Source organism: Mucilaginibacter pedocola (assembly GCF_002013915.1).
Lineage (GTDB): Bacteria > Bacteroidota > Bacteroidia > Sphingobacteriales > Sphingobacteriaceae > Mucilaginibacter > Mucilaginibacter pedocola.
The window spans coordinates 1-57671 of sequence record NZ_MBTF01000012.1 but is presented as its reverse complement, the minus strand read 5'-3'; the positions used below and the strand labels follow the sequence as shown (position 1 = coordinate 57671).

The window sequence follows — 57671 nt, the reverse complement described above, 5'->3', positions numbered from 1 at the left end:
TTTAGAGATACCTGATGCTTCTTCGAACAAATTACGGCGCGAACCCTCTTTGTTGTTGATGATCTCGTCGATCATCTTCAACTCGATGATGGCGTACGAATCTGAACCCACACCCGTATCCAAAAACATATCGGTAATGTCTTTCAGGCGGCATTGTACATCGTTTAGGCGGTACTCGCTTTCGCCGCTGCGGTAGAGGCGGCGGGTAAGTGTAACCTGCGAAAAATCGGTAGGGAGGATGTTTTTGGTATTATCGAATGTAAGCGATACCTCGGCCAAATTGGCGGCTTTGCGGCTTTTTGTACCGTTGAAAATGATGTTATCCATCTTCTCCGATCGTAGTGCACGGGTACTCTGCTCGCCCAAAACCCAGCGGATAGAATCTACCACGTTACTTTTACCGCATCCATTTGGGCCCACAATAGCGGTAACCCCCTCATTAAAGTTGATGGTTATTTTATCGCCAAAGCTTTTGAAACCCTTGATTTCTAACTGAGTAAGCTGCATTAAATAGATGTACCGTGCCTAAAAATCCGAACCCTGAATATAGGGAGAAAATCCGGGTTTGTGTAGCAAAAGGCAGCTAAAAAATAGTGAGATAATTAAACCTTTTTGATGTATTTTATTAGATGCGTTTCCAACTCACCTGTGCCGTTTTTTACCCTCTCGTATCCAGCCCATTTGTCCAGTATCTTTCCTTCAGGCGAGATAATGAAGAAGGAGGGCAGGGCAGAACCATCATATTTTAACAAGGCACGGCCGTTAAGTCCTTCACCGTCGTTTAATGATGCCCATGTTACTTTGTCATCTTTTATGCCTTTTAGCCAAACGGCCTTTTTATCTGCCGAGAAAGTAACTACGTTGAGTAGTTTGCCATACTTTTTACTAAGCATCCGTAATTCGTCGTTAGATTCTAAACACGGGCCACAATACACTGATGATATATCGAGCAGGATAAATTTATCAGCATAATCTGATAGTTTTTGCTTTTTACCGGAGGCATCCTTCGCCGTAAAGTCGTACATTTTATCGCCGATCTGTAGCGGCTTTCCGTCTGTCAGGAAAGTTAAGATACGTTTACCATAAAAGCTTTGCTTTATTGCTTCAGGGTAGCCATTATACACCTGTTTTACCCTCGCGACGGGTAAGCGCTCAGCGTACTCATAATAGGCATTTGCCGCGAAATAGGTATTGTTGTTTTGAGCAATGAGTTTTTGTTCCAGGGCACGAATTTCATCGCCAGCTTTGTTGAACAAAACGCCTGCTTTATGCGCGGCGGCTTTATCATTTTGAGCTTTCAAGTAAGCCTGCATCAAAGCATCCTGTTTGATGCGTAAGGGTTTCAAGGCCTGCTGGTAAGCATTGAATTTAAGTTGCTCGGCAGGACCGGTTATCTTCACATCATAGGGGAAATCTTTTTTATCAGCACTAATACTAATATCGCCGCTACCTGTAAAAACCTCGCAGGTGTAATCATCTTCGCCTTCATGCACTGTTACAGACAGGTACATCGGCCCGGTGTTTAGGTTGCCTGCTAACACGAAAGCTCCTTGTTTCAGCGAGGTTGTATTGAGCGTGGCTTCCGTTTCATCGTTCACTAATGATACCTTGCTGCCATTTTTAAAGCCGGTTAATTTGCCGGATATGCGATAAGCCTGGGCAAAAACGATAACAGGGGCTATCAGTAAAAAGGGGAGGATGATATTTACTTTTTTAAACATATATCTCACCTTTCATATAGGTAACCGCTTTGCCGCTCATCAGTACCCTGTCGCCTTTTAGCTCGCACCATAGCTCGCCTTTACGGGGCGATATTTGGTAGGCGTGCAATTTGGTTTTACCTAGTTTTTCGGCCCAGTAGGGTATCAGGTTGCAATGTGCCGAGCCGGTAACTGGGTCTTCGGGTACGCTGGCGGCGGGGGCAAAAAAGCGCGAAACAAAATCTACCTCGTTGCCGGGTGCTGTAACAATAACGCCGATAGTATCTATTTTAGATAGCGCTGCATGGTTAGGCGTTAGTTCTGCAATGTCTTCCTCTTTTTCGTACACCAGCATATAATCGCGCGAGCGCCAGATGCTCTTTGGTGTTTTGCCACCAAGCGATGCAAGTAGGCCTTCGGGCGCGTCAACGGCAATGGGAGGGCGCGAGGGGAAATCGAGCGTGTATTTATCGCCGGTGCGTGTTACGGTTAGTGTACCCACTTGTTTGGTATCGAAGTGTATGGTATCGCCATCATGCCCTAATTCGGTAAAAATAATGTGCGATGTGGCCAACGTGGCATGTCCGCAGAGGTCTATTTCCAGTTCGGGTGTGAACCAGCGCAGCATATAGCCGGTATCCTTCTTTACAAAAAAGGCAGTTTCGGCCAGGTTGTTCTCTAAGGCAATGTTTTGCATTACCTCATCAGGCAGCCATTCATCAAGCGGACAAACCGCTGCTGGATTGCCGCCAAAAAGTTTATCGGTAAAGGCATCGGCCTGGTATATCGGGAGTTTCATAGGAGGCGTAGTTTATTAAAGCAAGATAAGGCATCTGCCCGAAAGCCGCATATTTTGTTGGGAATTATTTATGTACAAATGTTTCGATGCCTCATTTCCCGCTCAAATACCCATACCTTATCAATTCCTCGCGGTCGTCAATAGCTTTGGTTACGCCATCGCTCAATAGAACTACCCGGTCGCTTACTTCTAAAATATTGTAATACTGGTGGTCGGTTATGATGATGCCTTTGCGTTTGGCGCAGGCGCGTATAACGGGTTTAAATTCATCGGCCTGGATGGGGGAGATGTGGGTAAAGGGTTCATCCAGCAAAATAAAATCGGCACGGCTGTGGATGATGATCATGGTTTCTAATTGCCGCAACTCCCCGCCCGAAAGTTCATGTGTTTTTTTGCCTGCGTTGCGTTGGAAAATGGGCAGTGCAGTAAATTCATTCCACGATAATGGATCTACTATCTGTTTCGCTAATTTCTCTATAACAATGCCTCCGGGTAAATAATTATGCTGCGGCAAATAAGCTATACGGTTGTTGTGGTAGCCTTTGCCGATGTATTCCCCGTCTATCCCTACATATTTATGCCCCGCTGCCTGCGTGCCGAAAATTATCTTGAGTAAGGATGATTTACCGCAGCCGTTCCTGCCCAAAAGCCCGACCACTTCGCCCTGTGTACAGTTGAGGTATACGCTCTGCAATATCTTGCGCCCGTCGAACTCCAGTTCTACGCTGTCAACCTTTAGTGTTTTCATTTAAGGCGCAGGTAAATAGTTAGAAGGGCAAAATAGAGGGCAAGGTCGATGCCATAAACGTAGGCATACATGCGCCTGATGCTGTAACCTGCATTGCGGTAGTACATATATACGTTTTTGGCGGTATAGCTTTGCAGGTAGGTGGTAGAGGCAAAACCGATTAGTTTGAAGAAGAAAACAAGCCCTGCCACTTTAGGCCCATAAAAGCTGATAAAGCCAAGGCAAACCAGCGTGAACGCGGCATTCCAGATAAAAATGGGTTTGTAAAAATACCAGATCAGTTTGCGGATATCAGCCATAGGTGCGCCCGCAAGGTTGGCGGACAAGCGGTAAACGCAAGGTGCCCGTCTATATTGTTTATACGCAGATTTTGGGTACAAAAAAACCTCCGCTTGTCGGGCGAAGGTTTCTTGTTATTTGATCTGCCGGTATTAGCCGAGGTACGATTTTAGGATCTTGCTGCGCGATGTATGGCGCAGGCGTTGCAGTGCCTTATCTTTTATCTGGCGCACACGCTCGCGGGTCAGGTTGAACTTCTCGCCAATTTCTTCCAGCGATAGCGGGTGGTTGCTGCCCAAACCGAAGAACAATACAATGATCTCGCGTTCGCGTTCGGTAAGTGTTGATAGCGAGCGTTTTATTTCTTCGGATAACGATTCGTTGATCAGTATCGAGTCGGTATTTGGCTCCTGGTTCTCCAGTACGTCCAGCAAGGTATTCTCTTCACCCTGAACAAATGGTGCATCCATACTTACGTGGCGGCCGCTGTTGCTTAGGGTATCAGATATTTTATCTACAGTAGTTTCCAGTATATCGGCAAGCTCTTCCGGAGATGGCTCACGCTCATACTCCTGCTCCAGTTTGCTGAAAGCCTTGCTTATTTTGCTTAGCGAACCTACCTGGTTCAATGGTAAACGCACTATACGGCTTTGCTCGGCAATAGCCTGCAAGATCGACTGGCGGATCCACCATACAGCGTACGATATAAATTTGAAACCTTTTGTTTCGTCGAAACGCTTGGCAGCCTTTATCAAACCTAAGTTGCCTTCGTTAATTAAGTCGCCAAGGGTAAGGCCCTGGTTTTGGTACTGTTTAGCAACCGACACCACAAAGCGAAGGTTGGTTTTGGTTAGGCGCTCTAATGCGGCCTGGTCGCCTTCGCGTATTTTTTGGGCTAAGATTACTTCTTCTTCGGCAGTTATCAGATCAACTTTACCAATTTCGTGCAGGTATTTGTCGAGGGATTGCGACTCACGATTGGTAATGGATTGCGTTATTTTGAGTTGTCTCATCTATTTTTTAAACCTCGATTCTGTATATTTTGGTTTTAACGTGTAAAGGTAGGCTTTTGTTTCTCAAAGTTAAAAAACCACGTTGCTAAAATGCAATAATTTACTTTACAAAAAAATAAATTTTATAGTTTATTTAAGCTAAAAGTTTCGTGTACGCGTATGCCTTTTTCGGTTTGTTGTAAAGTGCAGCATTCGTTCAAAGGGTCGTGCTCCAGGTACAAAATATATTCGTTCTCAACTGCCTCATTCCAAAAGGTTTTGCGTTCGGCCAGGGTTTTCATCGGGAACATATCATAAGCCATTACATAAGGCAGGGGTATGTGCCCCACTGAGGGCAGCAGATCGGCCATATAAAGTATTTGTTTTCCCTTGTAGGTTATTTGCGGCAGCATCATGGCATCGGTATGCCCATAGGCGAGGCGTATTTTTATATTTTCGGTAAAGTTAATGCCATTTTCCGCATCAATAAATTTAAGCTGCCGACTCTCCTGTATCGGCATAATGTTTTCTTTCAAAAAGGACGCCTTCTCGCGCTCGTTAGGGTTTACAGCCCAATCCCAATGCTGAGGGTTGCTCCAGTAGATAGCATTGCTAAAAGCAGGTTTTAGTAAGTCGCCATCACGCGCAACAGCGCCGCCAACGTGGTCAAAGTGAAGGTGGGTGAGAAATACATCGGTAATATCATCCCGGTGGAAACCCTTTGCTGCCAGCGAACTATCCATAGTAGCATCACCATGTAAATAATAATGGCTGAAGAATTTTTCGCTTTGCTTGTTGCCTATGCCGGTATCTATCAAAATAAGCCTGTCGCCATCCTCAACCAGCAGGCAGCGCATAGCCCAGGTGCAAAGGTTATTCTCGTCGGCAGGGTTTGTTTTTTGCCAGATAGATTTAGGTACCACGCCGAACATAGCGCCGCCATCTAATTTAAAAAAGCCGGTATCGATGGTATGTAATTGCATCCTGTTTTCTTAAAATTTCTTCATGATCTTCACTAGCATCTTCGCTATAACTGCATGCCCTTTGTCCGACGGATGCAGTCCATCATAGGTCATGTCCATAGCTTCAACCGGGTAGGGGTAAACGTCGGTTTCGGGGTTGTAGGGGATGCCGATGTATTCGGGGTATTTATAGTCTTTATATTCTCCTGTTTTTGGGTCGCGCAGGCGGCGGAAATGTACTGCATTTTTTAAGTTGATGCCGCTTTTGTAATACAAGTCGGCCAGTTCAAAATGTTCGGCTTTGGCAATGGCTTTGGTGGCATCAGCGTATTGCGAAAGGTATACGCCATCTTTAGGTTTAAATTGCCCCTGTATGTAAACTTTTGGGTTATTCAGGTCAACATATTCGGTACGCTGTAGCGGCGTCATTAATATGATCTTAGCATCGGGGTTTAGACTGCGTATTTTATTGATGATAGTACGGTAAGCGCCATATACGGTTTCGTTACCGGTAGCGTTCTCATAATCGGTCATGGTGCCTATAGGTAAACCAACCCACCAATCATTAGTGCCCAGGAATATCGAATAAACATCGGCCTTCTCGATGCCTATTTTCTCAATATTCTCAGCCATTGCCTTCGCTGTCCAGCCCGGGTAGCCGTGGTTATTGTACTGTACGTAGGGTATTGCTTTTGCCACATCATCCATATATCCGACGGAGATACGGTGTTGCGAGGCCTCGGGATGGCTGTTGGAGTAAGTGATAGAGTCGCCAATGGCTTCCCATTTTAGTTCTTTTTTGGGGATGAATGCGGTTAGCACGGTTAACAGCCCAAATACAAGCAACAATCTTTTCATGCCGGTAAGTTGGCGAGAAAAACGGAGATTTCAAAAAAAGGAGGGGGGCTTCTCCAAGGGCCGTGGGTTAAAACCCACGGTTACAGTATTTATCGAGGCTATGCCTCTTGTAAGTAATGCTTGTTAAACGAACGGTCCAAGTCGCGTAACGACGGTTCATTTTGTAGCCGTGGGTTTCAACCCACGGCAAAAGGGGAGCGGCAATTCTATGCTGCTACAAAATTACACCTTCCTGAAATAGGCGTGGTTGTACTGGTTGCCAAATAAGGCAACAATATCTTCGGGTTTATCGGCAAAGAACTCATCATATGCCAATTTTACACCGGGGTTTATATCGATGCCTTCTGAATTTTCTTTCGCATCATAATAATCCATCAGCACACAAATAGCGCCTTTTGGCATACGCGGGTAAATGCTTGCAAAGCAATGCAGCATTACGGCTTTGTGCTGAAACTTATCGCCGCCGAAACCGCAATCGATATGCACAAATGCAATTTGTTCCGGAAGTTGTGCGGGCAGGGTTTCTTCAAAGCCACCCTTATGTATGTTGGGTTGTGGTAGCTGTGCGCGTTCGAAGTTCTTCTTCAATTCATCTTCCACGCTGCCTTTGTGCTTAAAGGTGGCAAAAAAGCTATCGTAAAGGTGCAGTTGCTTATTGCTTTTGCGCTGCTCTATAACTTTCTGAAAAAGTACCGCGCACTGGCCGGTAAAGCAGCCAAGTTCAACAACTTCGCCGGGAACGTTATCCGATATCACGCTGTTGAGCAGGTGGTAGTAATTGATACGTTGCTCAACGGTGTTCATGTCAACACTCGTATCCTGCTGCTGTATGTTCAGTCCGGTCTTTAAAAATCTGAGGCCTTTATTTACAAAAACCAAAAGTTTCGATTCTTTTCGGTTGTTTACGGAGTACGGTTGCCTGGTAATAAAATAGTTATTCATACAATATAGATATGGCGGGTGCCGATAGCTAAGTTAACTTAAGCCTATCCTGTGTTTTTTACAGTATTTTGTAATTTATTTACAGGATAATGCAGCAATAAAAATCGGAATCTGCCCGGCAATAACAGCTGGTATTGGAATTATAACAGTATTGTTACGCGTAATTGTGTAATTCTAAAACCGGATTATATAATATAGCTGGCTTAAGCGAGGCTATTTTTGCATTACATGAAGCGATCGGCTGTTTTCCTTCTGTCGTTTTTTTACCTGTTGCTCACAACGGGCATGTTTGTATGCTTTATACATTGCGGTGCAAAGGATATGGCGGGCATGCGGTCAAAGGTGGCTTCGGCTACAAAAGCTAAAATAAGTGCCGAACATGCTTGTTGCCGCAAGGCTGCAAACAAGCGTAAAGCCGGCGGCAATTGCTGTAAAAAGCATGGTAATTACATTGTAAAAGAAAACCTGCAGCCCGAATCATCGCGTTTACTGCTACAGGCCGTAGCCATTGTGCCGCAACCTTCCTTTGCCCGTTTTTTCAACATCACCCAAACAAATAGCAGTGCAGTTATACCGGTTTACAGCCACGGGCCGCCGGGCACATCGGGTAAAAGCTATGTGATCCAACTCCGCTCTCTCCTTATCTGATATTGGGCCAAATAGGCCGCTGTGTGCGGCATGCAACCTATTTGTTTTATTTGCCCAACACAACACATGACCCTTTATATAAAAAATATGGTATGCAGCCGATGTATTTTGGTTGTGCGCCACCATTTAGAGCAGCTCGGTTTCCGGGTTGATGATATTAAACTTGGTAGTGCCAATATTTCGCCGGCACCCGGTGCGCAGGCTATCGCCGCTATTAGTTCTGTGTTTGAACCACTTGGTTTCGAATTGCTTAACGACCGTAAAGAAAAACTGGTGCAGGAAATTAAAAGCCTGGTAATTGAAAAGGTGCGCGCCTTGAAGCCGGATGACGCTACTGTTTTCTCAGAATACCTGGCAACAAACCTCGGCCGGGAGTATAGTTACCTTAGCCGTCTGTTTTCGGAAGCGGAGGGCACTACTATCGAGAAGTTCATTATTCTGCATAAAGTAGAGCGGGTGAAAGAGCTGCTGGAATACGGCGAGCTTAACATTAACGAAATTGCCTACCAAATGGGTTATAGTAGCGGCGCCCACCTATCGGCACAATTTAAAAACGTAACGGGTATTACGCCGCGGCAATATAAAACTTCGGGGGAGTGGGGGAGAGTGGCCATCGACACTATATGATCTTAAGGGCTAATGATCAAAATCCGCTATTGCCGCGTTGCCCTAAAGCGCATTATTTGCAGTATAATTGCATCATTCGGGATCGGTTTCCCCCCAAAAGCCTTAGTTGTTTTAAAAAATATCAAAATAAATTTGCTTTAAACGTTTAAAGTGATTACCATTGTTATGTTATTACCAATTAACCTGTTTGTTTAAACTTTCGCGCTGATGAAAAAAGTTGTCCTGAAGGATATAGCTAACCACGTAGGTGTGTCAACCGCGCTGGTTTCGTATGTGCTTAACGGACAGGCTGTTGAGAAGCAAGTAAGTAAAGAGAACGCTGCACGCATTATGGCGGCGGCCGAAGAGCTTAACTACCGCCCCAACCAGATCGCCAAAAGTTTAAAAACGCAAAAAACGCATACCATAGGGCTTGTTGTGGCCGATATAAACTACCGCTTCAGCTCGGGCATTACCCGTGCCATTGAGGCAGAGGCCAAGCGTAAGAATTTTACCGTGATCCTGGGCAGCAGTAACGAGAACGCCGGCAAATTTGATGAGCTTGTTAATGTTCTGGTAAACAGGCAGGTAGATGGGTTGATTTTGGTGCCGGTAGAAAATTCGGAGAAAACCATAGTAAACCTGCAACGCCAGGAAGTACCTTTTGTATTGGTGGATCGCAATTTCCCTGAATTACGTACCAATAGCATTATACTGGATAATTATAAGGCCGCGTATGATTCTACCAGTTACCTGATAGAGCAGGGGCACAAGAAGATAGCCTTTATGAACTACGATTCGACCATGGCCAACCTTATTGACCGTACCCGCGGCTATCGCCAGGCGCTGGAAGATAATGGTATAACGCCATCGGAAAAGCTGATGCCGTTGATACGCCCGTTGAGTTATAAAAGCGATATACAAAAGGGGATAACGCACCTCACCTCAAGCAAGGTAGCTTGCGATGCCATCTTTTTCGCTACAGATCGTATAGCTATTTACGGGTTACAGCACCTTAACACGCTGAATTTGAAGGTGCCCGAGGATGTTTCGGTATTCAGTTTTGATGAATCGGAAGCATTTGAATTGTTTTACTGCCCGGTATCGCATGCGCGGCAGCCCTTAGAGAAGATGGGCAGGCTGGCGGTAAATGCGTTGCTGGAACTGGTGAACAAAAACAAAATAACCAACCAGGTTTACCTCGAATCCGACTTTGTAATTGGCCGCTCGTGCCGCGAATAATTTTTTTACCATAAACTTTAAACGATTAAAGTGTGCATTTTACACCGTAACTATAAAACCCCAAAGCAATGACAAAAAAATTTACCCAAAACTTTAAACGATTAAAGCGCGGACCGCCTTTGCCGCTACCCTCTCCTAAACAATTCCAATAACCAATAAACGATCCCTAAATACATGAAAAAACTCTTAACTATTTTAATGCTGCTTTTCTGCACATGGGCCTACGCCCAGCAGAAAACCGTGACCGGAACGGTCACCAGTAAAGACCTCGGTTCCCCGCTGGTAGGGGTTACCGTGCGGTCGGGCCAAAACACTGTTACTACCGATGTTAACGGTAAATTCAGCATACAGGCGGCCCTAAATGCTACTGTTACTTTCTCCTACATCGGTATGGAACCTTACAGCTACGTGGTAACAGCCTCTAACGAACCCGTTGCTGTAGTAATGGATTACAAAGCCGGTAACCTGAATGAGGTGGTAGTAACCGGTTATCAAACCCAAAAGAAAGCCGACCTGACCGGCGCGGTAGCCGTGGTGAACATGACGGATATCAAGAACGTGCGCCAGGGTAACCCCATTAAATCTTTGCAGGGACGCGTGCCGGGTGTAAATATTACTTCCGACGGTAGCCCGGGCGGTGGTGCAACCGTGCGCATCAGGGGTATCAATACACTGGGTAACAACGATCCGCTGTATGTTATTGATGGTATACCCACCAAACGCGGCCTGCAGGAGATAAACCAGGACGATATCGAATCTATCCAGGTGCTGAAAGATGCTTCTTCCGCAACTATCTACGGTTCGCGTGCGGCCAATGGTGTTATCATCGTAACTACTAAACGTGCCAAAAATGGTGTGCACAAAATTGATGTAAATGCCTCTACATCAATAGAATATTACACCACCAAACAAAAAATGCTGAATACCAACCAGCGTGGCGAGGCATACTGGCGTGCGGCGGTAAACGATAAATTTAACCCGAATAACAACCAGATATACAAATACACCTGGAATGGCGATTTTAATAATCCGCAGCTTACCAGTGTAGACCTGCCCGAGTTTATTGATGCTGCCAAAACCATGCGCAGTGCCGATACCAAATGGTACGATGAAATTTCGCAGGCATCATTACTGCAAAACTACAACCTGGCCTTTACCAATGGCGGCGAACGTGGTAACTCGTATTTCTCGTTAAGCTATTATGATAATAAAGGTATAGTAAGGGAGTCGCGCGCTAAAAAGATAACCATGCGACTGAACACCGAGTACAACTTTTTGAATAACCGCTTAAAAATAGGAGAGAACTTTAATGGTACTTACGCCACCAACGTGCTCATCCCAACCGGCGATGTTTTGTTTACCGCCTTGGTGCAGCAACCTATTGTGCCTATCCATACGGAGAATGGTGGCTGGGGCGGCCCCGCTTCGGGTATGACCGACAGGCATAACCCCGTGCGTTTGATAGAGGATAACAAACAGAACAAAAACTATTTCGGCCGTATCATAGCCAATGCCTATGCCGACCTGATCGTTATCCCCGGCTTGCACGTAAGATCGAGCTATGGTGTTGACTATGCAGGTACCTGGCAACGCAGCCTGCGCAAGTCATATGTATCGGGCTTCCTCACCGACCCATCAAATTTGGTACAGAACAGCCAGAATTACGATGGTAACCTCATCTTCCAAAACACCATCAACTACGCTAAGGACTTCGGCAAGCACCACGTAGATGCGGTTTTGGGCCACGAGTCTATCCGTTTTATCAACCAAAACTTCTTTGCTTCAAGGCAGGGTTACGCGCTGGAAAACCTTGACTATGCTTACCTTGATCGCGGTACCACCAACATCAACAACGGTGGTAACGGTACGGCCAACTCGCTTCTATCGTTCTTTGCCAAAGCGAACTATGCTTACGATAATAAGTACTTGATATCGGGTACTATACGCCGCGATGGTTCGTCGCGCTTTGGTGCCAACAACCGTTATGGTTATTTTCCGGCGGGTTCGGTAGGATGGAGAGTGAGCCAGGAATCGTTCCTGAAAGACTCTAAGCTAATATCTGACCTGAAACTGCGCTACAGCTACGGACAGGCAGGTAACCAGGAGACCGGCAACTATGCTACCTACAGCCTCTATTCGGCCATTTACGGCTTAAGCAATAACGACCGTATAGGCGGTACGGCTTATGATATCAGCGGAGCCAACACAGGTACGCTGCCATCGGGTTTTGTGAAGATACAGCAGGAAAACCCCGACCTGAAATGGGAATCGACCAAAGAATCTAACTTCGGTGTGGATTTCGGCTTATTCAACCAAACCATTACCGGTAGTGTAGACTACTTTATTAAAAACACAACAGGTATATTGATCACTCCTGGCTATTTGGCCGTTATTGGCGAGGGCGGTACCAAAACCTTCAACGGTGCATCGATGCAGAATAAAGGTATCGACGCTATTGTGAACTACGATGGCCGCATTGGCGATGATATCAGCTTCGGCATCAGCGCTAACTTTAGCAAATACACAAATAAGGTAACTTACCTGCCATCAGAAATTTACACCGCTTATGCCGGTAACGGTACCGACCAGATCATTGTTGGCCGCTCTATCAACTCTATCTTCGGTTACGTGGCCGATGGCTTGTTCACCTCTGCCGACCAGGTAACCAATTCGCCCGCGCAACCGGGTAAAGGTTTGGGCCGCATACGCTTTAAAGACCTGAACGGTGATAACGTAATAAACGACCGCGACCGCACCTACATCAGCAATGGTAACCCGGACTTTTTGTACGGCATGAACTTTACGCTGCGCTGGAAAAAATTGGATTTTGCTGCCTTCTTCCAGGGTGTGCAGGGCTTGCAGGTATACAATTCGTATAAAACCTATACCGATTTTGCCTCGATATGGCCGGGTGGTAACTGGGGGCAGCGCGTGCTTGATGCCTGGAGCCCGCAAAATACAGGCTCTACCATCCCTGCACTTACGCTGGTTAACACTAACGACGAAAACCGTACTTCGACTTACTTCATCGAAAATGGCTCGTACCTTAAACTGCGTAACCTGCAAATTGGCTACAACCTGAAAGATGCCCTTAAACGCCTGAACATACAAAGCGCGCGCATTTTCTTCCAGGGTTCTAATTTATTAACCATTAAAAGCAAAGGCTATACCGCTGCCGACCCGGAAAACCCCGGAAACGGCTACCCTATACCTGCCATCGTAACCTTTGGCCTCGACCTTTCCTTTTAACCCGTAAACTTAAAGTATATGAAAACGAAAATATTATTTTGGGCGGTACTGCTTACTTTTTGCTTCTCGTGCAAAAAGTCGCTCGACGAAACGCCGCAGGGGGTAGTATCAAGCAGCGACTTGAACTCGCCCGAGAACGTAGAAAAAATGGTGATATCGGCCTACGCTACGTTGGGTAACGAGAGTATACACACCTCTAACAGCCTTTGGCCCTGGGGCAGCCTCCGCAGCGGCGACGCTTACAAAGGCGGCGATGGTGCCGGCGACAACAGCGACTGGAACGACTACGAAACCTACATTACCAACCGCCCAACCAACGGTATTACCGACAGGATGTGGGCACAACTATACAACGGCATAGGTCGCGTGAACGATGCTTTGGTACGCGTTAATGCTATCGATGCGGCATCGTATCCCAATAAGGCATCGCGCCAGGGCGAAATGCGTTTTCTGCGCGGCTATTACTACTTTATGCTGAAGACCCTGTTTAACCAGGTGCCTTATTTTGACGAGACCGTATCTAAAGACGATTACATCAAAATCTCCAACACCGACCTTACCAGCGATGCGCTTTGGGAGAAAATAGCAGGCGAGTTCCAATTTGCAATAGCTAACCTGCCCGCCTCGCAAAGTGATGTTGGCAGGCCTAATAAAAGTACTGCTAACGCTATGCTGGCCAAGGTAAGATTATACCAGGCATACAAGCAGGATGATAACCATAACGTTACCTCTATCGATGCAGCTAAACTGCAAGAAGTAGTCACACTTTGCGATGCCGTGATCAGCTCGGGTAAATACAACCTTGCCGCAGATTTTGGCCAAAACTTTATGGCCGCTTACGAGAACGGCCCCGAATCGGTATTTGCTATCCAATACTCGCGTAATGATGGTACTACCTTCGGTAGGATAGACCTTGGCCACTCGTTATCGTACCCCATGAACGTGGAATACGGCTGCTGCTGGCAACACATCCCCAGCCAGGACTTAGTGAACAACTTTAAAACCACCGCCACTGGCTTACCCATGTTCACCGGCTACAACGCTACCGATGCACTTTCGGGCGCCGACTTCCTGACCACTACCTTCGACCCGCGCTTGGATCACACAGTGGGCATCCCCGGCCACCCTTTTAAATATGTGCCTGCCTTTGTATACCAAAATTCCTGGGCACGTGCACCCGCTATTTACGGTTATTTTACCAGCATGAAGGATCTGGCGGCTTACAACGATGGCTCGTTTCAGCGCATTCCGCCATTTATGTCGAGCTCTAAAAACTGGGAGCTGATCCGTTATGCAGACGTTATCCTTTGGAAAGCCGAAGCCCTTATCGAGCTTGGCCGCGAGAACGAGGCATTGCCTATCATCAACCAGGTGCGCCAGCGTGCAGCAAACAGCACCGCTATGCTGAAGAAAACCGATGGTACCTTTGCCACCAGCTACAACGTGGTAACCTACCAACCCGGCGTAAACTGCACCTGGACACAGGCTTATGCCCGCGAGGCACTGCGCAAAGAGCGCCGCCTGGAGTTTGCTATGGAGGGTAACCGCCTTTTCGACCTGGTGCGCTGGGGTATTGCCGATACTTATATGAATAGCTATTTTGCATCAGAAAGTACAAAACGCGCGCACTTAAAAACAGCTAAGTTTCAGAAGGGGCGCGATGAGTATATGCCAATTCCAACCAACCAGATAAATTTCAGCAAGGGGCTGTATAAACAAAACCCCGGTTACTAAAACTTAAATAATGAAGTTGAAAACTAATGTATTGCTCATTGCAATTATCGCTGCTACGGGCGGCCTGCTATTCGGTTTCGATACGGGCGTAATTTCGGGTGCTTTGCCCTTTCTTAAACAGTACTGGCAACTCTCGGATGCCGACATCGAACTGGTGACCACCACCGTGCTTATTGGCGCGGTACTGGGTGCCGTAACCAGCGGGAAGCTGTCGGACGCTATTGGCCGTAAACGCATGATCATCGTAAACGCGGTGATATTTACCGTGGGGGCTTTTGGCTGTGCTTACGCACCCAACGTAGCTGTGCTAATTGTAATGCGCATCATTATAGGTATAGCCATAGGCATCACAAGTTATGTGGTGCCTATGTATATCTCCGAAATTTCGCCCACACGGGCAAGGGGAGGCATGGTTACGCTTAACCAACTGATGATCACTATAGGTATCTTAGTATCCTACGCGGCGGACTATTGGCTGTCTGATGATGCCAACCCCGAGTCGTGGCGATGGATGTTTTTGGTAGGCTTTGCCCCGGCAGTTGTGCTTCTGGTGGGGATGTTCTTTTTACCCGAAACCCCGCGCTGGCTCATCAGCAAGGGCCGCTGGGACGAAGGCGCCGCCATATTGCGCAAGGTAGAAGATGCTGATATAGTTGAGCAAACCCTCGCCGGGCTGGAGAAAGACCTGAAGGCAGAAATCAGCAACAACACCAAGTGGACCGAAGTTTTTAAGCCATGGCTGCGTGCGCCGCTCATCATTACCATTGGTATATTTTTCTTCCAGCAATTCTCGGGGGTAAATACCATCATTTATTATTCGCCCATCATTTTCAAAATGGCGGGTATCGTAAGCAATACGGGTTCTATTTTACCGGCCATTATTATTGGCGCAGTAAACGTGCTGGTCTGTTTTGTATCGGTACTGTTGCTGGATAGGGTAGGCCGCCGCAGGCTTTATATGATTGGTATTTGCGGCATGGTGCCATCGTTGGCCATGCTGGGTGCCTGTTTCCATTTTAAAGAGCAATTGGGCGCAAGCCTGGCGGTATTTGCTGTGCTAAGCATTGTGTGCTTTATCATATTTATCGCCATCAGTTTGGCGCCGCTGGGCTGGCTGCTGATATCCGAAGTATTTCCGCTTAACGTGCGTGGCGTGGGCATGAGTATAGGCTCGCTGGCGCATTGGGGCTTTAACGCCATTATTGCCTTTACCTTCCTGAAGTTGGTGAATACGTTGGGTATCGATTATACTTTCTGGATGTACGGGCTGGTATGCCTGGTCGGCATAGTATGGGGCTACTATTACATCCCTGAAACCAAGGGCCGCTCGCTGGAAGATATCGAAAGCCATTGGCAAGCCGGCAAAAGCCCTAAGGACCTTTAATTTGTTTATTTACTTATACACTGATATGAAAAAACTCATCCTATTCCTACTGTTGTTTACCGGTGCTTACGGGCTACAGGCTCAAAAACTGGGCGTTAAATACGACCCGAGCATCCAGTCGACAACATCGATGCAGTACTTTAAGCCCAAAGGCAATCTTTTTGTTGGGGATTGTATCCCATTCTCGCGCAACGGCACTTATTACTATTACTGGTTGCTCGATTCGGCACACCATGCCAGCCTTAACGGGCTGGGCGGCCACCAATGGGCGCTAAGCACCTCATCCGACCTGAAGACATGGAAGCAATATCCTGTAGTATTGGGTATCGACGAAAGCTGGGAGAAATCTATCTGCACCGGTTCGGTAGCTTTTTACAAAGGCAAGTATTATGCTTTTTATGCTACCCGGTTGATAAATGCTGAAGGCAAGGTAAACGAGCAGCTAAGCTATGCCATTAGCGACGATGGTATCCATTTCGATAAACAAAAACCCAACCCGTTCTACACCTCTGCACCGGGCTATAGCAAGCGCAATTTTCGCGACCCTAAAGTATTTGTAGATGATAAAGGTGAGTTCCACTTATTTGTATCAAGCGACCAGGAAGAGCCGGTGATGAAGCGTTTTAACGGCTGTTTGGTGCACCTCTCATCAAAAGACCTGAAGACCTGGACCCTACACGACCCGATACTAACCGGGCAAAAATCATCTCCCGAGTGCCCCGACTATTTCTTTTGGAAGGGCTGGTATTATTTGGTTTACAGCGATGATAGCAATACCTCGTACGTAAAATCAAGGAAGCCTTACGGCCCGTGGGAAGAGCCACGCTACCAGGCGCTGGATGAATCATGGTCGAACGTGGTGAAGACCGCTGAGTTTAAAAACGATCGAAGGATAGCCGCTGCTTGGGTACCTAACCGCGTGAACAGCAAGGATAACGAGCCCGAAATATTTGGTGGCAACTCGCTGTTCCGTGAAGTGACACAGGAACCGGATGGTACTTTAAACACATCATTCCCCAAAGAAATGATACCCGTTACAGGGGCCATGAAAGCCGTAAAGCCCGAAGCGATGTATAAAGCCAAACTTGCTGCCGATGGTAGCATTACCCTTGCCGATGGCGCAGGTGTGGCAAGCGCACGTATTACCAATGTGCCCGAGAATTGCCGCATTACCTTAACCGTAACGCCTACGGGCCTTAATCAGGAATTTGGATTGTTGCTTAAGGGCGACGAAAAAGGCGCGGGCGGCTACAAACTCAACTTATCGGCAAATAGTAAAACGGTGAATCTGGGCAATACTACTATCAACGGCGTGAATGGTTTGGAAAAACCAATAACCATTGATATTGTAATGAAGGATGGTATTTTGGATGCTGATATCAATCATCGCCGTACCATCGTGAACCGTACTTACCAATATAACGGTAACACTGTATGGTTGTATGCCAAGCACGGCACCGTTAAGTTCAGTTCGATAAAAGTTGCGCCGCTGGCCGAATAATGCGCAGTCCCGTTTAATAAGTTCCCTTTTTAATAAAAATTATATATGCTATTAGGTTTTGATATTGGCGGTACCAAATGCGCGGTGCTTATAGGTGAGCAAACAGCTGACAACATCCGCCTGGTTTGTAAAGAATCGATGCCGACCGATCTGCCGGTTTACGAAATGATAGAAAAGCTCTTCAGCACGGCAGAGAACCTGCTGGCCCAATATGGCATAGCGGCTGCCTCGCTGCATGGCATAGGCATTAGCTGTGGCGGCCCGCTGAGCAGCAAACGCGGCCTGATATTGTCGCCCCCGAACCTTTTGGGCTGGGATAATGTGCCCATTGTAAAAATGTCCACCGAACGCTTTGGCCGCCCGGTGTTGTTACAAAACGATGCCAATGCCTGTGCCGTTGCCGAATGGAAATACGGCGCGGGCAGGGGCTACGATAACCTGATGTTCTTCACTTTTGGTACGGGCATGGGAGCCGGGCTAATATTGAATGGGCAACTATACTCCGGTATATCCGACCTTGCGGGCGAGGTTGGCCACATCCGCCTGGCCGAGTTGGGGCCTGTGGGGTTTGGTAAGGCCGGCTCGTTCGAGGGGTTCTGTAGTGGCGGCGGCATTGCGCAGATAGGGCAGTTCAAGGCGCGCGAAATGTTGCAGGTTGGTAAAACAACTGGCTATTGCAAACATATCAGCGAGTTAACGGGCGTCACCGCAAAATCAATAGCTGAGGCCGCCCATGCCGGCGACGAAACTGCCATTGAAGTATACCGTATTTGCGGGCACTACCTGGGTAAGGCGTTGGCCTTGTTCATCGATATCCTGAACCCCGAGCTCATCGTACTGGGTAGTATTTTCGGCCGCGCCGAGAGTTTGTTGCGCCCTGCCATGATGGAAGTTATAGAGAAGGAGGCCTACTTTGAATCGGTTGAGGCTTGCAAGATAGTACCTGCGGGATTATCCGAAAATGTGGGCGATATGGCCGCCTTATCGCTGGCTATTTTGAGTAACTGATGATACGGATGAAAAAGTACGCGAGGATATTGTTGATGATGCTTCTGCTGCAATTGCCCGTATTGATGGCAAATGCACAAAAGAGCAAAGCGCCATGGCCGGCTTTCCGCATAGGTCTGCCCGATGCTACCTATTACTCGGGGCAGGACCTGAAGCCAAAGGGCAGAGTGCTGTTTATTTATTTCTCGCCCGACTGTGAGGATTGCCAACAGTTTACCCAAGCCCTGGTAAAGCAGGCGGATAGGCTGAAGAAATATCGAGTGATAATGGTAACCAATACGGCATTGCCGCCGGTTATCGCCTTCCGTGAAAAATACGGGCTGAAGAAATACCCAAACATCACTGTGGGTACCGAAGGCAGTACTTACGTTTTGCAGCGGGCCTTTAATGTGCAGCGCTTTCCGTTCGCAGCTATGTACGCAGGGGGAAAGCTGGTGAAAACCTTTGGCGGCGAGGCTGTGGCGATGGCACGGGAGGTGGCCGACATGGTGCAGAAAAATTGATAATAAGAAGGGAAGCAAATGTGGCCCCCTTAACACAAGCTTCTCTTCGTTCTTATATGTTGGTTTAAGCAAGCCGGATGCGCCGCCAGGCGCATGCCGGCTTATTTTTTTATATTTACGGTAACAATAATAAACCGTGTAAGTCCTTATCTATATGCAAGAACCAAATCTTCAACAAGAAGCATTCATCAACGAAATGGCCGGTTACGCAGGTTACTTACATAAGCAAGGTTGGACCAGCGAACAGATCAAAGCTGCATTAATTACCCGCGGGCTTGATGAAACCAACGCGGCTTGTATTGTAGATGGTTTCGAAAGAGCTAAAAAAGAAAGGTTGGATAATGCCGGCACCATCGTAAAGACCATTTTAGGTTTGCTTGGTTTGGCAGCAGGCAAATAACCCTTAACATGGAATCAACTGACCATCAAAACGAAGACTTTACCAGCCAAATGGTTCGCTATGCCAAATACTTGCATGAGCAGGGCTGGACTGCCGACAAAATAAAAGCTGCATTGATCTCTCATGGGCTTGATGAAACCAATGCAGCTTTTATAACGGATAGCTTTTCAAAAAAGCAGCTAACTTTTCGGTGCAAGAAAAAAGCTCCGGTTAAAAAGGCAAATAATGGAGGTAAGGCCGAGTTCGTTTTCACTTGCATCGAGATACTTGCCGAGGTTTTGCTATTTTTTTGAATAAGAGGCTTTCTTACTCCGTATCTGTAAAAGCATCTCCGCCAATAAATATAATTGTATTGCTTGCCTTTGCGGGCGAGCCCGAAGCACCAAAAGCGAACGACCTTTTAATGGTTTTGCCTTCTGTTGTAAACTCAATGGTATTGCCGCTGATGCGGTAAGTGCCGCCCGAACTGCTTTTTCTGGATGCTGTGGCTGCCGGGGTAGAGATACCGCTGTTGCTGCCTTCGGTATAATGGGTATCGTCTATAAAGTTTATTTTATTGATGAAGAGTGCCTGGGTGCCATTGCCGTAATCGCCGCCCGAAACTTTTTTATAGCCCTTTTTTAATTTCAGCGCTCCCGTATAAGCAAATGCCGGGAACCAGTTGCCTTTGCCAAGCATATAATCGTGTGTTTTGCCTTTGTAATTGGTAAGAGTGAAAGTACCGCCAACTTTTTTCCAAGTACCCCATGCGGCAGGGCGTTTAGCTTTAGAGGCCACTACATCCAGTTGTTCTAATGGCTCTTCGCCTACATCAAAGTATTCTCCGTTTTTAAATAATACCACCGGCTCAAAAGCAATGGCAGCAGGGTAGCCGCTCACGGCGCGGAAATACCAGCTATCAACAGCAGGTGCAGTGGTGGGTTTTGCGGAAGTAACATCTGCTGCCAGTAAGGGCAATAATAACATAAGGCACAGGGCCATGCGTTTAATTTTCATAGCGATTTGTTTTATGGTTACTCAAATACAACGCAAAAGGAGGGGATGGGTTTGGTGGGGGTATTAAGTGTTTGTTAAGATGAGGTGGTTATGGCGTTTATGGGAGGTCTCGATCTTCGTCTCTATAGGTGGCACCTAACGGAGCTGTTTACTTTTTTCGTGCATCTGCTACAAACACGCTACTCCTAACGGAGTGTTCAGTGCATTGTTCATACACCCCGGCGGGGTACCGTTTTTGTAGAAATTTAAACAGGATGGTATAGCTCTGTAGGTGCCACCTTCAGTAAGTATTGCCTAACCGCAAAGTATATAATTCCTATAGAGTAGCATGTATTGCAGGAAATGCTTAGTTTCGCCTTTTTGAACTGATATGCTTACTGTAGAAAAGATCGGTGGCACCTCCATGAGTGCTTTGGCCGACGTTGTTGAAAATATAATCTGCTATAACCGCACAGGTGCCCACCTTTACAATCGTGTATTTGTGGTTTCTGCCTTCTCGGGCGTTACCAATCTGCTGCTCGAAAATAAAAAGACCAAGGCGCCCGGCGTATATCATCGCCTGGCCAATAACCAGGACTATCACGTTGCCCTTGGCGAAGTGTTGGATAACCTGAAAGCGCTGAACAAGAATTATGAACCACTCGGGTTGGATGTAGCCAAAGCCGATGAGTTTATTGATAGCCACCTGGCCAAGGCATCAACCTACCTCGAAAGCGCCACTACGATGCTGGCCTCAGGTTACCTTAATGAAGGCATTTTGTTAGCCACGCGCGAGATATTGGCCTCGATCGGCGAAACGCATTCGGCTTATGTGTTAACCGAAGTGCTTAAAACTAAAGGTATCAACGCCAAACTGGTAGATCTTTCGGGTTTTGATGATCGCCGTGCGCTAACCATCAGCGAACGTATTGCCGATGCTTTTGGCGCTATCGATTTGGAAAGCTGTGTTTGCATCGCCACCGGCTACGCCAAAGGTACCGAGGGTATTATGCGCGAGTTCGACCGTGGGTACTCGGAAGTTACCTTCAGTAAGATAGCTGTACTGCTTAAACCGCAGGAGGCCATCATCCATAAAGAATACCACCTTTCTACCGCCGACCCGGGTTTGGTAGGCATCGAAAATGTAAAACCCGTAGGCAACACTAACTACGATATTGCAGACCAACTGGCCGACGTAGGCATGGAGGCCATACACCCCAAGGCGGCCAAACCGCTGGAAATGGCAGGCATACACCTGCGTATCAAGAATACCTTCGAGCCCGCGCATCCGGGTACGCTTATCACTAAGGAATACATCAGCGACGTAAAAAGGGTAGAGGTTATCACCGGTACGCCGCAATTGCTGATGATAGACATTTACGACCCGCTGATGACGGGCAACGTAGGCTCCGACTTAGCCATTATGCAGGTGTTTTACCAGCACGGCATCAGCTATACTTTTAAGGTAACCAGTGCCAATAGTATCACCATTGTGATATGGGAGAACGATCTTACGCAGGGCCTCATTGCCGACCTTGGCAAACAATTCGAGCGCATCACCACCGAGCAGGTGGCTATGGTTTGCCTGTTGGGTACCAATATGGATCAACCAGGTTTATTGGCCAATGCTGCTATGGCTTTAGCTAAGGACGATATTAATATCATCAGCGCCGGTGTGGCTAAAGGCAAGGTGAACATCCAGTTCCTTATCGGTCGCGAGCAGTTTAAAACGGCTATTATCGCGCTGAATAAGGCAGTAGGATAGTTTCATCGACATTAGACGAAAAGCCTTAATTCGTGTGGAATTAAGGCTTTTCGTTTATTATAGCTTTTGAAATTTGCCAGCTTACATAAAACGTTCCTATGGAACGTTAAATTTGTTTCTTTTCGATTTCTACCGATAAGTCGTTCCGCTGGAACGATTTTCTCATCCCATCGGGATGTTTTATGGGTAGAAGCAGGCAAACGAGTATTTCACGTTCCGTAGGAACGTTTTATGAAATATACGCTTTGTATGCTCATGCGCTATTGGTTCATTAACGAACGGTTGTTTACTTACGCATCCGGCCCCATGGTGCCGGTTTTTACTTCGCCTGCCTTGGTGTAATTGGCAAAGATTACCCCGTTTGGCAACACCGCGCTTTCGGTTAATTTGAGTGACCGTGGGATGGTAGCATCGCTGTATATCGATTTGCCTTTGCCTAACAATACAGGGTAAATTTTCAGCCACAGTTCGTCAACCAGATCGTGCTCTAATAAAAGCTTCACCAATTCACCGCTGCCCCACACTTTGATCGGCTCTCCGTCGAAGTTTTTGAGTTTCTTAATATCTTCTACGCTGTTCAGGAAAACGGTGTTCTGCCAGTCGGACGAGGTACGGGTGCCCGATAGTACGTATTTGGTCACCTCGTTTATGCCGGGCCAGTAATCAGCATGTTTTGGCCAGTAATCTTCAAAAATATCGAAGGTTTTACGACCCAGCAGTATATCGGCAGGTGCCATTTGTTTCAGCATCAGCGGCATCGAATCATCATCGGCATACACCGCCGACCAGCCTCCGTACTCGAAACCATTTGATGTATCTTCTTCCGGGCCGCCCGGTGCCTGCATTACGCCATCTAAGCTTATAAACTCCAGCACAATTAACTTTCTCATGGTAAGTTCTCCTTTTTAGTTTGTTTTGATATTCCAAAGGTCAACATTGCCAACTAACCCGCGCGGGTGTGTTTGCGACTTATAAAGGGGGCAAAGGATGCCGGATATTCGATTTCGGATTTAGCAGCTTCAGACTCCTGACTTCAGACTACAGACTTAGGGCTTCCAACTAAGCACTTTTATCCAACTCCTGTATCGCATGGTCCAGCGAATCATCTTTTCCCAGTTTAAGTTTTTGCTTTAAGCGGTAGCGTGCCATGCGGATGCTTTTGGGTTCAACGCCGAGGCGGTTGGCAATATCTTTATTATCAAGCCCCATTAAAATATAGGCGCAGTGTTTAAGGTCGAGCCGGGTGAGCGAGTTGTCGGCGCGTTCTTGCAGGGCGGTAAAAAACACGGGGTGTATATGGCTGATGGTTTGCTGTTCGTCAAGGCTTTTATCCATCTTAAGGTTTTGATTAATAATGCGCCCAATTTGCCTGGCTGCCTGCGGCGAATCGCTGCCGCGGGTTTTCTCTTTCAATAGTTCCAGTATGGCGTTCTTTTCCTCTATTTTGAGGGAGCCGGCCAGTAATTCTTTTTCCAGCCATTCGGTACGGTCTTGCAGCAGGGCTTGCTGTGCTTCTGCATGGGCGCGTTCCTCCTCGCGTAGTTCGGCCTGTAGTTCAGCCTCCTGTTTCTCTAAAAATAGGCGTTGCGCGTCGGCTTCTTGCAGGGCGGCGGTGAGCCTTATTTCCTCGTTCTGCTGTTCGGCTATTTGCTTTTGCTGTTGCGATGCCTTCAGCTTGTAATGATAAGAGCTGAGCAACAACCCTAAAACCAGTATCCCTACCGAACCAATGGCTATGTAAAGCCAGTTTAGCCGTTTGTTGTAATCAGCGCGTTCGCGCAGGCGGGCTATCTCGTTATCGCGCTGGGCGGCGTGGTATTCCTCTTCCAACTGCTGCACAATCCCCAACTTTTGCGCATCGAAAACCTTGCTGTAATAATCTACATACTGTTTGTAATACTTAAGTGCGGCCTGCGTATCGCCTTTTTGCTCGGCTACATTGGCAAGGCCCAGCATCAGCCTCGAGCGTGTAATATCAACCCCAGGTGCCGAATTTGCCAGTTCGCCTATACCCGTTAACAAGTATTGTTCGGCTTGTGCATAGTTCTTTTGGCGCAGGGCATACTCGCTTAAAATACCGTAGCAGTTAGCTATTATCTCGCTCGTATGTGTTTTTCGCCCAATGTTAAGGGCTATATCAATATAGCGTTGCGCACTATCGCGGTAGCTCACCGGGAAGTATTTGAAGTAAGCATTGGCCAGGTTAAGCGCCGTGAGCGAGGCGTTGCTTTGCAGGAATATCCTGTCATGGTTCTGCTGGTAAAAATTCATCGAGCGGCGGTAGTAATACAGCGATGAATCGAGTTGCTCGCGGCGGTTCTTATCCCGTTCAAAAGCCGAGAAATAGCTGTGCGCAATAGTCATGTAGCCTATTTGCTTGTCGTCCGCAAAAACGCTCCCTTTAGAAGCAGCTAAGCAGGCAAGAGCGTACTTATGCTGTTTTAATGTATCGCTGCCATAAGCATATATGCTGGATATGTAGTGGTTAATAAGCGTTTTGTAACTGTAAGCCCGTTTATCGGTAACTCCGTCAAGCAACTGGCCCGATTGTAGAAGGGCCGATATGGCTTTCTCATTATTCCCCCGCACCAGTTCCAGCCAGCCCTTTCGTAACCAGGCAAAGGCCGCCAATGGTTTATTGGTGGTTTTTGTGGCGCAGCGCATGGCGCTATCAATGTAAACTGCCGAGCGTTTTTCCTGCCCTTTCTGCATCAGCAGGTGTGCCATGGTGGCGTAACAAAAGGCTTTGGCGCCTGCATCGCCACTGGCTTTGGCAAGGGATATGGCGCGGCCGCCTATTTTGAGTGCTTCGGTGGCATTGCCTTCCAGTGTTGCGCGGGCAAGTTCGGCAGTAACTATGGGCCTTTCGGCAGGTGCGGCACTATTGGCAGCACGGCCGAGCGAATCGGTTATGAGGCTTTGTGCCGATAGTCCGGATGAATGAAGCGCGAGCGTAAAAAGCGTGATAATGAGCGCGGTATTTCTTAAAAGCATAGGTATTATGGCAGTATTTGTAGCTAAAAGCGCATTGTTTACGTAACCGTAAATGGCGCAATGTTACAACTGTAACACAATAACTTACCAAATTGTTGTAGACGATTTGTAGTCGCGGTGGCCCTATAGTGGTAGACGCCTTGTAGGCGCCGGTTTTTTGGTGGGGGATGCTGGCCGGGGTACTTTTGCCTCAACATCTTTTTATTAGTTAACCATAAAAACAAAACACTATGACAAACAAAGGCTTGGCCATTGTGGCCTACATCACCATCATCGGTTGGGTAGTATCTTACTTAGAGTTTAAAAAACGCGCGGATAAAAGCGCGCTGGTCAATTACCACCTCGGGCAGTCGCTGGGGCTTATTATAGTATCCTTCGCTTTGGGTATAGCCATATCTGTACTGGCTGCTATCATTCCCTCGCTGTACTTTGTAAGCTTTATTATCAGCGGCGCTACTTTAGTGTTGCTGCTGCTGGGTGTAGTTACCGCTAACAATGAGGCTATGAAACCGCTACCCATCATTGGTAAATTCTTTGAAGGCCGTTTTAATTTCGATGGCCGCATAGATGCTGCCAAACAATAATAATTTTCTATTCCTGAATTTATTACAATGCCCGTATGCCGCCCGCCCTGTTAAAATGGAGCGGGCTGCAACCGGCGGGCTAAAATTAAGGAGGAGGCGATATGTTATTATCAGCAGAAAAACAGAGCAGTACAGCAGCCGAAAAAAGTGAAGAAGAATTGATAGCGCAACTTATTACACAGCAACGTTTTGCCGATGCTTATTTGCTTTTGCAAAAAGAGGCGGCCGACAGCACGGTAACGCAATACAATTTGTCGTTATGCTATTATTCGGCAGGCAAATACCGCGAGGCGATATTAAGCCTCGATAAGGCTCAGCAACTTTTTCCCGTTAACGCGGGGCAAACAAAGCCTTTTGCAGACAGTTTCTACACAGCTATGCTTGCGCAGCAAAACCAACTGGATAGGCACTACCAGCCCATTTCACAAAAGTACATCAACCTAATGGCCCCAGTGGTTGCCGATGCCATCATCCGCCTGAAAACGGACTGCTGGCTGCAAATGGGCCATTACAACAAAGTGGTAGAGTTGGCCACACCTTTGGCTTACAAAAACTACCGTAACATTAGCGAGGCTTTGGCCATAGCTAAACAAAACCTTGAAAAACATGAACACCGAATATAATCAAATACGCGATGCCTATCATCGCAACTTATTTGCCGCAACGGGCGAGCAGGCAGATGTTTTAGCCCTGTACCGTGCACTTACAAGTGTTGATATCAGGAACGAGCAGGAGGAAAATCTGTACCATTTGGCCGCACGCTTTGCGGATGCTCCAGCCATCGCATTTTTAAAAGAAGCCGGCCTGCGCGCCGATGCCGATAAATATAGCAACACAGCCTTCCATGCGCTGGCCACCTCAAAGTTCGACCTGAACGCGCCGGGCCTCGAAGAAAAGGCTACTAAGATATACGATACCGCTAAGGCTTTGCTGGAAGCGGGCATTAACCCAAAAAAGAAGAACGATTCGGGCAAACTGGCCTACATGGAAGCGGGGCTGGTTTATATGTACCCCATGCTGGATGCCCTTGGCGATACAGGCCTGAAAATGGATGCTACGGCCGAGGAAGGTAAAAATCTGTTGCATTTAATATGCGATAAACTGGTGCACCGCAAAACCATACCCGGTGCCGTTGAAGCCGCCACTAAAACCGTGCGCGTGCTCATAGAGAAAAGCGGCATAGATACCGAAGACAAAGATGTTTTTGGTACCACGCCGCTAACCTACGCGCAACGCAGTGGGGTAAAGGAGATAGCTGCCGTGCTAAGCGGCGACGAAAGCGATACAGCAACAGGCGGGATGACCGTGCATGAAGCCGTGCTGAACCGTGACGCGGCAGCCTTAGAAGCGCTTATAAAGAACGGTACCGACTTAAACGAATTATCCGACCAGTGGCGCCGCACCCCTTTGATGCTGGCATGCGAGTATCCATCAGAACCCTTGGTGAAGCTGCTTGTTGCCGGGGGAGCCGACGTGAATTACAGGACGGGCAGTGGTGAAACGGCCGTTTGGTGTCTCCTGGAAAAGGGCATTAGCGACTTTGGCCGGGGTATGAGCCAGGATTTGAAGGATATGGTAAAGATACTCCGTACGCTAATAAGCAACGGTTTGGAGTTGGATGCAGCCATAACCAACAATGGGGATACTGCGCTGAATATTATTTGCCAGGCGGGCTACCTTGCCGACCTAAACAACACACTGGCCGAAGAATTGATAGAGGCCGGCTGCGATGTTAACAAACCCAACCGCGCTGGCAAAACCCCGCTGATGAATTTTGCGCAAAAGGGCAACGAGGCCAAATACGCCATTGGCGAATTACTGTTGGATAACAATGCTGACACCACTTATACCGATAATAACGGCAATACCGCGCTAATGTATGCTGCGGCCAATGGCGACCATATGTCGGCCAAGAAATTGGTGGGCTTGATATTGGATCACGACGAATCTACCATTGAAAAAGTGAACAACGCCGGGCAAACTGCCATGGATATTGCCGTGCAAAGCGGTAACGAGACCGTGGTGAAGCAAATACTGGCTTAACTATAAATATCTATGGATAACATGTTTTTGAATGCGTGCAAAAACGCACAAAAAGGAATAGTACAGGCCTTCTTAAAAAAGGGCGGAATAAACGTAGATAAGCGCGATGCCCTGGGCAATACGCCGCTTTACTACGTTTGCACAAAGGGCGCTAAAGATATTGCCAAAATGCTGGTTGATGCCGGTGCAGATGTTAACCTGGCCAACAATACAAGCGAAACGCCTTTGCACTGCGCAGCACGCGCGGGGAGTAAAGAACTGCTAAAACTGCTTACAGATGCCGGTGCTGACGTGAACGCAAGCAATAATTACGGGCAAACACCGGTTTTCTATGCCGTGCTGGCGGGGAAAACAGAGACCGCCCTTTACCTTGTTTCGCTTGGCGCGGCTACCGATACCAAAGATAACGGTGGCTACAGCCTGCTCGACCATGCCACTGCTAATGGTATGCGCGACCTGGTAACCAACTTAGGCGGCGAAAACACCAACCGTAAAGACGACCATGGCAATACGCCGCTGCACCAGGCGGTTTACAATAACCAAAGCGAAACGGTAATTGCCCTGCTGAAAAGCGATGGCGTAAATACCAATGAGTTGAATAACGAAGGTGTAAGCCCGCTAATACTGGCGGTACGCAACTCTAACATCCACCTGGCAGAACTGCTGCTAAAAAACGGTGCCGATGTAAACCAGCATGTGCTTAATGGCAACTCGGCATTGCATTTTGCAGCGGGTATGGGTAAACACCATTTAGGCAAAACGCTGATAAAGGCAGGGGCAGAGGTAAACTCGCGCAATAGCTTTGGCGAAACACCGCTAATTGTGGCCGCCCAATGCGGTTTTAACGATTTTACCGCCATGCTGCTGGAACAAGGTGCCGAAGCTACAGCTGTTGATAACGACGGCCGCAGCGCTATGGATTTTGCCAGCGAGCGCGGCTATACCGAAATACTGGAGCAACTATTAGTTGCCGGTGCCGGAGAATAAAGGGCCTGATAGGCTCAATGGTTTCACATTAAGATATACACATCATGAAAAAAGTAATTTTTGCACTGGTTGGCTTAGCCGCCCTGATAGTAATTTTAAAAGAAGGGAGCTGCTTTGCGCAACGTGACGAGCTAACGGCGACAGATACCGAAAAGAAAAACAAAATGTTAATGACCGTTATGGACGGCGGCAAACCCATAGTAACCGAGCTTACATCGGTAAACCTCACCATAAGCCGCTACGAGGATGATGAGGAGCATGCGCCTGCAGACGCAAAAACGGCCAAAGCGGGTAAAGACAGCGCCAAAGTAAAACTCCCGGGCACACCACGCCCGCGTAATGGTAACGCCTACATTGGTGCGGAGGCCAAAAACCTAAGCCCCGAAATGTTGAAGATACTGGCCCGCAACAAAGCTAAATTCGATGGTAGTATTACTATAACCGACCCGACAAGTCGCAAAGTAGTTAAAACGCTGAAATTCAAACAAGGCTCACTCTATTCCTACTCCGACCAATTTTCGGCAGTAGGGTACAGCGATAGTTACGGGAGCGCCGTATTGTCTATCAATTGCAAAGAACTGGCTATTGATGGGGTGAATTTTGAGCAGTAGAGGCAGTTTGCGATAAATTGACTGGAGAGTTTAAATGAGGATGTTGTCACCCGTTAAAACCAACTTTTAAGTTCTCCGGTCATTTTATCATTTTCAATTTCGGTTGCTTCCACTTTTGGTTTTCCACCTGTTTGTTCATTTATTTCGTCGGCAATATTATTGGCTAAAAAGCCGTGCCTTACTACCGTTACTGCCCAATTAGCACCGCATACCCACAAAAATGCCGCCACACCAAACCACCACGGCCCCTTAATAGAAAGCGTAAAAACTTCCATAACAACAGCCAATATGGATGTGAAAATGAAGAGTTCGCGCATATCAATCTGGTACTTCAATAACCAGTTGTCGTTTTCGTATGTTAGGCTAAAAATACCGCTATCAACGCTGCCAAATATAGAGCCTTTCATGGTTGATGTTGTCCCTTTGTAGCTAACCGACATATCTTCTGTAATAACCATGTCTGCTTTCTTTGATATAATACCATCCTTTATCAGCTGTAACACCTGGGCCTTGTTGCCGGGAGTGATATCTGTTTGTAGAGGCCTGTTAAAACGGACAGAGAGTGGAAAGGTCATTTAGTAAAAGCTTCAATAAATATAGCACATATTTACATTCACCATCGCTACTTATCGCCGATATATCTACATTTCATCAATATTAATTCTATATTTAAGATCCCATTAACCGTGGGATAAAACCAATTATATTATTAATATCCTGATGAAGCCAACACGGGTACTGCTGTTTATTTTGCTGCACTTTGTAGTTGGTACGGCTGTGGCCCAAAACAGCCAGTTCAGGTTTTCGCGGCTTGGTATTGGCAACGGGCTATCGCATAACCAGGTGAATTGTATTTACAAGGATAAACGCGGTTTTATGTGGATAGGCACGCTATCGGGCCTCAATAAGTACGATGGTTACCGCTTTAAAACCTTTAAGCACATCACCGGCGATACCACCAGCCTTAACGATGATTACATCATGAGCATTACGCCGGGCCCCGAAGATAAATTGTGGATAGAAACCCGCACCGGCTTTAATATTTACGACCCCGCTACCGAAAAGTTTAGCCAAAACCTGAAAACCTTTATGTACAAAATAAAGGTGTACGATACCTATATTTTGGCCCTGAAGAAAGATAGGTTCGGCAATTTTTGGTTCCTGCAACATAATAAAAGCCAGGGTTTGTTTAAGTACGACCAGATAACCAAACAAACCATAAACCTGCTTCATAACGATGCTGATACCACCACTATTTCATCGAACCTGGTAACCGATCTATCGGTAGATTCTAAAGGCAATATCTGGGTGTCGTCGGGCTTGGGCATACTGGAACGATTGGACCCTAAAACCTATAAAGTAAACCTGCGTTTCCATTTGGGGCAGTTGCCGCCGGGCTTAAGTTCGGGCTATAAAATATTTATAGATAAGCAGGACGATGTATGGGCTTTTGTGCCCAGTTTTTCTAAGGGTGTTTACTATATAAGCCTCGATAAGCATGTTTTTAAGCATTTTTTAAAAGGCCCCGGCTGCCTCAATACCGATGTAATATCCGACGTTACCCAGGACAACCAGGGCCGGATGTGGATAGCTACCGACCATGGCGGTATAAACCTCATCAACAAAAAGGACTTAAAAACAGAGTACTTGCTCAATAGGGAAGACGACGATAAATCCCTCGGGCAAAATAGTATTACCTGCCTTTATAAAGATGATGCGGGCATTATATGGTGCGGAAGCTACAAACGCGGCATTAGCTATTATCACCAAAACATTATCAAGTTTGCCAGTTATACCCACCATTTGTCGGACAAGGGGAGCTTGCCGTTTAGCGATGTAAACACCTTTGCCGAGGATGCTGCAGGCAATATATGGATAGGTACTAACGGCGGCGGGCTTATTTATTGGGACCGGAAAGCCGGCACCTTTAAACAATACCTGCACAGCACAACCAACAAAAACAGCCTTACAAATAACGTCATTGTAAAGCTTTTTATAGACCATGAGCGGATGCTTTGGATAGGCACCTATTACGGCGGGTTAGATCGTTTTGATGGGAGCACCTTCAGGCATTATAAACACACCGAGGGCGATGCAAATACCATATCTGAAGACCGCGTTAACTCCATTAACGAGGATAGCGAGGGTAACCTGTTGGTGGGCACGCTATCTGCCGGGCTAAACGTGTTGGATAAAAAACGGAATGTAGTTGCCGCATACCGGTTTGATGGCGATATGAGTAAGAACTCGCTGCACTCAAACTACATCAGTGCAGTAATTGAGGATAGCCGCAGAAACGTGTGGATAGTTACCGCCTACGGGTTGGACCTGCTGGTGAAAAAAGATCATAGGTTTTTGCACTTTTTGCACGATGATACGAAGCCCAATAGCCTTATAAACAATAATACCAACAATATACTGGAGGATACCGACGGTTTAATATGGATCAGTACGCGCGAAGGCATCAGCATATTCGACTATCGCACGGGCGATTTTACTAACCTGAACAAGCGAGACGGCCTGCCCGATAATACAGTTATTGATATGCAACAAGTAAGCCGCAATAATATATGGGCAAGCACGCCCAATGGCCTATCCAGCATATTTGTCGACAGGAGCGGTAGTAAGCTGAAGTTCAGGTTTGTGAATTATAACGAGGCGGAGGGTTTGCAGGGGCGGGAGTATTCTGAAAACTCCTCGTTAAAAACTCGTGATGGCGAATTGCTTTTTGGTGGTGGTAATGGTTTTAATGTATTTAAACCATCGGGCATAAACAGCACTCTGAAAGAGCCTGAGTTGATATTTACCGATTTCCAGGTGTTTAATAAAAGTGCCGGCGTTGGCGAGAAGATAAACGGCAGGGTGTTGCTGCCAAAATCGATAAGTATGCTTAACGAGCTGGAGCTGAATTATGATGATAACGTATTTGCTATAGAGTTTGCTGCGCTGAATTACTTTAATCCCGGAAAGGTGAAATATCAATACCGCATGCAAGGGTTTGATAAAGATTGGATAAATGCCGACAACAACATCCGCCGGGCCGGTTACACCAACCTCGACCCGGGCTATTACACTTTCCGTGTGCGTGCAGGCAGCAATGAGCGCTGGTACAGGCGCGAATTAACACTGAATATTCATATCGCACCGCCATTTTGGAAAACCACCGGGGCCTATGCCTTTTATGTGTTGCTGGCCATTGGTACCTTATTGTACATCAGGCAGCGGGGTATCCGGAAGCTGCGTGCGCAATTTGCTATTGAAAAAGAAAGGGGTGAGGCTCAGCGCATGCACGAGCTTGACCTGATGAAGATAAAATTCCTCACGAACGTAAGCCACGAGTTTCGTACACCGCTATCGCTAATTATGGCTCCGGTAGATAAGGTTATACAGCAGGTGGACGAGCCTGAGGTGAAACGCCAGCTGCTAACAGTAAACCGCAACGCCAAACGCTTGCTTAATCTGGTAAACCAATTGCTCGATTTCAGGAAAATGGAGCACCAGCAGTTGAAACTGCAAAAAACTAATGGCGACATTATCAGCTTTATTAAAGACCTTTCCTTTGCGTTTACCGATGTGGCCGAGCAAAAGCACATCCGCTTTATTTTCGATTCGGAAGTGGCGGCGTATCACACCTGCTTCGATCACGACAAGATGGAACGCATTATGTTCAACCTGCTCTCTAATGCGTATAAATTTACACTCGAGGGCGGTAGCGTAAGCGTTATGTTAACGGTGGTGGAGGGCGATGATAAAGGGCAGCAACGCCTTGAAATTAAGGTTGCAGATACAGGTATAGGTATGCCCAAAGATAAGCTGGCCCTAATTTTTGACCCATTCTTTCAAAACGATCTGCCCGATTCGATGCTGAACCAGGGTAGCGGGATAGGTTTATCTATCACCAAAGAATTTATAAAACTACAGGGAGGCGAAATAACCGTAGAGAGTGAGCCTGATAAGGGCAGTTGCTTTACTGTTTTATTGCCTGTTATCCGCATAGCAGGCGGCAGCGGTAGCGATGCCCCCGTTCATGAATCGTACGAGCCTGCTGTGGAAGTAGTGCCTGCTTTATTAGAACAAAAGGATAAACGCGATAGCAAAAAGCAAACCGTATTATTGGTAGAAGATAACGACGAACTGCGGTTTTATATCAAGGATAATCTGTCATCAGCATTTAACGTTATCGAAGCCGAAAACGGTAAGAAGGGCTGGCAAAAAGCACTTGCGCAGCACCCCAATTTAATTGTGAGTGATATTACTATGCCCGAAATGAACGGCATCGACCTTTGTGTAAAAATAAAGGCCGACAAACGTACATCGCACATCCCCGTGATACTACTCACCGCCATGACCGGGGAAGACCAGCAACTGAAAGGCCTGGAAACAGGTGCTACCGATTACCTGACTAAACCATTCAATTTCGATATCCTGCAATCGAAAATAAAAAACATCCTGAGCCAGCAGGAAAGCATGCGGAAAACCTATACTAAGCAGGTAGAGGTAAACCCAAGCGAAATGGTTACTGATTCACCGGATGAGGCCTTCTTTAAAAAGGTTTTGGTGTTGATAGATAAAAATATATCTAACCCCAATTTTTCTGTAGAGGAACTAAGCAGCGAGGTTTTTGTAAGCCGCTACACCCTCTATAAAAAAATACTCGCCATGACGGGTAAAACCCCCAACGAGTTCGTCCGCTCTATGCGGATGAAACGCGCCGCACAGTTGCTGGAGTCGGGGCATTTAACCATTTCGCAGGTATGCCATAAAGTGGGCTTTAAAAGCCAAAAGTATTTTGTGAAGATGTTTAAGGAAGAGTTCAATAGCATCCCCTCTAAGTACCACGATGCCGCCGAAGAAGCGGAACAGCAGTAGCTAAAACAAGTTGCTTGCCCAAGCCTTTGGGTACACATTTGTAACTTTGTTTTATCATTTTATCTATATTTGCTTGTCTGTTAAGTATTTAATTTATTGAAAATTAAATACTTAATTAAGGTTGACATTTGTGCCCCTATTAATCCACAACCGGTAGTTGCCCTCCTCATACTTTTACTTTCAACAAAACCAATTTGCTGCAACCGCACAAGGCATGCAGGGTAAACACTCCTAAAAAAGTTTTACAATTTTATTGAAGCAGGCGCCTGCAAAGCATTACAGGCATCGCGTTAAGCTAACAGTTAAGCATACTTTTCTGTGCCTCGCGTTGCGCATATATGCGTTGGCAAATTGGTGTTGTTTTAACACGTATAACCAAAAATTAACAATAAACCAATTAACAATTTAACCAATCATTATGCGAAAAATTCTACTAATGGCACTGCTGTTTTTGTCGCTTTTTGTATGCCCGCGGGCAGGGGCGCAAACCGCGTCCACGGTAATCAAGGGGACCGTGAGCGACGAAAAAAGGCTAACCCTGCCGGGCGTATCTGTACGAGCTAAAAACAGCCAGTCGGCCGCGATCACAGACAAGGATGGTAATTACAGCCTCAGCGTACGCGCCGGCACTACCGAACTTACCTTCTCTTTCATCGGGATGAAAACCCAGGATGTAGTTATCGGTAAACGAACCGTTATCAACGTTACTTTAATCAGTGTATCTACCGCCTTGTCTGATGTGGTAGTTATTGGCTACGGCCAGCAAAAAAGGCAGGACGTAAACGGCGCAATATCCTCATTAAAAGCAAGCGATTTTGCAAACGTGCCTCAACCCAGCGTAGATCAATTATTACAAGGCAGGGTTGCGGGCGTTACTGTTACGCAAAACTCCGGCGCGCCGGGTAGCCAAACATCGGTGCATATTCGTGGTATATCTTCACTGTCGGGTTCTAACGAACCTTTGTATGTAATTGATGGCGTACCCATTTTTGGCGATGCCAACAACCGCGCTACCAGTGGGCGTTCAGCTGCTTTGGGTAATAACGATGAAGTAGCCGTTAGCCCTTTATCATTGATAAACCCAAGTGATATCGAATCTATCGACGTATTGAAAGACGCATCTTCAACCGCAATTTACGGTTCGCGCGGTTCTAACGGTGTAATTATCGTCACTACAAAACGTGGTAAAAACGGAAATGCCCGTATAGGGTACGATAGCTACTACGGCTTTCAGCAACAGGGCAAATTTTTGCCTATGATGAACCTGCAGCAATATGCCGCCTTGCAAAATGCCCTTGCCGATAATGTGCAGGTCGCGCGTAGGTCGGAGTTTGCCTCGCCTGAGCTTTTAGGATTGGGCACCAACTGGCAGAACGAGGTTTTTCGCACCGCACCGCAGCAGAGCCATCAATTATCGGTTTCGGGCGGTAAGGATGGTACCGACTATTACGTTTCAGGCGGTTATTTTAACCAGGACGGAACCATTTTGGGCAGCAAATACAAACGCTACAGCCTGCGCTCAAACATCAACTCGCAGGTAAAAGAGTGGCTTAAGTTTGGTGCCGTAATAGGCGGCAGTCGCGCCGAAGAAAACCGCGGGTTGAGCGATAACAATGGTATTATTTACACCGCCTTGTTAAGCGCACCCGATGTAGCGGTGAGAAACCCCGATGGTACCTTTGCCGGTCCTATAACAACCGGTCCAAACGCTACCGGCGGTACTATTAACCCCGTTGCACAAGCATTGTCATTAACCAATACGCTGGTTAGGCATAACGTTAACAGCAGCCTGTATGCAGATCTGAAGCTATACCGCGACCTGACCCTTCGCTCGGAAGTTAACGGCGACTTCAATTGGTCTAAAGCGCTGCAATTTAACCCTACTTATGCATGGGGCGGCTTTGTAAACAAAACGGCAACGCTTAACGAGTCGTGGCAGAGCCAGTACTATTGGGGCTGGAAAGAGTATTTCTCTTACAACCACACCTTCGCTGCAAAACATAATATTTATGCCACTTTGGGTTACGAGGTTAACGAGGCGCAATGGAATGGCATCGGCGCTTTTGCCCAAAGCTTCTACAGCAACGATCTGCAGACACTTAACCTCGGCGATGCCAAATCGGCACGGGTGGATGAGTATAAAGGCAGCCAGTCGATGCAATCGGGTATTGCGCGTATAGTGTATACCTACAATGGCAAATATAGCCTTACTGCTACCGGCCGTTCAGATAGGTCTTCTAAGTTTTCTGAAGGGCACCAAACCGGCTTCTTTCCATCGTTGGCCATATCGTGGCGCTTATCCGAAGAGAAGTTTATGGCCGGCGTTAAAGGCGTTGCAGACAATATAAAACTTCGCGCCAGCTATGGCCAGGTGGGTAACCAAAACGTACCGAATTACCTGTATGGTGCTGCGCTTAAGCCATCGGCAACAGGCTTTGGTACAGGCTTCCTTATCGACAAGATTGCCAACGCCAACCTTACTTGGGAATCGGGTATTCAAACCGATTTCGGTATCGATTTTAGTTTGTTTAACAATAGGATAGAGGCATCGGCCGACTATTACGACCGTACTTCTAAAAACTTCCTTTTCCAGGCGGCTTTACCTGCATTTTTGGTGGGCGAAGGCGCGGGCGGCTCGTATTTGGGTGGCGTAAACCCGCCTTACTTTAACTCGGGTAAACTGAGTAACAAAGGCTTCGAGTTCTCTATCAACAGCAGGAATATTGCAAGTAAAGATTTCAGATGGAACACCACCCTCGTCTTCTCTCACTACAAAAACAAGGTGCTTTCGCTGGCCAACGGTACGCCATTTATTGCCGGTAACATTGCCAATGGCTTTTTAAGCAGGGGCGTTACCCGCACAGCAGTAGGGCAGGCCGTAGGCGAATTTTATGGCTACGTAACCGATGGTATATTTAAAAGCGATGCCGAACTGGCAAGTTCTATACCGCAATTTGGCCGCCCTATCGAGCGCAGCGCTACAGGCACCTGGTTGGGCGATATCAGGTATAAAGATTTGAATAACGATGGTAAGATAGACGAGAAAGACCAAACCTACCTGGGCAATCCTAATCCTAAATTCACTTACGGTATTACCAATACATTCTCTTACAAATCGGTCGACCTGAGTGTTTTCCTGAGTGGCTCGTACGGTGCCAAAATATTGAACGCATTGAACTACACTACCGCAGGCCTATCGGGCTTGTATGTTAACCAACTACAGTCATCAGCCAACTTCTGGAGCCCGAGCAACCCTACATCTAATATACCTGCGCCGCGTGGCGGGTTGGATAACCCCAACCTGTTCACGTCTGACAGGTTTTTGGAAAGCGGCTCGTACCTCAGGATACAGAATGTAAACCTGGCCTGGAACCTGCCGCAGCAATGGACGCGCAAAATAAAGATGAATAGGCTTAAGGTATTTGCCAATGGCCAAAACCTGTACACGTTCACCAAATACAAAGGCTTAGACCCCGAGATAGGCGCCATGAACCAAAACGTGTTTTTAACCAATATCGACCTGGGCAGGTATCCTTCGCCACGTACGGTAACCTTTGGTATCAACGCTGAATTTTAATCTATTAGGAGAATTTGAGATGAAAAAACATATAAAATATTTTATAAGCCTTGCGGCGATGAGCGTGATAGGTGTAACCGGCTGTAAGAAGGATTTCTTTAACCGCGCGCCCGAAGATGCCATTACGGTAGATAACTTTTACAAAACCAATGAGCAGGTTGCGGCCAGCACCAACGCGCTGTACAACTCGCCATGGTTCAACTGGAACAACAAAGCCGGCTGGGCCATAACCGAACTGGCCGGCGGTAACGGGCGTACGTATTCTGATGACGTTATCAGCCTGTTCAATTTCTCGCTTACCAATATTAACCCCCGCCTTGCCGATGCCTGGAATTCCCTGTTTACGGTTGTTGCGCAATCAAACGCGGTTATCAATAACGTGCCTAAAGCACCGGCATCGGTGGATAGAGCAGTTATGAATAACGCGCTTGGCGAAGCACATTTTATGCGCGCTATTGCCTACTTCCACATTGTAAGGCTTTGGGGAAATGTGCCCATTATAGAAAACAGCGAGGATTATGTGACCAACTTTCAGCTGAATACCAACCCGGTAGCTGATGTATACAAATTTATTATTAACGATTTGAAGTTTGCCGAAGCCAATTGCACCAAAATGACCCGCAACGGGGCAAACCAGGCGCAGGGCCATGTGTCAAGCGGCTCGGCATCGGCACTGTTATCTAAAGTGTACTTGTACATGGAAGATTACACCAACGCCCGTGCCGAAGCGGAGAAAGTGATAAACAGCGGCGAGTTTAAATTATACCGCGGTTACATTAACGATGCGCAAGTTGCAGCAGGTGGCTACACCGGCCTGGTTGACGGGAAGCTATACGACGACCTTTTTAAAACCGCCAATAACAACAACGAAGAATCTGTTGCGGCACTGCAATGGGCCGGCGGCGCATCCTATGGGCATGGTAACTCTATACAGGCATCATGGGCTATTAGTGGCGTTACCGGTACCGGCGACGGCTATTCGGTAATGGGGCCAACTATTGATTTGCAACGCGCTTACGAGCCGGGCGACAACCGCAAACATGCAACCATCATGCTGGCGGGCGATAAGTATCCCGAAATAAACCAGGCGGAAGGCGGCTTCACTGTGCCTGATAACGTAAACTCACAAGGTACCAAAGCCGGTATGAAAAAGTATGTGGTTGGTACACCGGCAGATAACGGTGGAGTTGGCGCAGCGCAATCTGCGGCTAATAACACCTACCTAATGCGCTATGCCGAAGTGTTGCTGATAGCCGCTGAATCTATTTTAGGTACAAACGCCAGCACCAGCGATCCGCTTGCATTAAGGTATTATAACATGATACGTAATCGTGCGGGTTTAAATACCGTAACATCGTTCACCAAAAATGATATCCTGCACGAGCGCCGGATGGAGCTTGCATTTGAGTTTGATTACTGGTTCGATTTGGGACGTATCGACGGATGGGACGGTATCATTAACGTGAACCACCCTAAAGCAGTTGCTATTTTAAGTAACCAGGAGCGCGGCACTTTCAGCAACGATACACCGCCGGTAGTTTATAGCCAAAAGAACGTAGCGCAGAGCTCATTCTTTGTGTTCCCGTACCCGCAAAGCGAAACTGCTACCGACCCTAAATTATTGGATCCACCGGTTCCTTATGTATTTAAATAATAAAGCCTGTTAACATGAAAAAGATATTCAATACACCTAAATACCTGCACTTGTTACTGGCAGTGCTGGTAACTATTGCAGTACAATCGTGCAAAAAAGATAATACCGCCAACTACGGTACAGGTGCGCCAACTATTACCCGTGTACGTACACTAACTAAAGATACCCTGGTATCGATAGAACACCGCCTTACGCTCGATTCGTCCTTAACGTACGATGAGCACCGGCCGGTACCATTCGATTCTACCACCACTTCAGGTAAAATTTATACGCCTTACATGATTGTGGGGACCAATTTAGGCTCCGCTACGCACATCTATATTAATGGGGTAGAGGTTTACTTCAACACTGCCTTAAGTACAGATAAGAGCATCATCCTCACCATACCAACCGATGTGCCTTTTAGCGATGCAAGCACGCCTAATAAACTTAAAGTGGTTACCCAGCACGGCGAGGTGGAGTTCGATTTTATTATAGAGCAACCTTTCCCGTCTATATCCTCGGTAAACTTTACAGCGGGTAACGCCGGCGACCTCATCACCATTAAAGGCACCACTTTCAATGGTTTAAGCAGTGTTAAATTTGGTACAACGGCCGCCGAAATTGTTTCGTCTACTGCAACTCAGGCTACCGTAAAGGTGCCCGCAGGTTTAACCGGGCCAAACGAAATATCGCTTACCACAACGGCTTCATTAGGTGGCGGTACTACTACAGGCCCATTGGCATCTAACGGCTATAACCCAACAAACAATGTAGAAACTTTCAGTACTGTACCATTTGGTTTTACGCAGTTAGGGTTCGATGATGAGTTCAAAAACGGCTGGTCGGATTATGGTTGGAGCAACTCGCCCGATAATAACAATACTACTAATGTATTGCGTGGCAGCAAATCTATTAAAGTGCAATACGCAGGCGGTTACGATGGTTTTGTGCTGCAGGCACCCGGCGATATCCCGGTTGTAAAAAGCATTAAAATGTCGGTTTACGGCGGTAAGGGCAGCGATAACAAAGTGATACATGTTATACTGGATTACAACTTCAGCGTTGCTGTATCTATTGTGGTAAAAGAAGGCGTCTGGACAAGTTTCAACATACCAATGTCGGCCTTTGCACCTGCGGGCGGTTCGGCACCTAAGAATTTTACTTCAATTGTGTTCCAGGAGTTTAGTGGCAACACTACGCTGTGGTACCTGGATGATATAGGTATTATATAACTCGTTAATAATTCCCCTACATGGCCGTCATCCGTTGCGGGCAATAGCAGCAAGGATGATGGCCTTTTTTATGAAATAACCGGGCATTGCCTAAACAAATGAAATTGAAGATAACATACATGTACGCCATATTAATTGCCCTGATAACGTTCACGGGCTGTAAAAAGGAAACCAAACCCGATACCACAATTGTAACGGCGGTGGAAGCAGGTAATGGCGGTGCTACCGGCCCCATCACATCACCAACCGACCCGGGTTTGGCGGTATCGCAAGGCTTTTTTCTGGATGGATGGGCGGGCAAAACGTTTGCAAAACCGGGTACGGTGAACGCGGAAAAACCAACTGCGGCAACAACCATAAACGTTACCGCCGATTTTGCACAGGTAATATCTAAAGTATCTAAAAACTTGTTTGGCAATAATGCCAATCCCTTCACCGGCCAGTATACAGATGCCGGGCTGGTACAAAACATCAGCAACCTGTCGCCAAATATTATCAGGGCACCGGGAGGTAGTATATCCGATATTTACTTTTACGACTTGCCCGCCGGCAGTAAACCAACAGATGTACCCGCACAGCTATTAAAAGCCGATGGTACGCCCGATGCCTCCACCGGTTATTGGAGCGGTAAGGTTACCGATAGCTGGTCGATGACGTTAGATAATTATTATGCCCTGCTGCAAAAATCCAACAGTACCGGTATTATCACCGTAAACTATGGGTATGCGCGCTACGGTTTAAGCGAGCACCCTGTAGAAACCGCTGCGCATTACGCTGCCCAGTGGGTGCGAAAGGATAATGGCCGTACCAAACTGTGGGAGGTGGGGAATGAGAACTTCGGCAACTGGGAAGCTGGTTACCGTATTGATGTAAGCAAGAACAAAGACGGGCAACCGGAGATTATAACCGGGCAGCTTTACGGTACGCACTTTAAGGTTTTTGCCGATTCGATGCGGAAGGCTGCTGCTGAGGTTGGCGCAACTATAAAAATTGGCGCAGTAGTTACCGAAACCGATGATAAAAATAACAGCACGGGCGGTAAAGACTGGAATGCAGGTGTAATGGCTGCCGCCGGCGCTTCTCCCGATTTTTATGTGGTGCACAATTATTACACGCCCTATAACCAAAACTCTACACCCGAGGTTATACTGGCCACACCGGCCGCCCACACGGCATCAATGGTTAGTTGGGTGAACCAGTCGGCGCAGGCTGCGGGTGCTCCGCTAAAGCCATTGGCATTGGATGAGTGGAATATATTTTCAACAGGCTCCAGGCAGCAAGTGTCTTCTATTTGTGGTGTACACGCGGTGCTAACCTTAGGCGAACTCATCAAAAACCAGTTCAGCATGGCTTGCCGCTGGGATTTGGCGAACGGTGGCAGCGATGGTAACGACCATGGCCTTTTCTCCTACAATCAGGATGGCGTTGCAAACTTTACGCCCCGCCCGGCTTTTTATTACCTGTATTATTTCCAAAAATACTTTGGCGACAGGATGATCAGTTCTTCGGTAACAGGGAGTAACGATATTATAAGCTATGCCTCATCTTTTAATTCGGGCGAGGCCGGCGTTACGCTTATTAATAAAAGTAATGCAGACAAGGTGGTAAACATCAATTTTAAAAACTATTATACCGGCAGCAATTATATCTACTATACCCTAAAAGGCGGCACGGATAACGCACCATTTTCGGGCAAGGTATTAATAAACAACAACGGCCCGGCGGGTGCAGTAGGAGGGCCGGCAAATTACACATCGCTTGCTGCATATTCTTCGTCAACAAGCGGTGGTATAAAAGTGGCCGTGCCTGCGTATGGTGTTGTGTTTTTAGTGGCCGATAAAAAGTAATCGGGCTCAGTTACACCACCTTCTGATCCGATAAATACTTCTTAGGGCTTTTACCAAACTTTTTGGTGAAAGACCGGCTGAAGTTCGACGGCTCAGAGAAACCAACTTTATACCCAATCTCGGATATGGTGAACTCGCCGGTTAGCAGCAATGCCGCGGCGTGTTCCAACCGGGTGTTGGTAATAAAATCGTGCGCGGTTTGGTTGGTAAGCGCGTTGAGCTTGCGATATAATTGCCGCCTGCTCATTTTTAAGGCCGTAGCCAGTTTATCGATATCAAAATTGAGGTAGGAGAGGTTGTCTTCGATGATCTTGACTACCTTTTTCAAGAACTCTTTATCAATATCAGCAATGGCCGATTCTTCGATAGAAACATCGGTATGTACGGAGAAACGTTCGCGTAGCTTTTTGCGCGATTCGAGGATGTTGTTTATCCTCGCGGCAAGCAGCGTTACATTGAAAGGTTTGGCAATGTAATCGTCGGCACCGGCGTTGTAGCCTTCTATCTTATTTTCGTCGGTTTGTTTGGCCGTGAGCAGGATGATAGGGATATGGCTTGTTTTTTCGTCGGCTTTTAGTTTATTGCAAAGCTCCAAGCCATCGCCATCGGGCATCATAATATCGCTGATAACAATATCAGGGATAAGGTCTACGGCTTTTTTGAGGCCTTCAACACCGCTCACCGCTTGTTCTACATGGTAGGCGCCTTCCAGTTCATCGGCAATGTATTCGCGCAGGCCCTGGTTATCTTCTACAATTAATACGATAGGGATGCTGCTCATTTTTTCTTCGGAAAGCCTGGTGTTGCTTGTTGCACTGCTTTCGGTTATGGCAGGTAATTGAACCGACAGTTCTTCCGTTGCGAAGTTTTCTTCGCCAACCGGCAGGCGTACAATAAAATCGGTGCCCTGGTTTTCGGCATCGGCAACCAAAATCTCGCCTTTGTGCAGTAACACGAGTTCGCGGGTGAGCGCCAACCCAATACCGCTCGATTCGTTTTCGAACCGCGAACTTCCCTTTATCTGAAAAAAAATATCGAATATCTTGTTCTTCAGTTCATCGGGTATGCCTACGCCCGAGTCTTTAATGTGTATTTCTATAGCGTTCTTCTGTTCGCCATCCTGCATGGTTATCATACCCCGTTTCACCAGTATCATGATCACACCAAAATCGGGCGTGTATTTAAACGCATTGGGGATAAGGTTATACAGTATCTTTTCCAGTTTATCAGTATCTATCCAGGCATCCAGCTGGTCAACCTTTAGGTCGAGGTAGTAATTGATGTTACGTTCTTTTGCCCTGTCGGTAAAGGCGTAAAATACTTTTTTCACCAAAGCAATAACATCTATTTTGCTTGCTTCGAGATTAAAGCCGCCCGTCTCCACCTTGCGGAAATCTAAAAGCTGGTTCACCAAATTCATTAGCATCGATGCGTTATCAAACACCAGTCCGCTATATTTCTTCGCCTGCGTAACAGTGATATGCTCGTTCTTGATCTTCCACAAAGGGTCCAGTATCAGCGAGAGCGGTGTGCGCAGCTCATGCGACAGGTTGGTGAAGAAGTTTAGCTTCAGTTGGTTTAATTCCTTCGTTTTTTCGGTAAGGAGTTTTTGGTAGTGCACTTCGCTCTTCAACTTCTCGCGCGATTCTACCTCGCGGTAAAGCAAATACAACAAAGCCGCTACTGCTGCAATATAAACCAAATAGGCCCAGGTGGTTTTCCAGAAGGGCGGCATAATGTTTATCTTCAGGGTAGTACCTGCCTCGTTCCAAAGCCCATCGTTATTGGAGGCTTTTACCCGGAAGGTGTAGGTGCCCGGGTCCAGGTTGGTGTAAGTGGTTTTGCGCTCCGTGCCTACGTAGTTCCAGCCGGCATCAAAACCCTCGAGCATATAGGCATACTGGTTACGCTCGGGCACGGTGTAGCCAAGGGCCGCATACTCAATGGTAAATACCGATTGGTCGTACGCCAACGTAATCTCGTGATTGGTATTTATATTTTGTGTTAGGGGAGGTTTATCCGGCGTAATAGGCACCGGTTTGTTAAATAGCTGGAAATCGGTAATTACCACGGGAGGGATATTAGGATTATCCCGCAAACTTCCCGGCATAAATACGTTGAAGCCTTCTAAACCGCCAAAAGCAATTTGCCCGTTATTCAGGCGGTAACCTGCACCTATGCTAAACTCATTACTTTGCAGCCCGCTTGCGCTCGTGTAGTTCTTAAAGGTTTTCTTCAGCGGGTCAAAACAACTAATACCGTTATCGGTACTCAGCCATAACGAGCCGAATTTATCTTCTACAATGCAGTTAACAATGTTGTTGGCCAGCCCGTCGCTCTCGGTAAAGCGGGTAAAGTTATTATGTTCAGCATCAAACAAACACAGGCCGCCGCCCATGGTACCTATCCAAATATTGCCTTTGCTATCGCCAAAAATGGAGAATACGGCATCGCTGCCCAAATTATTTACCGCCTTGCTGTACGATGTGTAGTTGCCCGTGGCCGGGTTATAAACAATAACGCCGTGCGCCACCGTGCCTATCCATATATTACCCTGCGCATCTTCATACAGTGCACGGATGTAGTTGGCTTTATTTTGATGCTTGCCAACCTTCAAGACAATGTTGCTGAATTTATTGGTAGAGGGGTTAAACACATTTACGCCGCCGCCATTAGTACCTATCCATATATTGCCCAGTTTGTCTTCCAGTAAGGCATAAACCGATTGATTGTTCAGGCTATTAGCACCACCGGGCTTATAATAGGTGCGTGCTTTAGTTTTGATGTTTACCCGTGCCATGCCTGCATCGTAAGTGCCTACCCATAGGTAGTCTCTTTGGCGGCTCAGTTTCATGCACAGCACCGCCAGGCTGGGGAAATAATTGTCTTTAGCTGCCGGGCTAAAGGCTTCAAATTTATTGTTGTGCGGCGTCCAGCGGTAAAGGCCGGTGCCATCGGTACCCAGCCATATGTCGCCATCGGGTACTTCGCTAAATGAGGTTACAATGTTGGCGTTGATGTTTAATGCATCGGTACCAAAGTTTTTGTACAGGTTGAACTTGAACTGGTTTTTATCGTATTTATTGATGCCCTTGGCATAGGTGCCTACCCACAAAATGCCCTGGTCGTCAACCAATAACGACGAAATAGAGCTGCTGCTTAGGCTGCGCACATCCTTCAGGCTTTGTTGGTAGTGGGTGAAGGTATTGGCAACCGGGTCGAAAAGTTCCAAAGCCAACTCAGTAGCTACCCATAGCTTGCCGCTGCCATCATTATAAAGCGCACGTATCACGTTGTCGCGCAGCCCGGTTGGGGTGCTTAGGTCGCGGTGGTAGGTTTTAAAGGTTTCAGTTTTTTCATCGTATAAGTTCAAACCATCTACCGTGCCTATCCAAACCTTGCCTGCGGCATCTTCATAAATGGTATTTACCGTATTGGCGCTCAGGCTGCCTTTTACCCCTGTATCGGCGCTGTAGTGTTTAAAGGTGTTTGTGCGCTTGTTCCATTTATTAAGCCCGAAGAGGGTGCCTATCCATAGGTTATCATAGCTATCCTCGTAAATGCAATTGATGTTATCTAATTGCGTGTAGTTAAATGCATGCGGCACCAGCTTTTTGGTTTTTGAGTTGTAAACGTTTACCCCCGCTACGGTACCCACCCAAAGGTTGCGCTGCCGATCCTGGTAAATAGATTTGATAATTTTAGCGCCTATCTTTTCGTCGCCTTTATCCGCCGTAGGTATCGGGCTGAACGAATCTGTATTGCGGTCGTAAAGCGCCATGCCGCCGCCCACTGTGCCTACCCACAGGTTGCCGTCGTGGTCTTCCAGCATGCAGCGGATATTATTATTAGGGATGCTTTTCTTATCAGCAGGGTCGTTACGGTATACCTTGAATTTATAGCCGTCGTACTTATTAAGCCCATCCTGCGTGCCGAACCACATAAAGCCAAACCTGTCCTTTAAAATACAAACCACACTGCTTTGCGATAAGCCGTTGGCCGTGGTAAGGTGCGTGAACTGAACAACCTGTTTGCCTTGCCCGCTTGCCACAATGGTGCTCAATAAAAAAACGGCAGCAGACAGCCATCGCGTTAGCTTAAAAGCAGCTGATAGTTTAACCATACGGGGGATAGAAAGTAAAAAATAAGGCATAAGAATATCTTATACGGTTTACATCGCAAAGGGGCTCAGGCTTTGCAATTGGCATAACATTAAAAATAAGCCTGTAATTAAATAACCGCCAAGTTAACGGTTAATGGGCTTTTATAATTGGTTTTTCGGTCTCCGGGCTAAAATTAACATATCTGCCTGCTGTAAAAGCATTTTACACTGCATTTAGCTGTATGCTGATAAGTGTATGGCATGTATTGATAAATACCTGAAGGCATCGGCTCCGGTGATCTTTTAAACAAGTTTAGGGCTTAAAACACTAAAAAAAGCATCAAAAAGGGGCTTTGCATCAATTGATAAGTTATGGCACGCCTTGATAAGGGCATCCGCCGGCCCGTTGCCTAACATTGTGCCAAATGATAATGCCTCATCATTAGGCGACATCATTAACCAATTATAATAATACTGCTTCGCGATAAACCAAGGCTGCACGAGCGCCACAACCGCGAAGGTATAACATGCTAAAAAGAATTTATGCCATTGCATTGCGGCCAACCAATCTGCATGCAGGCTTATTGTTAAACCAAACCAATTTAAAATGAGAGAACCTATACATCAAAACTTTTAACGGCGGCCCTATTTCCCCTCAGCGAGTTTGCGGGGCCTCAACAAAAACGAAACAGGTTATTTAGGCTGTAGTGTGAGAAGCTGCACGCCAATTGCCAATACTGTTTCTGTTCCAAACCAATTTTAAAACCTAATTAAATTCAACCAACCAGTTGTTTATGAAAAAACTTATTTTCCTGGCCTTTTTAGGCCTTGTTTTTCTGAATACCGCATTTGCCCAGGCACAAAAGGTGTCGGGTGTGGTAATGGGCGATGACGGCCTGCCGCTGATAGGCGCAACCGTTTATAATAAAGCATCCATAAAAACCGCCGCCGTAACCGATACTAAAGGCGCATTTTCTATCAACGTACCAACCAACGCCATATTGGTAGTGAGCTACATTGGCTACAAAACACAGGAATTTCAATTAAAAGGCGAAAGCTCGGGCGTTAAAATTACACTTGCTTCGGGCAATGCTTCGCTGAGCGAGGTAGTAGTTACTGCCCTCGGTATCAAAAAAGAGAAAAAATCATTAGGCTACGCCGTTACCGAAGTAAAGGGCGGCGAACTTACCGAAGCCCGCAGCGTGAATATTGCTAACGGCCTGGAAGGTAAAGTAGCCGGTTTGAACATATCGCCACCGGCAACAGGTGCTAACGGTTCTACCCGTATCACCATCAGGGGTAGCGGTTCTATCTCGCAGGATAACCAGCCGCTTATTGTGGTAGATGGTGTACCCATCAGTAACGATGCTACCAAACTTGGCCCGATAGTATCGTGGACAAAAGGTGACGCACAAGGTTACGATAAAGGCGACGGTATATCGCAGCTCAATCCGGATGATATCGAAAGCATTAGCGTACTGAAAGGTGCTACGGCTGCTGCACTTTACGGTTCGAGAGCATCAAACGGTGCTATACTCATCACATCAAAATCTGCCAAAAACGGGCAGGGCATAGGTGTAGAGCTTGGCTTGAACGCTGCCATGGAAAACCTGCTGATACCTAACCTGGGTTACCAAACCGAATACGGGCATGGTACGGGCGGTGTAAAGCCAACTACCGTAGCGCAGGCAAAAGCCGGCCGTTTTAGCTGGGGCGGTAAATACGATGGTACCGACGCTATGTTTTACGATGGCGAACTACGCCCATACGTAATACAGGATAACAACTACGCTAACTTTTATAAAACAGGTAGCAGTATTACCAGCAACGTTGCCGTAACCGGCTCTACCGAGAGCACCCGCTACCGTTTATCGTACAGTAACCTTAACTACGATGGTATTTTGCCAACTAATACTACCAACCGTAACAACTTCTCGCTGAACCTTACCACCAATCAGGGTAAAAAGCTTACCGTGGCAGTGAATGCTAAATATATAGCGGAGAGAACGCATAACAGGCCACGCGTATTGGGCGAGGGCGGTAGTACTACCTTTGCTATTCTGGCTTTGCCTCAGGATATTCCGTTATCATTACTTCGCGAGAAAAAATACACTGCTGCAGGTTACGAAAACCCCTGGAACGATAACCTTTTCACCATTAACCCATACTATGGTGTTGAGGATTTTAAGGAAGACGACCACAAGAACAGCATCATTGGTTCTATCGAGCCTAAATACCAGTTCACCAGTTGGCTGTATGCTAAAGCACGTTTCGGCTTAAACTACTTTAACTATGCGCAAAGCGAAATTATCCCCTACGGTACATCTTACCAATTGCGCGGTGGTTTAACCCAGCACAACCGTACTTACAACGAACAAAACACCGAGTTTACCTTGGGTGCCAATAAAAATATCACTAACGACCTAAACTTTAACGCTATTGCCGGTGCCAACTTCATGAAAATGGCTGTTGACGGTAATGATTTTGTAGCCAACAATACCTTCAACATCCCATTCTTCTACAACGTATCCAACATCGATCCGGTGAACCGCAACTACAGCACTTCGCGTTACGATAAGCGTATCAACTCCGTTTTCGGTACGGTAGAGTTATCTTACAAAAGCTATTTGTACCTGAATGGCGCCGTGCGTAACGATTGGTTCTCAACCCTGGCCACCGGCAAAAACAGTATCCTTTACCCATCGGTAGGTGCAAGCTTTGTGGTTTCGGAAGCGTTTAAACTGCCAACAGTATTCAATTACTTAAAGGTACGCGGTGCATGGGCACAAGCCGGCGGCGATACCGAGCCTTATAGCCTGGCGCTTAACTATAACCTGAATGGTGCTAACCTTGGTGCACCAATAGGCCAGATAAACAATACCACTATCCCTAACAAAAACCTGCAGCCGTTAACCTCTACCACATCGGAGATCGGCGTAGAGACAAGGATGTTTAACGACAGGTTCAACTTTGATTTTACGGTTTACGACCGCCAAACCAAAAATGACATCGTAGCTGCCACCGTATCATTAGGTTCAGGTTATACCAGTGCATTATACAACGTAGGGCAGATCAGCAACAAAGGTATCGAGTTATTAATTGGCGGTACACCTATTAAAGCAGGTGCTTTCAACTGGAACACCTCCTTCAATTTTGCTTATAACAAAAGCGAGGTGGTGAGCCTTTACAACAACCTTACCACGCTGCGTGTAGATCAAAGCCGCTACGGTACATCATTTGTTGACCAAATAGTAGGCAAGCCATTCGGCCAAATAACCGGTTTCGATTACAAGCGCGATGCTGCGGGTAACATTGTTTACAGTGCCGGCGGTATCCCGCAAAAAGGTAACCTAATTACATACGGTTCGGGCGTGTCGCCTTATACCTTGGGTTTCACCAACACTTTTACCTACAAACGCATATCGTTAAGCACGCTGATAGATGCTAAATACGGCGGCTACATTTACTCAGGTTCAAAAGCTTTCCAATACCGTTTTGGTTTAGCTCCCGAAACACTTGCAGGCCGCGATGGCGGTATAATAGGCGTGGGTGTTAACGAGCAGGGTACGCCTAACACCGTGCGTGCAACCGCGCAAGATTACTGGGGTAACGTGCATGCCAACATAGCAACCGTATCGGTATTCAGTTCAGACTTTATTAAGCTAAGGCAGATCATCCTTAACTATCAATTGCCAACATCTTTATTAAATAAAATAAGTGTTAAAAGCGCCACTATTGGTTTAGTAGCCCGCAACGTAGCCATTCTGATGAAGAAAACAGGCTCGTTGGATCCGGAATCTAACTACAACAGCAGTAACGCGCAGGGTTTAGAGTACGGTAGTGCACCCACTACCCGCAACATAGGCCTTAACCTTAACATTAAGTTTTAACATTTAAAAAAGCATTAAAATGATACGTAAAATATCAATTATAACACTTGCTGCGGTGGCGTTTGCTTCCTGCACCAAAGATTTTGAGGCCATAAATACCAACCCGAACGTGCCGGTATCGGTGCCTAACGATTACCTGCTTGCAGCATCGCAAGTGCAGTTAGCCGGCTCTCACAACCCCGACCCAAAATCGTGGCGTAACAATATACAGTATGCGGCCTGCATTATGCAGCAAATGGCCTCTACCGATTTGAGCGCATACGGTGGTAGTTTTTATACATCTACCCAAAACGGCTTTTCGGCTTATTTTGAAGATGCTTATGCAAATTCTATTAAGAACGAAGTAAACCTTATTGGCCTTACTAAAGAGGCCAAAGATGTGAACATCAATTCGATGGCGCGTATTTTAAAGGTGATGGATATGGCTGTGATGACCGATATGTATGGCGATGTGCCTTACAAAGAAGCCGGTAAAGGTTATACCGATGGTAACTTCAATCCTGCTTACGATACCCAGCAGTCTATCTACACCGATATGCTTACCGAGTTAGAGCAGGCCGGTGCAGCTTTAAGCGCAACGGCTTACATTCCAACAGCATCAGATTATATCTACAGCGGCGATATTGCTAAATGGAAACGTGCGGCCAATACCCTGATGCTGCGTTTGGCTATGCGCCTGCAAAAAGTAGATGCAACCATGGCGCAAGCCTGGGCTACAAAAGCTTTAGCTGGCGGTATCATCACCAGCAGCGCCGAAAACATTGCCATAAGGTTTGAGGGTGTTGCGCAAATAAGCTCTAACCCTAACTCGTGGACCTTAGGCCCGGGCTCGCGTAATATTGCTGCTGTAAACGGTGTGCAATGGGGCAAAACCTTTATCGATATGATGAAAACCCGCAACGATCCGCGCCTGCCGCTTGTTGCCGCTCTTAAAAATGGCGATGCTACAGTAGCTAACCAGGTTGGTTTGCCAAATGGTATCACCACCAATGCGTTGGTAACTTTAACGCCATCAAATCTGGATCTGTACTCGCGCCCTTCGGCACGTATGTATGCCAACAACAACCCCTGGATATACATGACCTACGCCGAAGCCCGCTTATTACAGGCTGAAGCTATTGAGCGTGGCTGGGCTACGGGTACGGCTGCTACTGTTTTTGCAGATGGCCAGGCCGCTGCCTTAAACCAGGTTTATGGTACAGTAAAACCTTCGGTAACAGAGATAGCTACTTATGCTGCTGCCAATGCTTACCCTGTTGCAGGTACACTGGCCGATAAAATGAACGCTATACATACCGAGTTGTACTTGCTGCACGCTGTTACCTTAAATGGTGTTGAGGCATGGTCCGACTGGAGAAGGACTGGCTACCCTGTAATTACCCCAATAAACTATGTGGGTAACGAAACTAACGGTACCGTACCCCGCCGCCTTAAATATTCACCCGGCGAGTTCGGCGTGAACCCAAATGTAAATGCCGCCATCAGCAGGCAAGGTGCCGACTTGTTTACCACCCGTATTTGGTGGGATAAACAATAGAAGAAGTTTTTTAAACCTTGTAATTCCTTTTTGCTCTTCACCCTCTTTTCGCTTGCGGAGAGAGGGTGAAAAGCGAAGCGAACCCGAGATGGGTCGAAGGGGAATGCTTAGAGAAGACTTATATATAATGAAGGATAACCGCAGAGATTTTATAAAAAAAGGTGCCTCACTGGCAGCCGCGCTATCGTTTGGTGGTACGGCTGCCTCTGCGGCCAATTCGGAAGCATACAAACAAGGAATAAAGAACGCGAAGCGACAAAGCGCCCTGGTGCGCGATGCCGGGATGCAATTTTGCGAATCGTACTTTTTCGGCATGAATCCGCAAAAAATAGCCCTCACCAAACAAATGGACGTGTTGGGCGCCGTAGCAGGGATACATGCGGCACACGCCGGTGCAAACGCAAAACCATGGGAGTTAGATACCATAAAAGCAAACGTAAAAGCCTGGGAAAACGTGGGGCTTAAACTGCGGGTGATAGAAGGCCCGCCGTCGCTTGGCGAAAAAACAAAACTGGGGCTGGCGGGGCGCGACGAAGAGATAGCCAACTTTATCACCTTCATGAAAAACCTGTCTAAAGCTGGCATCGATACCATTTGCTATAACTGGATGCCCGTTATAGGCTGGTACCGCACCAGTAACGATAAACCCGGCAGGGGAGGCGCTTTGGTTACCGCATTCGATTATGAGGATATAAAAAATGCACCGCTTACTAAATACGGGCAGGTATCTAAAGATCTGCTCTGGAAAAACCTGGAATATTTTTTAAAAGCCGTGGTACCCGAAGCCGAGAAAGCCGGCATTAAACTGGCCATGCATCCCGATGACCCGCAGGTAGATAGCCTCAGAGGCATCTCCCGTATCATGACGACGGTACCGAATTTCGATAGAATGCTGAAACTGTACCCAAGCCCTAATAATGGTATCACCATGTGCCAGGGCAACTTCTCGCTGATGGGGGTGGATATTCCTGATACCATCCATCATTTCGGTAAAGAGAAAATCCATTTTGTTCACTTCAGGAATGTAAAAGGGGGGAAGTTCAAGTTCGAGGAAACCTTTCACGATGAGGGACAGATAGATATGTACAAGGCCATGGAAGCTTATTACAAAATAGGTTTCACGGGCGCCATTCGCCCCGACCATGTGCCTACCATGGCAGGCGACAGTAACGAAAACCCGGGCTACAGCACCATTGCCGTACTTTACGCCATTGGTTACATGCGCGGTTTAATGGAAGCGGTGAGTAGAGCCTAATAACACTAAACTTATGAATAAGAAATTTATACTTTCTGTTTTGCTGCTGGCGGGTTCGCTGGCGGTAAAAGCACAGCAAGTTGGCGCATCGCCGGAATATATTAAAACACTAACCGCCAAATGGAAAGGCGAACGCTTTGCCGATGGCAGGCCAAAGGTATCCGATGCCCTATTAGCGCGGCTTAAAAATATTTCGCTGGAGGATGCCTGGGGCGTATTAAAAAACAAAGGCTTTGTAAATCAGTTCGAGGGCGATTGGCAAATTATTAATCCCGATAGCCCCATGGTTGGCCGCGTAGTTACTGCCCAATACATGCCCGCCCGGCCCGATCTGTTGGAGGTTGTAAAAGCACAAGGCGCTGCAGAGGGCAGAGGTCAACAAGGCGGCAATAACTCATGGCCTATTGATATTTTGGTTGATGGCGATGTATACGTGGCCGATGGCTTTGGCAAAATAGCCGACGGTACGCTGATAGGCGATAACCTCGGAAATTCCATCTATGCTAAATCGCACAGGGGCGTGATATTTTATGGTTCGGTACGCGATGTTGAAGGGTTGAGTGCTATAAAGGGCTTTAATGGCTGGGTGAAAGGTACCGACCCTTCTTATCTGTTGCAATCTACCGTTACTACAATCAACAACCCGATCCGCATTGGCAGGGCTACCGTTTTGCCCGGAGATGTGGTGCTGGCCAAAAAGTACGGTACGGTATTCATCCCTGCTTATTTGGTTGAAGAGTTGGTGCTCACCTCAGAAGTTACCGCCCTGCGCGACCAGTTTGGCCATCAGCGCCTGCGCGAGAAAAAATACCTGGCCGGTCAAATAGACAGCAAATGGACCGAAGAAATAAAGGCCGACTTTTTAAAATGGGTGAACAATTACCCCGGCAAACTCCCTATGACCAAAAAAGAGCTGGACGATTACTTAAAAGACCGCAACTACTAACACTACCTGCAAGGCAACATCTTATAAATGAAGAATAAATTATACACTATAGCCATGGTGCTGGCGGCATTATGTTTTTGGGTGGCTTTAGCGCTATCATTCGCGGGGCATACCGGTAATGCGGGCCCGCTTTACATAGGCGGGTTTATTATGCTGGCTATCGGCTTCCGCAGATCGGCTTTGCTGAAGGGCTTTGCCTACACGCTTTGCATTTTTGCAGCGGTAGCCACAGCGCTTTACTACCCGCAATATTTCCAGGAATACAAGGGCTTTAAATTTGCAAAACTAATAACGCCCCTTATTCAGGTAATCATGTTCGGGATGGGTACCTCCATGAGCCTGCACGATTTTGTAGGCGTGGTAAAAATGCCTAAAGGGGTCTTCATTGGCGTGTTCAGCCACTTTTTAATTATGCCTTTGATAGGTTATACGCTTGCCAGCCTGAGTGGCTTCCCGCCCGAAATTGCTGCGGGTATAATTTTGATCGGCTGTTCGCCAAATGGTATGGCATCCAATGTAATATCTTACCTCGCCAAGGCAAACCTTGCGCTGTCTATCACTATTACAGCGGTGTCTACTTTGTTAGCGCCGGTGATCACCCCATTACTCATGAAGCTTTTTGCCGGTGCTTTTGTGCAGATACATGTGGTTGATATGATGTGGGATATTACCAAAATGGTGATACTGCCCATAGCTGCCGGGCTTATCTTCAATAAGTTTTTGAGCGGAAAAGCCAAATGGCTGGATAATGCCATGCCGGTGGTATCTATGCTTGGTATTGCTTTTATCATCGTGATCATCACCGCAGCGGGGCGTAACAGTTTGCTTACCATTGGCCCCTTGCTGATACTGCTGGTACTGATACACAACTTGTTGGGGTATACGTTGGGCTATTGGTCGGGAAGGTTATTTAAAATGAGCGAGCGCGACTGCCGTACCATTGCTATAGAGGTAGGCATGCAAAACGGGGGATTAGCTTCGGGCTTAGCTAAAGAGATGGGCAAAATGGCTACGGTTGGCCTTGCCCCTGCGGTATTTGGCCCCTTGATGAATATTACGGGGTCTATACTGGCTACTTGGTGGCACCGAAAACCACCTGAAGAAAAGGCAGTATAAAGGCTTGGGTAAGGTTTTGCTTTAAATTTTACAAAATACCCCAATAAATTGTTGCTGTTTGTAATTGGTTAATAACCAGTTTAATATGCCAATATTGGTCCTTTGTGCTTTCGGTTGTGAAGCCTGAGAAACGATATGCGCGTTACTTTTACTAACCGTTTCTGAATTTCTTCGAAAAAAAAGTAATATTTTAAATATCTGATTATTAGATATTTGCGATTTTAGCCTTTCTGCTTTGATACAAAGCTTCCGAAATCTAAAGCATCTTGGATACACGGCTTTGATTTTATTCTCCTGTAAATTAACCACTTGTAAATATTTTGAAATTTTATTTGTAGAATTAGAAAACAAACGTACCTTTGCAATCCCAAAACGAAGGGAATATTTGAAAGCGACTTTCGAATAAATGAAATGAAAAGTTTAGAAGTGTTAAAACTTCAAAAGCATATAGCCGAACCGCGAGGAGAAGCGCAAAGTTCTTTTAAGAAATGGATAATCATGTAGCGTAACGACCGCAAGGTAGTTATAATACAAATATGGTAGATAATGTAAGAGAATATTTTTTTACAAGTTTCTATTGATTGAGTTTAATAGGGCTTGGATACAAACAAACACATTATACAATGGAGAGTTTGATCCTGGCTCAGGATGAACGCTAGCGGCAGGCCTAATACATGCAAGTCGGACGGGATTTGGGAGCTTGCTCCTGATGAGAGTGGCGCACGGGTGCGTAACACGTATGTAACCTACCTTAACCAGGGGGATAGCCTCTCGAAAGAGAGATTAAGACCGCATAATATTATCGAATAGCATTGTTTGATAATCAAATATTTATAGGGTTAAGATGGGCATGCGGAACATTAGCTAGTTGGTAAGGTAATGGCTTACCAAGGCTACGATGTTTAGGGGATCTGAGAGGATGGCCCCCCACACTGGTACTGAGACACGGACCAGACTCCTACGGGAGGCAGCAGTAAGGAATATTGGTCAATGGGCGGAAGCCTGAACCAGCCATGCCGCGTGCAGGAAGACGGCCCTATGGGTTGTAAACTGCTTTTGTACCGGAATAAACCTTTGGTCGTGACCGAAGCTGAATGTACGGTAAGAATAAGGATCGGCTAACTCCGTGCCAGCAGCCGCGGTAATACGGAGGATCCGAGCGTTATCCGGATTTATTGGGTTTAAAGGGTGCGTAGGCGGCCTATTAAGTCAGGGGTGAAAGACGGTAGCTTAACTATCGCAGTGCCTTTGATACTGATGGGCTTGAATGTAGTTGAGGTAGGCGGAATGTGGCAAGTAGCGGTGAAATGCATAGATATGCCACAGAACACCAATTGCGAAGGCAGCTTACTAAGCTAAGATTGACGCTGAGGCACGAAAGCGTGGGGATCAAACAGGATTAGATACCCTGGTAGTCCACGCCCTAAACGATGAATACTCGATGTTGGCGATATACGGCCAGCGTCTAAGCGAAAGCGTTAAGTATTCCACCTGGGGAGTACGCCCGCAAGGGTGAAACTCAAAGGAATTGACGGGGGCCCGCACAAGCGGAGGAGCATGTGGTTTAATTCGATGATACGCGAGGAACCTTACCCGGGCTTGAAAGTTAGCGAATGGAGCAGAGACGCTCCAGTCCTTCGGGACGCGAAACTAGGTGCTGCATGGCTGTCGTCAGCTCGTGCCGTGAGGTGTTGGGTTAAGTCCCGCAACGAGCGCAACCCCTATGTTTAGTTGCCAGCATGTAATGATGGGGACTCTAAACAGACTGCCTATGCAAATAGAGAGGAAGGAGGGGACGACGTCAAGTCATCATGGCCCTTACGTCCGGGGCTACACACGTGCTACAATGGGCAGTACAGAGGGCAGCTACCTGGCAACAGGATGCCAATCTCATAAAGCTGTTCACAGTTCGGATCGGGGTCTGCAACTCGACCCCGTGAAGTTGGATTCGCTAGTAATCGCGTATCAGCAATGACGCGGTGAATACGTTCCCGGGCCTTGTACACACCGCCCGTCAAGCCATGGAAGCTGGGGGTGCCTGAAGCCGGTAACCGCAAGGAGCCGTCTAGGGTAAAACCGGTAACTGGGGCTAAGTCGTAACAAGGTAGCCGTACCGGAAGGTGTGGCTGGAATACCTCCTTTCTGGAGCA

At 46.9% G+C, this 57671-nt stretch carries 42 protein-coding genes and 1 rRNA gene (1 of these 43 running past the window's edge); 28 read left to right on the top strand and 15 right to left on the bottom strand.

What is annotated here, in order from left to right; genetic code table 11:
* The 9 genes from smc to BC343_RS12675 all read right to left on the bottom strand — a co-directional run.
* Window positions 1–507 carry the 5' end (the start) of a chromosome segregation protein SMC gene (gene smc / locus BC343_RS12715; protein WP_078348172.1) on the bottom strand. It extends 3036 nt beyond the left edge of the window, so only the first 507 of its 3543 coding nucleotides appear in the window; it begins with the start codon at window positions 505–507; the stop codon falls past the left edge of the window.
* A gap of 95 nt (window positions 508–602) precedes the next feature.
* Complete coding sequence (locus tag BC343_RS12710; RefSeq protein WP_078348171.1) at window positions 603–1721, bottom strand: TlpA disulfide reductase family protein; 1119 nt, start codon at window positions 1719–1721, stop codon at window positions 603–605.
* A complete protein-coding gene (locus BC343_RS12705; protein ID WP_078348170.1) occupies window positions 1714–2499 on the bottom strand; it encodes a PhzF family phenazine biosynthesis protein in 786 nt (261 codons plus the stop codon). Before BC343_RS12705 ends, BC343_RS12710 begins: the two co-directional genes overlap by 8 nt.
* 91 nt (window positions 2500–2590) lie before the next feature.
* Entirely contained in the window at window positions 2591–3247 is a 657-nt protein-coding gene (locus tag BC343_RS12700) for an ATP-binding cassette domain-containing protein (protein WP_078348169.1), read from the bottom strand.
* Window positions 3244–3573, bottom strand: a complete 330-nt coding sequence (locus BC343_RS12695; RefSeq protein WP_078348168.1) for a hypothetical protein — start codon at window positions 3571–3573, stop codon at window positions 3244–3246. The genes BC343_RS12700 and BC343_RS12695 overlap by 4 nt, the downstream gene beginning before the upstream one ends.
* Before the next feature lie 105 nt (window positions 3574–3678).
* A complete protein-coding gene (locus BC343_RS12690) occupies window positions 3679–4539 on the bottom strand; it encodes a sigma-70 family RNA polymerase sigma factor (protein WP_078348167.1) in 861 nt (286 codons plus the stop codon).
* 122 nt (window positions 4540–4661) lie between these two features.
* Window positions 4662–5501, bottom strand: coding sequence for an MBL fold metallo-hydrolase (locus BC343_RS12685; RefSeq protein WP_078348166.1), 840 nt, complete (start codon window positions 5499–5501; stop codon window positions 4662–4664).
* 9 nt (window positions 5502–5510) lie between these two features.
* Window positions 5511–6338, bottom strand: a complete 828-nt coding sequence (locus BC343_RS12680; protein ID WP_078348165.1) for an SGNH/GDSL hydrolase family protein — start codon at window positions 6336–6338, stop codon at window positions 5511–5513.
* A gap of 222 nt (window positions 6339–6560) precedes the next feature.
* Complete coding sequence (locus tag BC343_RS12675; RefSeq protein ID WP_078348164.1) at window positions 6561–7280, bottom strand: TylF/MycF/NovP-related O-methyltransferase; 720 nt, start codon at window positions 7278–7280, stop codon at window positions 6561–6563.
* A gap of 228 nt (window positions 7281–7508) precedes the next feature.
* Here BC343_RS12675 and BC343_RS12670 point away from each other — a divergent pair, with 228 nt between their 5' ends.
* The 11 genes from BC343_RS12670 (at window position 7509) to BC343_RS12620 (ending at window position 19848) form a co-directional block, all read left to right on the top strand.
* Window positions 7509–7928: an HYC_CC_PP family protein gene (locus BC343_RS12670; RefSeq protein WP_078348163.1), complete on the top strand. Its 420-nt coding sequence runs from the start codon at window positions 7509–7511 to the stop codon at window positions 7926–7928.
* A gap of 66 nt (window positions 7929–7994) precedes the next feature.
* Entirely contained in the window at window positions 7995–8555 is a 561-nt protein-coding gene (locus BC343_RS12665; protein ID WP_078348162.1) for a helix-turn-helix domain-containing protein, read from the top strand.
* Between the two features lie 207 nt (window positions 8556–8762).
* On the top strand, window positions 8763–9776 hold the full coding sequence (locus tag BC343_RS12660) for a LacI family DNA-binding transcriptional regulator (protein WP_078348161.1): 1014 nt from the start codon (window positions 8763–8765) through the stop codon (window positions 9774–9776).
* Window positions 9777–9950: 174 nt separating this feature from the next.
* A complete protein-coding gene (locus BC343_RS12655; RefSeq protein ID WP_078348160.1) occupies window positions 9951–13025 on the top strand; it encodes a SusC/RagA family TonB-linked outer membrane protein in 3075 nt (1024 codons plus the stop codon).
* Window positions 13026–13043: 18 nt separating this feature from the next.
* Entirely contained in the window at window positions 13044–14759 is a 1716-nt protein-coding gene (locus BC343_RS12650; protein WP_078348159.1) for a RagB/SusD family nutrient uptake outer membrane protein, read from the top strand.
* Between the two features lie 10 nt (window positions 14760–14769).
* Window positions 14770–16143 (top strand): sugar porter family MFS transporter, encoded by a 1374-nt coding sequence (locus tag BC343_RS12645; RefSeq protein WP_078348158.1) that lies wholly within the window; start codon window positions 14770–14772, stop codon window positions 16141–16143.
* A gap of 25 nt (window positions 16144–16168) precedes the next feature.
* Entirely contained in the window at window positions 16169–17644 is a 1476-nt protein-coding gene (locus BC343_RS12640) for a glycoside hydrolase family protein (RefSeq protein ID WP_078348157.1), read from the top strand.
* A 45-nt stretch (window positions 17645–17689) separates the two neighbouring features.
* On the top strand, window positions 17690–18652 hold the full coding sequence (locus BC343_RS12635) for an ROK family protein (RefSeq protein WP_078348156.1): 963 nt from the start codon (window positions 17690–17692) through the stop codon (window positions 18650–18652).
* Between the two features lie 8 nt (window positions 18653–18660).
* Window positions 18661–19155: a thioredoxin domain-containing protein gene (locus tag BC343_RS12630; RefSeq protein ID WP_143822168.1), complete on the top strand. Its 495-nt coding sequence runs from the start codon at window positions 18661–18663 to the stop codon at window positions 19153–19155.
* A gap of 154 nt (window positions 19156–19309) precedes the next feature.
* Entirely contained in the window at window positions 19310–19555 is a 246-nt protein-coding gene (locus BC343_RS12625; protein ID WP_078348154.1) for a hypothetical protein, read from the top strand.
* A gap of 8 nt (window positions 19556–19563) precedes the next feature.
* A complete protein-coding gene (locus BC343_RS12620; protein WP_078348153.1) occupies window positions 19564–19848 on the top strand; it encodes a UBA domain-containing protein in 285 nt (94 codons plus the stop codon).
* 13 nt (window positions 19849–19861) lie between these two features.
* Here BC343_RS12620 and BC343_RS12615 read toward each other — a convergent pair whose 3' ends face one another.
* Window positions 19862–20551, bottom strand: a complete 690-nt coding sequence (locus BC343_RS12615; RefSeq protein WP_078348152.1) for a hypothetical protein — start codon at window positions 20549–20551, stop codon at window positions 19862–19864.
* A gap of 370 nt (window positions 20552–20921) precedes the next feature.
* Between BC343_RS12615 and BC343_RS12610 the strand changes: the two genes are divergently transcribed.
* On the top strand, window positions 20922–22295 hold the full coding sequence (locus BC343_RS12610; protein ID WP_078348151.1) for an aspartate kinase: 1374 nt from the start codon (window positions 20922–20924) through the stop codon (window positions 22293–22295).
* A 290-nt stretch (window positions 22296–22585) separates the two neighbouring features.
* On the opposite strand, the gene BC343_RS12605 is transcribed toward BC343_RS12610, so the two are convergent.
* Together BC343_RS12605 and BC343_RS12600 are read right to left on the bottom strand one after the other, a co-directional pair.
* Window positions 22586–23185: a dihydrofolate reductase family protein gene (locus BC343_RS12605; protein ID WP_078348150.1), complete on the bottom strand. Its 600-nt coding sequence runs from the start codon at window positions 23183–23185 to the stop codon at window positions 22586–22588.
* Between the two features lie 169 nt (window positions 23186–23354).
* Window positions 23355–25289 carry a helix-turn-helix transcriptional regulator gene (locus tag BC343_RS12600; RefSeq protein ID WP_078348149.1) on the bottom strand — a complete coding sequence of 645 codons (1935 nt, stop codon included), beginning with the start codon at window positions 25287–25289 and terminating at the stop codon, window positions 23355–23357.
* Between the two features lie 230 nt (window positions 25290–25519).
* Between BC343_RS12600 and BC343_RS12595 the strand changes: the two genes are divergently transcribed.
* From BC343_RS12595 to tssD, 5 genes are all read left to right on the top strand, one after another.
* Complete coding sequence (locus tag BC343_RS12595) at window positions 25520–25873, top strand: import component protein (protein ID WP_078348148.1); 354 nt, start codon at window positions 25520–25522, stop codon at window positions 25871–25873.
* A 101-nt stretch (window positions 25874–25974) separates the two neighbouring features.
* Window positions 25975–26496 (top strand): hypothetical protein, encoded by a 522-nt coding sequence (locus tag BC343_RS12590; protein WP_078348147.1) that lies wholly within the window; start codon window positions 25975–25977, stop codon window positions 26494–26496.
* On the top strand, window positions 26480–27916 hold the full coding sequence (locus BC343_RS12585; protein WP_078348146.1) for an ankyrin repeat domain-containing protein: 1437 nt from the start codon (window positions 26480–26482) through the stop codon (window positions 27914–27916). Before BC343_RS12590 ends, BC343_RS12585 begins: the two co-directional genes overlap by 17 nt.
* Window positions 27917–27928: 12 nt before the next feature.
* Window positions 27929–28903: an ankyrin repeat domain-containing protein gene (locus BC343_RS12580; protein WP_078348145.1), complete on the top strand. Its 975-nt coding sequence runs from the start codon at window positions 27929–27931 to the stop codon at window positions 28901–28903.
* Between the two features lie 44 nt (window positions 28904–28947).
* Window positions 28948–29514 (top strand): type VI secretion system tube protein TssD, encoded by a 567-nt coding sequence (gene tssD, locus BC343_RS12575; RefSeq protein ID WP_078348144.1) that lies wholly within the window; start codon window positions 28948–28950, stop codon window positions 29512–29514.
* Window positions 29515–29567: 53 nt separating this feature from the next.
* Here the strand turns inward: tssD and BC343_RS12570 are convergent, their stop codons facing one another.
* Window positions 29568–30089, bottom strand: a complete 522-nt coding sequence (locus BC343_RS12570) for a hypothetical protein (RefSeq protein ID WP_078348143.1) — start codon at window positions 30087–30089, stop codon at window positions 29568–29570.
* Window positions 30090–30234: 145 nt separating this feature from the next.
* Between BC343_RS12570 and BC343_RS12565 the strand changes: the two genes are divergently transcribed.
* The 5 genes from BC343_RS12565 to BC343_RS12545 all read left to right on the top strand — a co-directional run bounded on the left by BC343_RS12565 (window position 30235) and on the right by BC343_RS12545 (window position 42675).
* A complete protein-coding gene (locus BC343_RS12565; RefSeq protein WP_078348142.1) occupies window positions 30235–34383 on the top strand; it encodes a hybrid sensor histidine kinase/response regulator in 4149 nt (1382 codons plus the stop codon).
* A gap of 418 nt (window positions 34384–34801) precedes the next feature.
* Window positions 34802–37960, top strand: coding sequence for a SusC/RagA family TonB-linked outer membrane protein (locus BC343_RS12560; RefSeq protein WP_078348141.1), 3159 nt, complete (start codon window positions 34802–34804; stop codon window positions 37958–37960).
* Window positions 37961–37979: 19 nt separating this feature from the next.
* Window positions 37980–39614, top strand: coding sequence for a RagB/SusD family nutrient uptake outer membrane protein (locus BC343_RS12555; RefSeq protein WP_078348140.1), 1635 nt, complete (start codon window positions 37980–37982; stop codon window positions 39612–39614).
* Window positions 39615–39628: 14 nt separating this feature from the next.
* Window positions 39629–40828: an IPT/TIG domain-containing protein gene (locus BC343_RS12550; protein WP_078348139.1), complete on the top strand. Its 1200-nt coding sequence runs from the start codon at window positions 39629–39631 to the stop codon at window positions 40826–40828.
* A 98-nt stretch (window positions 40829–40926) separates the two neighbouring features.
* Entirely contained in the window at window positions 40927–42675 is a 1749-nt protein-coding gene (locus BC343_RS12545; protein WP_078348138.1) for a hypothetical protein, read from the top strand.
* Window positions 42676–42685: 10 nt separating this feature from the next.
* On the opposite strand, the gene BC343_RS12540 is transcribed toward BC343_RS12545, so the two are convergent.
* On the bottom strand, window positions 42686–46828 hold the full coding sequence (locus BC343_RS12540; RefSeq protein ID WP_078348137.1) for a hybrid sensor histidine kinase/response regulator transcription factor: 4143 nt from the start codon (window positions 46826–46828) through the stop codon (window positions 42686–42688).
* A gap of 252 nt (window positions 46829–47080) precedes the next feature.
* Window positions 47081–47332 (bottom strand): hypothetical protein, encoded by a 252-nt coding sequence (locus BC343_RS12535; protein WP_078348136.1) that lies wholly within the window; start codon window positions 47330–47332, stop codon window positions 47081–47083.
* A 239-nt stretch (window positions 47333–47571) separates the two neighbouring features.
* On the opposite strand from BC343_RS12535, the gene BC343_RS12530 reads away from it, so the two are divergent.
* From BC343_RS12530 to BC343_RS12500, 6 genes are all read left to right on the top strand, one after another.
* Window positions 47572–50667: a SusC/RagA family TonB-linked outer membrane protein gene (locus BC343_RS12530; protein ID WP_078348135.1), complete on the top strand. Its 3096-nt coding sequence runs from the start codon at window positions 47572–47574 to the stop codon at window positions 50665–50667.
* Between the two features lie 19 nt (window positions 50668–50686).
* A complete protein-coding gene (locus BC343_RS12525) occupies window positions 50687–52204 on the top strand; it encodes a SusD/RagB family nutrient-binding outer membrane lipoprotein (protein WP_078348134.1) in 1518 nt (505 codons plus the stop codon).
* A gap of 127 nt (window positions 52205–52331) precedes the next feature.
* Entirely contained in the window at window positions 52332–53459 is a 1128-nt protein-coding gene (locus BC343_RS12520; RefSeq protein ID WP_078348133.1) for a mannonate dehydratase, read from the top strand.
* A 13-nt stretch (window positions 53460–53472) separates the two neighbouring features.
* Window positions 53473–54405, top strand: coding sequence for an RraA family protein (locus BC343_RS12515; protein ID WP_078348132.1), 933 nt, complete (start codon window positions 53473–53475; stop codon window positions 54403–54405).
* Window positions 54406–54432: 27 nt separating this feature from the next.
* Window positions 54433–55521, top strand: a complete 1089-nt coding sequence (locus BC343_RS12510; RefSeq protein WP_078348131.1) for a bile acid:sodium symporter family protein — start codon at window positions 54433–54435, stop codon at window positions 55519–55521.
* Window positions 55522–56141: 620 nt separating this feature from the next.
* Window positions 56142–57663, top strand: a 16S ribosomal RNA gene (locus BC343_RS12500).
* Window positions 57664–57671: the final 8 nt, after the last annotated feature.

What these genes read in the sequence shown, in the direction of transcription:
- BC343_RS12510 (WP_078348131.1), top strand. Translation starts at nt 54,433, where the DNA reads ATGAAGAATAAATTATACACTATAGCCATGGTGCTGGCGGCATTATGT.
- BC343_RS12585 (WP_078348146.1), top strand. Translation starts at nt 26,480, where the DNA reads ATGAACACCGAATATAATCAAATACGCGATGCCTATCATCGCAACTTA.
- tssD (WP_078348144.1), top strand. Translation starts at nt 28,948, where the DNA reads ATGAAAAAAGTAATTTTTGCACTGGTTGGCTTAGCCGCCCTGATAGTA.
- BC343_RS12595 (WP_078348148.1), top strand. Translation starts at nt 25,520, where the DNA reads ATGACAAACAAAGGCTTGGCCATTGTGGCCTACATCACCATCATCGGT.
- BC343_RS12530 (WP_078348135.1), top strand. Translation starts at nt 47,572, where the DNA reads ATGAAAAAACTTATTTTCCTGGCCTTTTTAGGCCTTGTTTTTCTGAAT.
- BC343_RS12540 (WP_078348137.1), bottom strand. Translation starts at nt 46,828, where the DNA reads ATGCCTTATTTTTTACTTTCTATCCCCCGTATGGTTAAACTATCAGCT.
- BC343_RS12655 (WP_078348160.1), top strand. Translation starts at nt 9,951, where the DNA reads ATGAAAAAACTCTTAACTATTTTAATGCTGCTTTTCTGCACATGGGCC.
- BC343_RS12675 (WP_078348164.1), bottom strand. Translation starts at nt 7,280, where the DNA reads ATGAATAACTATTTTATTACCAGGCAACCGTACTCCGTAAACAACCGA.
- BC343_RS12620 (WP_078348153.1), top strand. Translation starts at nt 19,564, where the DNA reads ATGGAATCAACTGACCATCAAAACGAAGACTTTACCAGCCAAATGGTT.
- BC343_RS12665 (WP_078348162.1), top strand. Translation starts at nt 7,995, where the DNA reads ATGACCCTTTATATAAAAAATATGGTATGCAGCCGATGTATTTTGGTT.
- BC343_RS12555 (WP_078348140.1), top strand. Translation starts at nt 37,980, where the DNA reads ATGAAAAAACATATAAAATATTTTATAAGCCTTGCGGCGATGAGCGTG.
- BC343_RS12590 (WP_078348147.1), top strand. Translation starts at nt 25,975, where the DNA reads ATGTTATTATCAGCAGAAAAACAGAGCAGTACAGCAGCCGAAAAAAGT.
- BC343_RS12685 (WP_078348166.1), bottom strand. Translation starts at nt 5,501, where the DNA reads ATGCAATTACATACCATCGATACCGGCTTTTTTAAATTAGATGGCGGC.
- BC343_RS12640 (WP_078348157.1), top strand. Translation starts at nt 16,169, where the DNA reads ATGAAAAAACTCATCCTATTCCTACTGTTGTTTACCGGTGCTTACGGG.
- BC343_RS12615 (WP_078348152.1), bottom strand. Translation starts at nt 20,551, where the DNA reads ATGAAAATTAAACGCATGGCCCTGTGCCTTATGTTATTATTGCCCTTA.
- BC343_RS12580 (WP_078348145.1), top strand. Translation starts at nt 27,929, where the DNA reads ATGGATAACATGTTTTTGAATGCGTGCAAAAACGCACAAAAAGGAATA.
- BC343_RS12545 (WP_078348138.1), top strand. Translation starts at nt 40,927, where the DNA reads ATGAAATTGAAGATAACATACATGTACGCCATATTAATTGCCCTGATA.
- BC343_RS12525 (WP_078348134.1), top strand. Translation starts at nt 50,687, where the DNA reads ATGATACGTAAAATATCAATTATAACACTTGCTGCGGTGGCGTTTGCT.
- BC343_RS12660 (WP_078348161.1), top strand. Translation starts at nt 8,763, where the DNA reads ATGAAAAAAGTTGTCCTGAAGGATATAGCTAACCACGTAGGTGTGTCA.
- BC343_RS12550 (WP_078348139.1), top strand. Translation starts at nt 39,629, where the DNA reads ATGAAAAAGATATTCAATACACCTAAATACCTGCACTTGTTACTGGCA.
- BC343_RS12645 (WP_078348158.1), top strand. Translation starts at nt 14,770, where the DNA reads ATGAAGTTGAAAACTAATGTATTGCTCATTGCAATTATCGCTGCTACG.
- BC343_RS12610 (WP_078348151.1), top strand. Translation starts at nt 20,922, where the DNA reads ATGCTTACTGTAGAAAAGATCGGTGGCACCTCCATGAGTGCTTTGGCC.
- BC343_RS12710 (WP_078348171.1), bottom strand. Translation starts at nt 1,721, where the DNA reads ATGTTTAAAAAAGTAAATATCATCCTCCCCTTTTTACTGATAGCCCCT.
- BC343_RS12535 (WP_078348136.1), bottom strand. Translation starts at nt 47,332, where the DNA reads ATGCAATGGCATAAATTCTTTTTAGCATGTTATACCTTCGCGGTTGTG.
- BC343_RS12515 (WP_078348132.1), top strand. Translation starts at nt 53,473, where the DNA reads ATGAATAAGAAATTTATACTTTCTGTTTTGCTGCTGGCGGGTTCGCTG.
- BC343_RS12700 (WP_078348169.1), bottom strand. Translation starts at nt 3,247, where the DNA reads ATGAAAACACTAAAGGTTGACAGCGTAGAACTGGAGTTCGACGGGCGC.
- BC343_RS12705 (WP_078348170.1), bottom strand. Translation starts at nt 2,499, where the DNA reads ATGAAACTCCCGATATACCAGGCCGATGCCTTTACCGATAAACTTTTT.
- BC343_RS12670 (WP_078348163.1), top strand. Translation starts at nt 7,509, where the DNA reads ATGAAGCGATCGGCTGTTTTCCTTCTGTCGTTTTTTTACCTGTTGCTC.
- BC343_RS12520 (WP_078348133.1), top strand. Translation starts at nt 52,332, where the DNA reads ATGAAGGATAACCGCAGAGATTTTATAAAAAAAGGTGCCTCACTGGCA.
- BC343_RS12560 (WP_078348141.1), top strand. Translation starts at nt 34,802, where the DNA reads ATGCGAAAAATTCTACTAATGGCACTGCTGTTTTTGTCGCTTTTTGTA.
- BC343_RS12570 (WP_078348143.1), bottom strand. Translation starts at nt 30,089, where the DNA reads ATGACCTTTCCACTCTCTGTCCGTTTTAACAGGCCTCTACAAACAGAT.
- BC343_RS12625 (WP_078348154.1), top strand. Translation starts at nt 19,310, where the DNA reads ATGCAAGAACCAAATCTTCAACAAGAAGCATTCATCAACGAAATGGCC.
- BC343_RS12565 (WP_078348142.1), top strand. Translation starts at nt 30,235, where the DNA reads ATGAAGCCAACACGGGTACTGCTGTTTATTTTGCTGCACTTTGTAGTT.
- BC343_RS12600 (WP_078348149.1), bottom strand. Translation starts at nt 25,289, where the DNA reads ATGCTTTTAAGAAATACCGCGCTCATTATCACGCTTTTTACGCTCGCG.
- BC343_RS12690 (WP_078348167.1), bottom strand. Translation starts at nt 4,539, where the DNA reads ATGAGACAACTCAAAATAACGCAATCCATTACCAATCGTGAGTCGCAA.
- BC343_RS12630 (WP_143822168.1), top strand. Translation starts at nt 18,661, where the DNA reads ATGAAAAAGTACGCGAGGATATTGTTGATGATGCTTCTGCTGCAATTG.
- BC343_RS12635 (WP_078348156.1), top strand. Translation starts at nt 17,690, where the DNA reads ATGCTATTAGGTTTTGATATTGGCGGTACCAAATGCGCGGTGCTTATA.
- BC343_RS12650 (WP_078348159.1), top strand. Translation starts at nt 13,044, where the DNA reads ATGAAAACGAAAATATTATTTTGGGCGGTACTGCTTACTTTTTGCTTC.
- BC343_RS12605 (WP_078348150.1), bottom strand. Translation starts at nt 23,185, where the DNA reads ATGAGAAAGTTAATTGTGCTGGAGTTTATAAGCTTAGATGGCGTAATG.
- BC343_RS12680 (WP_078348165.1), bottom strand. Translation starts at nt 6,338, where the DNA reads ATGAAAAGATTGTTGCTTGTATTTGGGCTGTTAACCGTGCTAACCGCA.